Raw genomic sequence first — 57230 nt, 5'->3', positions numbered from 1 at the left:
GTGCCGACGGATTTCGAGGCCATTCGCGAAAGAGCGCTTTCCCGCTGAACGCGGGTGGGCCTGCATTCCCATAACGACAGGAGACAAAGCCATGACCTTCCCCACCCCGCTGTCCCGCCGCACCTTCGCGGCGGCCGTGCTGTGCTGCACCGCCCTGGCTGCTGGCGCGCAAGACAAGTACCCGTCCAAACCCATCACCGTGGTCGTGCCCCAGGCTGCGGGCGGTGCCAACGATGCCATTGCGCGCGTGCTGGCGCAAAAGCTCGGCGAGCAACTGGGCCAGAGCGTGATTGTGGAAAACCGCCCTGGTGCAGGCGGCACGTTAGCCACGGGCACGACGGCCCGTGCGCGCAACGATGGCTACACCTTGCTGCTGACAGCCGATAGCGCCCATGTGATTGGCCCTGCGCTGTACAAGAACCCCGGGTTCGATCCGGTCAAAGATTTCGCGCCGGTGGCGCCCGTGGCCACGGCGGGCTATGTGCTGGTGGCGCACCCGTCTTTTCCCGCCAACAACGTGGCCGAGCTTGTGAACTTGGCCAAGGCCAGCCCTGGCAAATATTCGATCGCCTCGGCAGGCAACGGCACGCTGAACCATCTGATTGGCGAGATGCTGCAAAAGGCCTCAGGCATCCAGCTGCAGCACATCCCCTACAAGGGTTCGGCGGCAGCAGCCACCGACGTGGTGGGCGGGCAGGTGCCGCTGTCAGTGCAAAGCCTGCCGTCGGTCATTGCGTTTATCAAAGCGGGCAAGCTCAAGGTGCTGGGCGTGGTCAACGAAAAGCGCGTGGCCGCGCTGCCCGACGCGCCCACCATTGGCGAGACGATCAAAGGCTTTGGCCAGGCGCCCTGGTACGCACTGTTTGCCCCGGCCGGCACACCTGCGCCCATCGTGGCGCAGTTGCAGGCCGAAGTGGCCCGCGCGCTGGAGCACAAGGACGTGGTGGACAAGCTGGCCACCGTGGGTTGCGAGCCCTTCAAGGGCACTGCAGCGCAGCTGGGATCGCTGGTGCAGTCCGAGCTGCCCAAGTGGAGCCGCGTGGTCAAGGACACGGGCGCCACGGTCGATTGACCGCGCATTTTTCTTGGCACCCAACGGTTCCTCGCTTTTCAGATTTTTGACAACAACGACAACGGAGACATCGCTTTCATGAAAACCACCCGCAAGCAGTTCACCACCCTGGCCCTTGCCGCAATGGCCACGGGCTTTATCGGCCACGCCGCAGCGCAGGGCGCCTACCCGTCCAAAAACGTCACCTTGGTAGTGCCTACCGCTGCAGGTGGTACCACCGACCTGTCGGCCCGCATGCTGGCCCAAGCCCTGGCGCCGGTGCTGGGCCAGTCGGTCATCGTGGACAACAAGGGCGGGGGCAACGGCAACATTGCGGCTAGCGCCGTCAAGCGGGCCGAGGCCGATGGCTACACGCTGCTGATGCAGTACTCGGGCTACCACGTCATCTCGCCCCACATCACCAAACAAAAGCAGTGGGAGCAGGGCGACTTCCAGCCCGTGGCCAATGTCATCTCCGCCCCGCAGATCATCGTGGTGCGGGCCGACCTGCCCGTGAAGACGTTGCCCGAGCTGATCGCCTATGCCAAGGCCAACCCGGGCAAACTCAACTACGCCTCGTCAGGCAATGGCTCGCTGCAGCATGTGACCGGCGCCATGCTGGAGCAGCAGGGCGGCATCAAGATGGTGCACGTGCCCTACAAAGGCACGGGCCCTGCGCTGCAGGACCTGCTGGGCGGCCAGGTGGACCTGACCTTTGGTACCGCTCCGCCCTTCATGCCCCACATTGCCAGCGGCAAGCTGCGCGTGCTGGCCGTGACGGGCAAGCAGCGCTTGCCCAGCCTGCCTGATGTGCCCACCACCGCCGAGGCGGGCTACCCCAAGGTCGATGCCACCTCATGGTTTGCCGTGTTTGCCCCGGCTGCCGTGCCCAAGGCCGTGGTGGACAAGCTCACGGCCGACATCCGCACCGTGGTGCAGAACCCAGCCTTCCAGCAAAAGGCGCTGGAGCAGGGCGCCACGGCCGACTACCAGACCCCGGCGCAACTGGGTGACAAGGTGAAGGCCGATCTGGCCAACTGGGCCATGGTGGTGAAGACCTCGAAGATTGAGGCGGAGTGATTCGAGGGAGTGCGTGTTTTTATAAAAATGGCCGCTAGCGCTTGATGGATAAGCGCTGGCAGCTATTTATTTGATAGTAATTGTGCAGGCTGCGCGCGGGGCCACAATACGCGCCATGTCCCATTCCGAAGAACTCCTCGCCCAGGTGGCTGCGCTGCCTGCGCTGCCGGGCGTGTACCGCTATTTTGACGAGCAGGATGCGCTGCTGTACGTGGGCAAGGCGCTCAACCTCAAGCGCCGGGTGTCCAGCTATTTCCAGAAGAACCATGGTGGCACCCGCATCGGCCATATGGTCAGCAAGATCGTGCGCATGGAGACCACGGTGGTGCGCTCCGAGGCCGAGGCGCTGCTGCTGGAAAACAATCTGATCAAGACGCTGAACCCCAAGTTCAACATCTTGTTTCGCGACGACAAGAGCTACCCCTATCTCAAGATCACCGGCACGCCGGGCGCCCACACGCCGGGCGCCCACACGCGGGGCGATGCGCCGGGGCAGGTGTTTCCGCGCATGGCTTACTACCGGGGCGCGATCGATAAAAAACACCGCTACTTTGGTCCGTACCCCAGCGCCTGGGCTGTGAAGGAAACCATCCAGCTGCTGCAAAAGGTGTTCCGGCTGCGCACCTGCGAAGACACGGTGTTTGCCAACCGAACGCGGCCCTGCCTGCTGTTCCAGATCAAGCGCTGCACCGGGCCCTGTGTGGACATGATCTCGCCCGAGGCCTATGCCGCAGACGTGCAACATGCCGAGGCGCTGCTGCGCGGTGAAACGCAGGAGCTGCTGCAGGCGCTTGAGGCGCGGATGATGGCCTACTCGGACAAGCTCGAATTCGAGCAGGCTGCCGAGGTGCGTAACCAGATCCAGGCGCTGTCTCGGGTGCTGCACCAGCAGTCCATCGAGACGGTGGATGACAAGGATGTGGACATCCTCGCGGTGCGCGTGCAAGGTGGCCGCGCCTGCGTGAACCTGGCCATGGTGCGCGGTGGCCGCCACCTTGGCGACAGGCCTTATTTCCCGGTGCATGTGGAAGACGCTGCCGCGGTGTATGCGGAAGAGGGGGGCGTGGAGGGCGTGGAGGGTGTCGAGGACGCGGCTACCGCCCCTGCAAAGCCCGCCCGCCCCGTGGAGGCGCTGGTGCTTGAAGCCTTCATAGCCCAGCACTACATCGGCGTGCCGGTGCCCCCGTTGCTGGTAACCAGCGTGCCGGTGGACAAGGGCTTGCTGGATGCGCTGACCGAACAAAGTGGCCTGCGCGTGAACGCCATCCACCAGCCCCGCGAGCAGCGCCGCGCCTGGCTGGACATGGCGCAAAAGAACGCCGACCTGCAACTCGCCCGCTTGCTGGCCGAGGAGGGCTCGCAACAGGCCCGCACCCGCGCGCTGGCCGAGGCGCTCGATCTGCCGCCCGAAGACCTGGACCAACTCACCATCGAGTGTTTCGACATCTCGCACACGGCGGGCGAGTCCACCCAGGCGTCGTGCGTGGTGTTCCACCACCACAAGATGCAGAGCAGCGAATACCGCCGCTACAAGATCGAGGGCATCACCGGCGGCGACGACTACGCCGCCATGCGCCAGGTGCTCACGCGTCGCTATAGCAAGGTGGTGGAGGCGCAGCGCGCGGAGGGCGGCATTGACTATGCGAAGTCTCCTGAGGCGCAAGCCGCAGCCCGCCCCAAGGGCCAGGCGTGTCTGCCCGACCTGGTGCTCATCGACGGTGGCAAGGGCCAGGTGGGCGTGGCGCGCGAGGTGTTCACCGCGCTGGGGCTGGATCTGACCCGCATCGTGGGGGTCGAGAAGGGCGAGGGCCGCAAGGTGGGCCTGGAAGAGCTGGTGTTTGCTGATGGGCGAGAGAAGGTCTATCTGGGCAAGGACTCGGCCGCGCTGATGCTGGTGGCGCAGATCCGCGACGAAGCCCACCGCTTTGCCATCACCGGCATGCGTGCTGCGCGGGCCAAGGTGCGTGTGGGTGGAGGGCAGCTCGAAGAAATTGCGGGTGTGGGCCCCAAGAAGCGGGCTCGGTTGCTGCAGCGGTTTGGCGGGGTGCGCGGCGTGGCCGCGGCCAGCGTGGAGGATCTGGCCACGGTGGACGGCATTTCGCGTGAGTTGGCCGAAGAGATTTACCGCGCGTTGCGGTGAAGTTGCAAGGGCATGGTGCCAGGGCTTTGGGCGCGTGACACAATCGCCGCATGTTTTGGACTATACCGACCCTGATGACTTGGACGCGCATTGTCGCGATACCTTTGATCGTCGGAGTGTTCTACGCGCCGGTGGATCCGGCCACTCGCAACCTCATCGCCACGGTGATGTTTGTGGTGTTTGCGGCCACCGATTGGCTGGATGGTTTTCTGGCCCGCAAGCTCAACCAGACGTCGTCGTTTGGTGCCTTCCTCGATCCGGTGGCAGACAAATTCCTCGTTTGCGCATCGCTGCTGGTGCTGGTGCACTTGCAGCGTGCCGATGTGTTTGTGGCCCTCATCATCATTGGCCGAGAGATTGCGATCTCGGCTCTGCGCGAGTGGATGGCGCAGATCGGTGCCAGCAAGAGCGTGGCGGTGCACATGATCGGCAAGGTCAAAACCACGGTGCAGATGGTTGCGATTCCCTTTCTTTTGTACGACGGCCGTTTGCTGGGTGTTGTGGACACGGGGGTCTGGGGCACTTGGCTGATCTGGGCCTCCGCTGTGCTCACGGTGTGGTCCATGGTCTATTACCTGCAAAAAGCCCTTCCGGAGATTCGTGCGAGGGTTCGGTAGAGTTCCCTGGGTGTACGCGGTGCTTGCAAGCGCTGCGGGCATGTAAGCCCGTGTCAATCAGTGAAGGTGCGCATGCAGCGCGATTGAGACAAAAACACGCAGCAAGCCCGGCCAGGCTGAGAAATGCGACTAGAATTCAGGCAAACATCGCCGCCAAACGGCATGTTGTATTGACACCCGGAAAGTCGATGGTTTTAATCTGACGCAGCAGCCATTGCTGTGTATGCCAGTCATTCTCCCGTCCATTGATCCAAGCCTTTTGTTGAGGTGCTTTGACGTGTGAAGACCAGATACCCAAGACAAATTCCATCAACGTTTTTCCCGAGAGGCTTCTTGTGAACAAAACCGAATTGATCGAGCACATCGCTAACAACGCCGATATCTCCAAGGCAGCTGCTGCACGCGCACTGGAGTCGACGATTGAAGCTGTCAAGAAGACCCTGAAGAAGGGCGGCACCGTGTCTTTGGTGGGTTTTGGTACATTCGCTGTCGGCAAGCGCGCTGCACGTACAGGTCGCAATCCCCGTACTGGCGATGCGATTAAAATCAAAGCTGCTAAAGTTCCAAAGTTCCGTCCAGGTAAGGCATTGAAAGATGCTGTGAACTGAAAATTGTTTTAGGCTGGGTCCTTAGCTCAGTTGGTAGAGCGGCTCCTTTACACGGAGTAGGTCGGCGGTTCGAGACCGTCAGGACCCACCACCATCAAACAAAGGCGAACGAAAGTTCGCCTTTTCTTTTTGTCACTGAAAGATCGACCATGTTTGAAGCTATCCGCAAGCATTCCAAGATCGTGATGTTCTTGTTGTTCTTGCTGGTCATTCCTTCGTTTGTTCTTGTGGGTATCGACAGCAACTACTTCTCTGAAAAGAGCCCAGTGGTCGCGCGTGTTGATGGGCACAAAATCACCCAAGCTGATTGGGACAATGCCCACAGGACGGAGACGGATCGCATCCGCGCGCAGTCTCCCAATGTGGACCCCAAGCAGCTAGATACGCCCCAGGCCCGGTATGCAACGCTGGAGCGCTTGGTGCGTGATCGTGTGTTTGCTGCTGCTGCGCAAAGCGCTCATCTCGTAACGGGTGATGCCCGCCTTGCACGTGCTCTGCAAGATATTCCTGCTATTGCAGGGTTGAAGCGACCAGATGGCTCGCTGGACACCGAGGCCTATCGTGCGTTGGTGGGCGCCCAGGGGCTAACGCCTGAAGGGTTTGAGTCGAATGTTCGCCGAGAGTTGTCTGTGAGCCAGGTGATGGGTGGTGTGATGGGCTCGGCCTTCGCCACGGATTCGGCCACGCGTCTGGCTTTTGACTCTTTGTATCAACGCCGTGAGATTCAGGTGGCCCGCTTCAATGCGACGGACTACGCCAAGCAGGTCAATCCCAGCGACGCAGATGTAGAGGCTTTCTACCAAGCCAATAGTGCACGCTTTCAGCAGCAAGAGCAGGCTGCAGTCGAATACGTGGTGCTGGATTTGGACAGCGTGCGTGGCGGCATTCGCGTCAACGAGGATGATCTGCGCACTTACTACAAAGAGAATCTGACCCGCCTGGCTGCCAAAGAAGAGCGCCGTGCCAGCCATATCCTGATCAACGCAACCAAAGATGCTCCTGCTGCGGAGCGCGAGAAGGCCAAGGCCCGCGCCGAAGAGTTGCTGGCGCAAGTTCGCAAGGCCCCTGGCTCGTTTGCTGAAGTGGCCAAGAAGTCCTCGCAAGACACAGGTTCTGCAATCGTTGGCGGTGATCTGAATTTCTTTGGCCGCGGCGCCATGGTCAAGCCTTTTGAGGACGCCGCTTTCTCCATGAAGAAGGGCGATATCAGTGATGTGGTGGAGTCGGATTTCGGCTATCACATCATTTTGCTGACGGACATCAAAACCCCTCGCCAGCCGTCTTTTGAGGAGCTGCGTCCTTCGCTGGAAGCTGAACTCAAGCAGCAACAAGCCCAGCGCAAATTTGCCGAGGTGGCAGAGTTGTTCACGAACAGCGTGTATGAGCAGCCGGACAGCCTCAAGCCTGTGGCGGACAGTTTGAAACTCAAGATTCAAACTGTAGATGGAGTAACCCGGGTTCCCGCCGCTGGTGTGACCGGTCCCCTGGCCAATGCCAAGTTTTTGGAAGCCTTGTTTTCCAGTGATTCCATCGAAGGCAAGCGCAATACCAGCGCAGTCGAAGTGGGTCCTAGTCAACTGGTGGCTGGGCGCGTTTCTACCTACGCGCCTGCCCGTACGCTTCCTTTGACTGAGGTCCGCGACCGTGCCCGCAGCCTGCATGTGCAAGAAAAATCGCTGGAGCTTGCCCGCAAGGATGCAGAGGGCAAGAAGGCTGCATGGACTGCCAATGCAGCCGCTGCGACGGGTCTTTCCGCTGCCGTGACGGTTTCTCGTGATCAGACCCAAGGCCAGCCTCGCCAAGTGTTGGACGCAGCCTTGCGCGCCTCTGCGGATGGATTGCCTGCTTGGGTGGTTGCAGACCTTGGTACCCAAGGCGCTGCCTTGGTGAAGGTGTCGCGCATACTGCCCCGTGAGGCTGTAGACCCTCAGCAAACGGCGCAACAACGCCAGCAACTGCAGCAGTGGTGGACCACCGCCGAAGGTTTCGCTTACTATGAAATGCTCAAGGAGCGCTTCAAGGTGCAGATCAAGCCCACTCGTCCACAACCGTCCGCTATTTGAAATAGAAAGTTCTGGAAGTTGATTGGAGTGCTCAAATTTCCGTTATAATTTGAGTCTACGGTGGCTGTAGCTCAGTTGGTAGAGTCCAGGATTGTGATTCCTGTTGTCGTGGGTTCGAGCCCCATCAGCCACCCCAAATAAAAACCCGCAGTGTGAAAGCACTGCGGGTTTTCTTGTTTTTGGTTCGGCGTTATCTGTCAGTTTGTATGCTGGTTCAGTGGGGCAGAACCTTGGCGCCTGCTACTGTGCAAACAAGTCACCCACGGCGGTTCAATTTGCTTGGTGGTGTCGAGGTGCTGTCGTTGCGGGTTTTGACCTGCGGCACTTGATTAACAAAACACCAGAGCAAGCAGTGCGGCATCTTCCGTCAAATTGAAGACGATAAATGCTGCCAGCCGATAGAGCGTTGCCAGGGGGATTTCAATCCATTCTTGCGGGCTCATCTTTGATTTGGAGGAGTGCAATCGCCATGGGCAACATCGTCCTTGGATGTTTCGAATGACCTGACTGGATTGGCCTGCCCGGAGGGACTCGAACCCCCGACCTATTGCTTAGAAGGTAGCTGATATTTGTTGGGTTTTCGCCTTTTAAATCAACAAGTTACGACGATTTTCTGATACGATAAAACCCTAATATCTCACAAAAATCTCTCCGACGTGTGGAGAATCTTGAAAGATTACGATGGGTTCTATCAAGAAACGGTCGCTGAAAGACGGCAGCTCCGTCTATGACTGCCGCATCAATCGGGGGGTGGCTGGGACCCTGAGCAAGACCTTCAAGAGGAAGGATGAAGCCGAAAGCTGGGCCCGCGCTATCGAGGGAAAAATTGATCGCGGCGAGAACATCAGCCGCAAAGCGCAGACGACTATGTTTACGGTCGCCTGTGCTGAATACATCAAGCACTACAAGCCCTTGAAAACCAAAGAAAGGGTGCTGACGCCGGGCGAAATCATGGCAGTCCAAAGCTTGAACCAAGATTTCAAGAAATTTGCCATTAGCGAAATCACGAACCAACTGATACAGGCATGGATTGACAGGTTCTTGGAGACAGAGGTGGCCACGCAGCCTCGCAAGAAAGTTCACCCGTACTACAACGGTGGGCTCGACAAGAACGGCAAGAGGAAGACGTACAGCGAGAGTACCGTGCGTCGGCACTTCTTTGTGCTTAAAAAGATCCTCGTTTGGTATTCAGTGCGCGAGGACTTCGTCCTTCCAAGCAATCTCTTCTTGCAGCTCCAAATCCCGCGTGCATGGGCAGGCAAGCGCAAGCGCCGATTAGAAGCGGGAGAACTGGAACGCCTGCATGAGGCCGCAGTTAGGGGATACGATCACAAAGTAGAGTGGCCGTTGCTGATCGACTTTGCGTTGAACACAGCGGCGCGAATGCAGGAAATCCTCAAAACCAAGTGGAGCGATCTCAACTTGGAAGGGCGAAGCTGGACCATCCCGCCAGAGAACGTCAAGACGTCCACTTTCCGCACGGTACCGCTGTCGAAAAAGTCGCTGGCCATTCTCGAAAAAATGGCGACTCTTCGGGTCAAGGGTGAAGACCGCGTCTTCCACATGTGGCGCGATAGTGCGACGACCAGCAAGGGATTCAGGCGGCTAGCGGTACGCGCGGGCATCGAAGATTTCCGCTTTCATGATCTGCGGCATGAAGGTGTCAGCCGCTTGTTTGAGACCACTGACCTGACTGATAGCGAAATCATGAGCATCACCGGACACACCTCGTCCGAAATGCTCAAAGCCTACTCTGCACTTCGCCCCAACGCGCTCGCGCGCAGGCTTGACGGCGAAAAACGGTAGTCGGTGCGGCTCGTTAGCCATCCTGTGCCTATGGCGGGGTTGTCGACTGCTGCTGCCGGATCTACGGCATTGGGAAAGAGCCGAGGCCATTCCAGTCGGTAGCATTGAGCGGCATCCCCCTGTTGATCTGGTTCTCAGATTCCGGCGCATTGCGCGCATAACGCACGCCCGTGTTAATGCCGATCTCATGTCCTATGGCGAGGCCTTCGCATACTGCCTTGGCTGCTGCTTCCAGCTGAATGGGATGACGTTGCATTACCCAGTCAGCGGCTTTTTCCGCTTCTGCGAATGCGGTCATGAGTGCCTTGGGGTCGTCAAGGATCGCTTGGCGCCACGAACTCAAATACGCTGCGGTTCTGGCCATCGTCTCCGTAGATGTGGCGGCACAAGCCAACCCAGCTTCCGAAAGCAGGAAGCAGCTAGCCGTCTCCGCGACCAGCTCTTCTCTCTGGTATGAGGGTGATCCATGTACCCCACTCATGGGGCGCGCAAGGCGATGCTTGGCACCAGTGGCGTGGGATACTTCGTGCAGCAAAACCGAAAGGTATTTGTCGCTCGCCGCCTCGATTACATGGCCGCTGGCGTCCACTGTGTCCTTAAACTGCGCGCGCGCGGGCATCGTGATGGAGTCCGTAGTGATGGAGTAATACGCGCGATTGCCTGCCGTGTGTCTGACGGGCACCCCCATTTTTTCGATCAGCTCTTCCACTTGCGAGCGCACTGCCCACACCGGCTCTGGCTCTGTCGCGGGTAGCGGTGGCATGTTTGCAATGGCACTGGCCGGAAAGACGGTGTAAGACCGCAAGTAGGAGCGCCCACGCACAATGTCGAAGATGGGTTTGCCATCTCCGTCCATCTGGGGACGGCCCGCAGCATCCAGAGCGGGCGTCTTCTTCTCGACAAAGCCGAACTTGTAGATGGGCAAGCCGCGCGCTCCTGCTTTGACATGCGGTAAGTCCTCTGGCTTCACTCCTTCATTGGCCATGCTCGCTGCCATGGCCTGTACCTGGCGGTACGTCATGAATCGCGCATCGGTCCAGCCGTTAGCGAGCATCTCGCACATCAAACTGAATCGGTTGAACCCCGAAAACGGCATGCCGCTATGTGCACTGTATGGTCGTGAATGGCCGCGTGGCGCCACCCACGGCTTTTGCCATATGGAGTTGCCAGCATCCATAAGTGCCACGATGCGTTCCGCAGCATCGCGGTATATCTGGTTGGTGATCTGCTCCATCGTCTTTTTCTTGGAAGCTGAGGGCGCACCAGCCTCCGATTCCGCAAGGGTGGCACCTGTGTCGGGCGTCGATTCGTCAGCTGGTACGGCGGGGGATCTGGCAGGCTTTGGTTTGGGCCTACGCGGTCTTGGTTTCTTCCTTGATGCCACGGGGGCGGTGGTCTTCCTTGGCTTCTTGGGTTTTTCTTCTGCGACAGCGCTGAATGCCAGTGCGTCGATATCGGCGTCGTTGTCCATGTGGTTCTCCTGGGGTGGGTTGACCGTCCCAAGCTAGCGAACGCCGACATGAAGATCCACCAATTCGCATGTGCTGCGGGCGACGAACGGTATGCGTGTGGCTTAGCCAAAAAGGCGTTGACGCATCACTGCACACACAGCAGGCCTGGGAGCTGATGCAGGGCCTCCGGTAGCGTGCGTTTTGATGCCTGCGATCTGGAAGAACGCCACAGCGGCCCAGCACAAAAACAGGGCCAAGTGGTGAACGCGGACTGTCGCGGTGGATGTGGGGCGGTCGCATAAGTGCATGGTGTCGGTCCTTCGCCCATGACAGGACCGAACCATGAACTGACCGCACAATGTTCAACGCGCTGCCTCCCGCACCATGCCTACAACTCACAGCAATCAGCATGACGCGAGCATGCGAATGGCGTGATGGATGCGAAGTTGAGAGGCACGAAGAGACCCATGTGCTTTCGGCCGCTTGCACCGTTCTGAGGACGGCGAAGCCGCGTAAGGCAATGATTTTTTACAGCTCAAACGTACCGATGGCTGTGTCATCCCTTTGCTTTGCAAGAGTGGCTTTTTCAGCTGCCTGGCGTAACTTTTCGGCTTCTTTGGATTGCATCGCAGCACAGCGGGACTGCGCTCCTGATTGCGATTGCTGAGCCATCGCCGCCCAATGCGCGGATGTCCAATCAAACGCAGAAACCTTGTGGGGCTGCACCTCGGCGAACAAGGGCTGTAACAATCGCTTGACCCATGCCCACAAAAACTGCTCCATAGCGTGCGTCATCAAATCACCGCCGCCATTGGCAAGTTCACGTTGAGCGCGGCCAGATGAGGAACGCCCACATTGATGTTGAGCACGTTGAGTAGCGGTGCTTCGGCTTGCGTTAAGCCACCAGACATCGTGTTGCCGGGCGTTGTCGGCGGCGGCCCCTCGGTGATCGACAGAGTCAGGGCGGGGTTTTTCCCGGCCATTGCGATGCGAATGGGTGCGTCGTCGCCCTTGATGACTACGTTGCTGACAGTGAAGGTGTCGTCGCCGAACACAATACCGCTGGCAAGCCGCAGTCCCAAGGGCTTGTGCAGCAAAGTCATGGGCTGCGTCTCTGCTAACACCGCTTGGCCCGGACCATAGAAGAACGCGACAAACACACGCCTTTGTTTGGTGCTCGCTGATGGCGGTGCAACGAGATAGCCAATGGACCTGATTGGGGCCGGGGTGGGTGGCACCACGTAATGCAGTGCGCGCTGTGGGTCGCCCCAGTCAGCGTACCCGGCCAGCGCATTGAACGGCGCGTAAGAGAAGCTGATCTGCTTGCCCAAGGTCATGACCTCCGGGAAGCTGCCATTGGGGGAGGGGCTGTTCGCCAGCCGCTCCCAAAACTTGCTGTCTGGAATGCATTGCACCCGGAAGGCCTTATCTGACATATTGAACTCCTTGAAAGAGCGCGAACGTTCAGCGTGCGCGCGCTTTCAAGCTAGCAGTAGGTGCTCCGGCCAGACAAGCATTTATGCCGTTGCTCCCGGCGTTGCGCCGTTGTCGCGCGCAGCGGGATGAACGCGCCATGGATTTGGCAGGTCTTCGGTTGTCAGATGCGCAGGATAGATGCAGCCAATAGCCTCGCTTTGTGAGGGTTCGGGCGTAGCCGCTTTGGGGGCGCGCAGGTCCCGCGTCATCGACATCGACGGGTTGGGGTCATGGGCAGCAAGGGAATATTGCTGGGGACGTGGCAGTCCGAACCAAGTTGGTAAGTGCTTGCCGAATGCCGCCAGCTCACGGCCTTGTAACGCCTCTTGCTGCTCTTGCCACCATGCTGTCTGCCATCCACTGTGATGCTGAGCATGGCGCTGGATGTCCCGTTGGAACTCGCTCCACGGGTAGTCCTTTCCAACGGCCTTCATGGCGTCATGCCTTGCCGGATAGTCGGCCAGCTGCCAGTCGCTGAGTGCCATCCGCAGATTGCATTCGGCCTGCACTTCCCTCTGGGCTTGTGCAGGCAGTGCACGCGATGCCACGGCATGGCCCGCATCCACCACGCAAGCACCCAGCACCGATGCAACAAGTTGCTCAAAATGACTGCGGCGATCAGGTGGCACAGCATTCAGTGCGTCGGCAAGTTTGTGCTGCCGACGTTTGGCAGCGAAGACAATTTCGCCAGTGATCAGCGCATCCAACAATTGGGCTTGGTTGGCTGGCCAGGTATCACCCGCCAGCAGTCGGTTCATGCGCTTGGCCAGGATGTCTGGGGATATCTTTTTTTCGATACTGCGCGCGACCTGCTGACAGGTTCCCACCAGCGCGGCCATATCGGTAATGAGATAGGCCAGTGGTGTTAACGCATCTGCGTAACTCAAAAAATCGGGCCCCGACGAAGCGCCGCTCGCGGGCGTGGCATGCTTGTCCGAGTCATTCGGCGAAGAGGCAGTCGCACCGGCCACCATGCTATCTATGAGATGCAGCACCTCGGGCTGTGATGATTGTGCCCACGCTCTGGCGGCTGTCGCAATATTCGCCATGCGGGAGCGCGGCACCAGCTTGCCAAACTCCGCGATCTGCTCAGGCGACCGGCTGGCTACCCAGATCAATTCTTTGACCAACAGCGCGTCGAGCACATCGCCGCCGGATTTTTTATCCAAGCGCTTGTATTGGGCAGCGAGTGTGAGCCAGTTCCACTGCCGTCCCAATCCTGCGCGAACCCGTCCCATTGCCAAGAATATTTCGTCGGCACCCGGCAGCTCCGTATGCAGGTCGTTATATGCCGCCAGCTCTTCGACCGATGTTGACGGTGGGACCGGTGGAGCGGCGGCTTGGCGTGATTCTCCAAACTGATCGTGCAATGCCGTCATCAGCTTTCCCGCCTGCACACCGGCCACCAGGCCCTTGTGCGCTTCCGCACGCCGACGCTTGCTGCGTTGTTGGTAGACGGTTTTGATGCGACGGTTGTTGCGCAGGCGGTCTTCGCGTTTGGCTTGGTAGGGTGAGTCGTGGTTGCCTGAATGCTCGGGCCCAACATGCTTCGTGGGCTCTCTGTCTATCCCTAGATCGGCATACGACTTGTGCGTTACGCGCTGAGGCAGCCCAGCTTTTTCTAACGCGGTGTTGATGTGCTCGGCTAAGCACTCGCGCGTTTTGTAGAGCAAGGCGCGCTGCCGCCAGCGGTTGTTTTTGGCCCCGAATTGGTCCCCCTCGATGTTGCGCGTGGTGGCCATGGCGTGGAAGTGCCTGTTGCCAGGTTTGTCGTGCAAGGCCCAAGTTACGACCATGCCCTCGCCCACCAAATCGTTGACGAACGCGGAAGCGATAGCGATGCAGGCATCAAGGTCCAGCTGGTTTGGGACGGCACCCTCCCACTCAGCAAACAAGACGGCATCCTTGCGGGTTTCTCTCCGTTCAATGTTCCCCCAGAGCGCTAACGGATCGCGCATCCAAGCGGGTGCGTTGGGTGGTGCTACCGTCTCCGAATGAACCACTTCCGTTTTCTTGGTTGAGTTGTAGACCCGGTTGTTCAACGGGTCGAAGACCCTGGCCCCTGCGCGATAAGCGTATGCACGCAGTGCTCGCAGTTTTTTGTTCTTCTTACGGGTGTGCCATTTGGCCGTGAGGTGGAAAATCGCCATGGGTATCAACCTGCGCTGCTCGCGCACCCACTTGGCCGACCCCGGCCAATGCGGGCAAATTGACACATGCAGTCCGCCCTCGGACGGCACGCGGGAGCCGTGGGGACGCAGGACAGCACGGGGCGAAGCCCACAACAGAAGTTGACCCGACAGGGGCAACTTCTAAGTGCGCTTGGTATCCAGGAACTGGATAGTGAATCTGGTGTCTTGGGAGTCCCATGCAATCAACGTACAGGACATGGCCAAAAGCGCAACCAATTGGGGGGGGGCGGTCGTGCCGGAGGTGCCTGATGCCCGGCAGCTCAACCCAAAGCATTCGATGACAGCACCGCGCGACAGCACGGGTCGGCGAAATGTCGGCAAAACATCAGCCAGACAACGTGCTATCAACAATGTTCACCACTGAGTCAGCAGGGGCGGGCTATCCCATCGACGCGCAATCACCGATGAGCGTTGCTAGGACGGCATTACGGCGTGCAAATGACGACGTCCCGGCATCGATGTCGAGTCCGGTCGGTCGATGCGCGGCTACGCCACCAGCTCCATTAACTTCCCATAGCCATCCACCACTTCGTACTTGACCTGGTCTGACGTGATCTTGGCGAAGAACTTGCGGGCGCACTCGATCTTGCTCTCCTCGATTTTTCGCAAGTCCATGCTGGACATCGATCCCTTGGTTTCTGCGACAAAGTAGACGTGTTTGACCTTGCCCTCCTGGAAGGCAATGGCCCAGTCGGGGTTGTAGTTGCCAACCGGCGTTGGGATGAAGAACCCACGCGGCAGCTTGGCATACACCACGACTTCGGTGCTGGCATCCAGCTCGCGCACAAATTCGCGCTCGTTCTTGGAGTCCGTGAAAACGTAGTCGTAGATGTGGTGGTTGGCCTTCACCGCCTTACTGAAATCTTCCTTGGGCTTGTCCTGCGTGAAGATTTCCATGGTGTGCGTTTCACCTGTGGGGTCGTAGGCGATGTGCTCCACGACTACCGTTGCCTTCTGCTCGTTCATCAGGCGCGCGGCCTTGCGCATGAAGTCTTCGGGGTTGGTGCGGTATTGGCTGAACACGGCCTTGTTGATGCCCTGCAAGATGCTGGCGACCGTGGCACGTGTCAGTTGCGTCTCTTCGGCCAGGCGGCCAATCAGGTCGTACTTGACGGCGGAATGGGCTGATGCACGGTGGTAGTCCGTCGTGGACTCGGTTACCTTGAAGGACTCGCCCTGGCGAACGCCGTCGTAGGTTGCGGTGTCGGCCTGCTCCCCGGCCACCACGGTGTACTGCATGGGGCTCACTTTGAGTTCGGCCTCCAAGGCCTTCACGCACTTGGCCACCAGCTCTGGCGTCTCGAAGTCCACCGTGTACGCCGCCTTGCGGTTGATGCGACTCCACAGCGCCTTGAACTCGGCTTTCTCAAAATTACCGTTCAGCGGATTGGTCTTGGCCTTGCGGTCGTCCTCCGGTAATGGCAGCTTTGTATCGCTGAACACGGTGTCGATCAGCGCAAAGACAGCTTCGGCATGGGCCGCCAAGTCGGGCGGCAACGCGGCAAGCGTCCCTTCTTTCTTGGCCTCATGGTAAGCATCCGCGATTCGGTCCTTGTCGTCGGTGTAGTCGTTTTTAAGCAGGTACTTGTATATCTGCTTGGCCAGTTGCGGGGTTACCTCTACATCGCCAGCGCTGGTTTTGAGCACTTTGCCGGTGAAGTAAGACTCGTCGGCCACTCGTGGCCGCTCCGACAAGCCTTCGCTCATGTCCCGCTGCAAGGCGGTTACGAAGTCCTTGTAGCTCTCGCTGGCCACCACCGTCAGCACGTTGATCTGGTGCACCGTTGCGGGTGCGTCCATGCGGTCGCCATGCTGATTGACAGACAGGCGCAATCCGCGCCCCACCTCTTGCCGACGGCTGATGGTGTTGTCGCTGTGCTTCAACGTACAGATCACAAACACGTTGGGGTTGTCCCAACCTTCGCGCAGGGCAGAGTGGGAGAAGATGAAGCGCACCGGCTCTTCAAATTTGAGCAACTGCTCCTTCTTGCGCAAAATCAGGTCATACGCATCCACGTCGTCGGTTTCCGTGGACTTCTTGCCTGTCTCGGGGTCCACCATGCGCTTGCTCTTCTTGTCGATGGAGAAGTAGCCTTCATGCGTGCGCGCGGTGGCAATGCCTTTGAGATACCGGTTGTAGGGCGTCTCTTCCAGCGTCATCACCTCGGTCAATTGCAGGTTGTACTCTTCCTCAAACATCTGGGCGTACTCGCCATTGCGCTCGCCCGCCTCGTCATAGCTGCGGTACTTGCTGACCGCGTCAATGAAGAACAGAGAGAGCACCTTGATGCCCTGCGAAAACAAGGCCTGCTCTTTCTCGAAGTGGGCTTTGACGGCCTCGCGGATCTGGATGCGGCGCAACGCGGATTCGCTGACATCGCCCGTGGCTTCGCCTGCTATCAGCTCGTGGCCATTGGTAAAGCTCACGGTGTTGGTCAACGCATTGATGTCGGCCACCACGAAGCCCCTGTACTGCTCCAAGCCGCCCGACAGGTCGAACAGGTTGTCGTTGCGGGCCAGCTTGCGCAACACCCGCTTGATGCCGTTGTTCTGCTTGATCTCCAACTCCACCCGCGCTACTGGGGCGCTGGTTGAGACCTCAATCGACTCCAAATACAGGTAGGCATTGGTGCCGGTCAGGCCCTTGACCGATATGCCGCGCACCGCAATCTTCTTGACCAGCTTCTGGTTGTAGGCATCCAGCGCATCCAGCCGGTGGATCTTGTTGTGCGTTGTCTTGTGCGTGGCCGAATACCGCAGCACCGCCAGCGGCTTGAAGTTGGCCAGCGAGTCCAGCGTCTTGCCGCCTTCCATCTTCTGCGGCTCATCCAGGAACAGGATGGGGCGGTTGGCACTGATCACATCAATGGGCCTGCGGGACTGGAAGTCATCCAGCTCCTCATAAATTCGGCGCGCGTCCTTGCCCGTGGCATTGAATGCTTGCACGTTGATGACCATGACATTGATGCCCGCATCGCTCGCAAAACTTTCCAGGTTGTGCAGCTGCTTGGAGTTGTAAATGAAAAATCGGGCGCGCTTCTTGTAGTCGTCCTGGAAGTGCTCCGCTGTGATTTCCAGCGACTTGAACACGCCTTCGCGAATGGCAATGCTGGGCACCACCACAATGAACTTGCTCCACCCATACCGGGCGTTCAGCTCGAACATGGTCTTGACGTAGCAATACGTCTTGCCCGTGCCGGTCTCCATCTCCACATCCAGATTGATGTCGCACACCTTGGTTTTGACCAAGGCGGCAGACTGCGGCAGGTTTTGCCTGCGCTGAACCGCGTGGATGTTTTCCAGCACCTGGCCGGGGGTCAGGGCCAGATCCGCATTTTTGAACCCTGATGACTCCAATGACGCAGTCGTCTGGCCGCTGGCGTCAACCACACGGCCTGGGTCAATGCGGTAGTTCATCCCTTCGCGCTTGGGCTGCCCGGCAAAGCAATCCGCCACGGCCTCCACAGCATTGGTTTGGTAGGCCTGTTTCTTGAATTTGAGCTTCATTGCGCCGCCTCCCATGCCTTTTCGGCTTCTTGAATTTTTTGACGCAACTCTTCCTTGCTAGGCAGATACAGCTGGTACTGCGCGGCGTAGATGTTGCTGTTCTGGGGCAGGGTGAGTTCCACCAGTGCGTCGTTCTTGTCGTAGCACAGCAAGATGCCCACCGTGGGCGCTTCGTCGGCGGTTTTGACGTGCCGGTCAAAGTAGTTCACGTACATCTGCATCTGGCCCAGGTCCTGGTGCGTCAGCTGGCCGATTTTCAGGTCGATCACCACGTAGCACCGCAGCAGGCGGTTGTAGAACACCAAGTCCACGTAGAAGTGGTTGTCGTCAAACGTGAACCGCTTTTGCCGTGCCTCAAACAAGAAGCCCTTGCCCAGTTCTAACAAGAAGTGCTCCAACTTGTCGATGATGGCCAGTTCCAACTGGTGCTCTGAGTAGGTGGGGTGCTCTGGCAAATCCAGAAACTCCAACACATAGGGGTTCTTGATCACATCCGCAGGTTTGGCCAGCACTTGCCCCACCTGCGCCAGGGCCATCACTTCATTCTTGCTACGGCTCAACGCCAGGCGCTCGAACAATCCGCTGGCAATCTGGCGTTTCAGCTCACGCACGCCCCAACTTGCCTGCTGCGCTTCCACCTCGTAGAAGCTGCGGGCCTGTACATTGCTCACCGACAGCAGCACCACATAGTGCGACCAGCCCAAGCCCAGTTGGGCTTTCAACGCGTTCAGGTCGGGGGGCTGGGGGGCTGTGGCGGAAGATTCAACAGACGGCGTCTGTTGAATCTTCTGGAACGACTCGTAGAAGCTGCGGCACAAGCGCAAATTGGTCGGCGAGACCCCTTTGATGCCCTGGCTGCTCAGCGCCGCTGACAGCTTGTCCACAAGGTTCTTGCCGTACACCTCTTGCCGCCGGGCCGACGCATTCTCAAACTCCACCAAGTGCCAGCCAAACAGCCAGTTGCGCAGCACCAAGGCCGTGTCCACCGACCGCGCGGCCTGCGCTTGCAACTGCTGGTGTGTGGCGCTGAGCGCCTGCACCAAGGCAGAAAAATCAGTGCCCAAAGGTTCCAAACCCATTGTGTGCCGCCCCATCAAATGCACTTGACTTCGGTGCTAGGCGACATCAGCTTGAAGATTTGCTCCACGTTAATCTTCACGCTGTCGCTGGCAAAACCCGCATCGCGGAACACCACGCGCAGCGGCTCGCGCTTGGCCAGCAACTTGACGAAATCTTCGCTGACACCCTCTTCAAAGCAGGCGGCTAATGCATTGCCATCCACAAAGTACACCGCCTTGCCCGCAAGGGTCTCCTTTGTGATGGGCAGCGCCAAGTCAACGCCCCAGTCCAGCAACACCTGGAACAACAGGTCTTCGGCCGTGCGGTCTTCGCGGATGTTGTTGACCTGATCGGACAGCAGGTCTTGGGTCACCGCATCAGGGGTGTAGAACACCTCCTTCATATTGGAGCTGTCGATTTTGAGAACGCGGAAGCCAACATCCGCTTTCGCTCCATCGATCTGCCCGCGCACCTCCGCTCCGTAATTGCGCACACGTGTGAGACCCATCTCAAAGATGGAACCGAGCCGTGGCTCCGGCTTCGGCAAAGGCTCCGCAATCTGAACACCGATGAAACGCCGGTTGCCGCCATCCTCGAAGTTCTGTTTCAGCACGGCGTGGGCGGTTGATGCGCTGCCGCTGAAAAAATCCAGAATGATGCTGTGGTCATCCGGCTTGCCAGCCAGTTGCAAGATGCGTTGCAGAAGCTCGACCGGCTTCACGGAATTCAGGACGTTCTCTGTTTCCTGAAAAGGCACGTATTTGAGTAGCGTCTTCTTGGCATCCTGCGTGTGGCCCACTTCTTTGTAGAACCAGAGTGTCTGCGGCGTTCGCCCTTGCTGGACTTCCGATAAGAAGCGTTTCAGGCGGGGCATGTTGTTGCCTTCTTCGCCCCACCAAATGCGATTTTCTTGGTTAAGTCTCGTGAAGCTCTCTTCGCTGAATCGCCAGTAGCTTCCTTTGGGAGGGCCATCGATTACACGCCCTGACGGGCAGGTAACCGAATACAGTCCTGCGTCGTAACGATTGCGTGCCGTCAAATTGTCTGACTGCCAAACCCCGCGTGGGTCATTGTCTAAATTCTTGTATCGTGCAAGCATCTCATCCGTTTTAGGGAGTGCTGTTGGTGTCCAGTCAGCTCCCTGCTTTGCGTACACAAGCACATAGTCATGATCTTCGGAAAACCACCTTGCCGAATTTTTCGGTGAAAAGACCTTCTGCCAGATGATCTGCGCGACGAAGTTCTCTTCCCCAAAGACCTCACTGCACACCTTACGCAGGTTGTCCACTTCGTTGTCGTCTATCGAAATGAATATCACGCCGTCATCCCGCAGCAGATTGCGGGCGAGTTTCAGGCGGGCGTAGATCATGCTCAGCCAATCGGAGTGGAAGCGCCCGTTGGCGTCGGTGTTGGCTACCAGCCGCGCACCCGACGCATCGGCTTGGTTCGACTGGATGAGGTAGCTTTCTGCATCATCCGAAAAGTCATCGTCATAGATGAAGTCGCGGCCGGTGTTGTAGGGCGGATCAATGTAGATGAGCTTGACCTTGTTCAGGTAGGTCTCTTGCAGCAGTTTCAGCGCGTCAAGGTTGTCCCCCTCGATGAACAGATTCTGCGTGGTGTCGAAGTCCACACTTTCTTCGCGGCAGGGACGCAGCGTCTTGGCAATGGGCGCATTGGCGGTTAGCAGCGCCTCCCGCTTGCCGGGCCAGTTGAGCTGGTAGCGTTCTTGCGGGCCTTCCACGATGGACGTGGACAGCTCTTGGCGCAACAGGTCAAAGTCGATGCTGCGCTTGACCTCACCATCGGCGCCACGCGTTTCGGTTAAGCAGTTAGGGAACAGCTCCACCAGCTTGTCGATGTTGGCCTGCGTCAGGTCGGGGCTGTGCATTTTTAGTTTATTCATGGTCAAATTGGCATCTAGCGCTTATTCAGTAAGCGCTATAAGCTATAAAATATATAGCAATTGTAGTGGCCCGGTTCACAAGGCCAGTGCTTGAAGCTCGCTGCGAATGGTACGCAACTGGGCGTTGATTTCGACCTTGCGGTTGAACTGCTTTTCTTGGGCCAGCTGGGTTTCCAGCTTGGCCGCTGCGGCCTGCTTGGCTTGAAGCTGCGTTAGCCGATCCAGCTGGTCGCGCAAAGTCTCGCCAGCCCGAGCGGGCACCGCCAGGTGCTGCCGCAGAAGCTGCTCGTACAGGCCTTGCAAATCCAACGCAAAGGGTAAGCCGTGGCGCGGCAAGTTGTCCGGCTGCCACGGCGCGGCATGGTAGTCGCCCAACACCCACTGGTCGCTGGCGGCATTACTGGGGCGCTTGTAGGCGGCGATGGGTCGGCTTTTGCCATCTTGCCGCAGAACAAACAGGATGGGGAACGGAATGGCCTTGTCGATGCACCGAAGTACCGAATGACTGACATCCGGCAGCTTCAAGGCGATTTCAAACACTTCGATTTCAGGCACTTCTGGTTTGGCGGGCAGGTTGATGCTCTCCGGGGCCAACTTGTACGCCCAGGTGATGCTCTCGATCTGCTCCACAAACAGCGCGCGCAATGCGGCGCTGGGCTTGGCATGGGCATAGATTTTGGCTTTTGCCACAGGGCGGGACACTGCGGCTTTTGCAGGCCAGACGAACAGGGCATGGGCAGTCGTTGGCGAAGTCGCTGGATGGGTCATGCAGGCTGCACCACCAGGAAGCTGACCAGCTCGAAGTCTTCCAGCCCTGCCACGTCGTGCACCAAGGCACTGGTCTTGCCCGGCGAGAACAGGCTGTCCACGTCCTGCTCTTGCTGGCGCTTGATCATGGAGTGAATGGCTTGGTCCAGCAGGGATGAATACACCGTCATGTCGCGGCCATCTCTGGTGGCCGTATTGAAGGGCTCAAAGGCGGTGGGCACTGGCTCCCCACGGCCTTTGCAGGCGTTGCGGGCCAGGTCCAGCAGGGTCTTGACCTCGGTGTGGTCGGCAATGATGGTGCCGTCCATGCCGATGTACACCAAGTAGTAGGGGTGCAGGCGGTTCTTCTGCCGTACCACCGCCCCAGACGTCCCACTGAGCAGCCGGTTGCGCAGCGTGAAAATCACGCCGGGGTGCAAGCCTTTTTCTGCATCGGCGGGCACCACGGCGTGCAGGCCATTGGGCAGGCGGGACAGGTCGCCGTGGGCTTTGACGTAGTTCAACAGGTCCATGCGGAAGTCGTTGAGCCCGAGGTCGGTAATGGACACCCCTGTTTTGAGGTCTTCCATCTCGATGACTTCTTCTTGCAAACGTCGCAATTGCTCCTTGCGGTAGGCCACGTCGTTGGACTGTGCAGACAGCACGTTGTCATCGCCTGTGGCCGTAACGTCGGCAATCATCATGCGGCTTTCCACCCGCTCTTTGAGGCGGATGTATTCGTCCAGGCTGATGTCGGGCCAGTAGTTGACCAACTGGATGCGCGCGTTGGGCGAACCGATGCGGTCCACCCGGCCGAAGCGCTGGATGATGCGCACGGGGTTCCAGTGGATGTCGTAGTTGATTACGGTGTCGCAGTCCTGCAAGTTCTGGCCTTCGGAGATGCAGTCCGTGGCGATCAACACATCAATCTCGCCGGGCTCGTGGGGCAGGGTCAGTGCCTTCTCTTTGGCGCGGGGCGCAAAGAGTGTGAGCATGGTCTGGAAGTCGATGCCTTGGCGCGGGTTCGCGGTCAGCCGCAGTGTGGTTTTGGGCTCTGTGGTGCCCGTAACCTTGCCAACGTGAATTCCGTGGGCCTGGAACAGGCCTGCCGCCAGGTTGTCGTAAAGGTAGTTGGCGGTATCTGCAAACGCGGTAAATATCAGCAGCTTGCGGTTGCCCGGATTGATGGGGTTGGCCAGCTTGTGCTCGATCTGGGCTTTGAGGTGTTGGAGCTTGGCGTCGTCAGCCGGGGTGATTTTGTCCATTTCGGCCAGCAGGCCATCAATCACGGCCAGGTCGGCGCTCAGGTCGTATTCCCACGATGGCAGGTCCATGTCGGCAAGGTCAATTTTGACCTTGCCGCCCGTGCTGCTCTCGCCCGTGTCGTCAAACTCGGGCAGTTCTTCCTCGTCGAAATCTGCATCCTCAAAAGCCGATGCCTGGTCGGTGAACGGCCTGGCGCGGCCCGTTTGCTTGAATGCAGCGATCTGGGCCAGCGCTTTCTGGTGATTGCTTTGCAGGCTTTGCAAGGTGAGCCGGAAGGAGGCGACTGAACTTTCAAGGCGTTTGAGCAGGTTGACGGTCATCAGTGCCTGCAAGCTCTTTTCGCGGTCGGCCTGTTTGAGCTTGCCGCCGCCACTGGCCACCTCGGTGTCGTACATGTCCTCGTACTTCTTGATGCGGCTAGGCAGGATGTAGCCCACAGGCGCATACACGGCCAGCTTCAAGAGCGAGAGCTGGTTGAAGATGTCGTTGAAGCCAATGACATCCGTGCGCAGCGTCAGCGGACAGTGGAACGACAGAGGTTTGAGGCGTTCGGGGAAGGTGCCGATGTCCTTGGTGTCGTAGAACGTCTCGATGTGCTTGCGGGATCGGGCAATCGTTACGCTGTCCAGCAGCTCGAAAAAGTCGAAGTCCAAGGCCCCCAATATGGCATTGGCAGTGCGCTCTTCCGGTGGCAGTTTGGTCCAGTTGTTGAACGCAGCCTGCGCCCTGCGAAAAATCTCTTCAACGTCTTTCTCTGTGTGCAGCTTGTCGCCAAGTTGAAGGGAGTTGCCCTCATAGGCCAGCGCCAGCTGGTTGCGCAAGTCGTTGAAGCGGTTGTTGACGGGGGTGGCCGAAAGCATCAGCACCTTGGTCTTCACGCCTTGCCTGATGACGGAGTCCATCAGCTTTTGGTAGCGTGTCTCCTTGTCCTTGTAGGCGTCGTTGTTGCGGAAGTTGTGCGACTCGTCGATGACCACCAAGTCGTAATTGCCCCAATTCACCCGGTTCAGTGGGGTGCCAAAGGATTCACCACTGGTGCGCTGCAAGTCGGTATGGCACAGCACCTCGTAGTTGAACCGGTCCTTGGCGAAGATGTTGGTTTTGAGATTGCGGTTGTAGGTCAACCAGTTGTCGGCCAGCTTCTTCGGGCACAGCACCAGCACGGACCGATTGCGCAGCTCGTAATACTTGATGACGGCCAGCGCCGTGAAGGTCTTGCCCAGTCCCACGCTGTCGGCCAGGATGCACCCGTTGTAGGTTTCGAGCTTGTTGATGATGCCGGTGGCGGCGTCGCGCTGGAAGTTAAAGAGCTTTTGCCACACCAGCGTGTCGAGGTAGCCCGTGCGGTCGTTGGGCAGCACGTCTTCGTTGAGGTCTTCCAGAAACTCGTTGAAGATGTTGTAAAGCATCAGGAAGTAGATGCGCTCGGGCGAGTTCTCTTGGTACACCGACGCGATGTGCTCGCACACCAAGCTGGTTACGTCGCTCAGCTTGGCGGGATCGGCCCAAATCTGGTCGAACAAGCTCAGGAATACGCCCGTGTTGGCGTGCTCGTCGAACTTGTTGACGATGTTCGATACGGCGTTGCCAGGCTGGTAGCCCAAATCAACGGCAGTAAAGCCATGCAAGGGCATGTAAACGGCATTGGGAATGTCTCCCGTCGCGCTGGCGGTTTGTACCGCAGCAAACTGCTGCATGGGCGCGTTGCCGCTGTTGGTGCGGAACTTGGCCTTACGCCGCATCCAGTCGGCGCATTCACGGGCAATGGCGCGCTGGGTCAGCTTGTTTTTGAGCTGCACCTCGAACTCGGTGCCATAAAAACTGCGCTCGGTTTTGGTGTCCGATGGTGGCTTGGGGATGTGGAACTCCCGCCGCTCTTTCTTGGCCGCGTCCGTTGCCTCGTCGGGCATGAACGACGGCGAGGTGAAGATGAACTCGAAGGATTCCACCGATTCCAACTCGCGCTTCAAGGCCTCGTAGGCATAGATGGAGAAGCAGGAGGCCGCGATTTTGAGGCGTGCGCCTGGCTGAACCGACTGCTTGATGTCGTCGCCCAGCAGTTCGTTGATGTTGTCGATGAGTTTCATGCCAATTTCCCGCCGCTCCTTGGTTACATCTTAGCGAAGGAGGGGATGCCCGAACCCAGGCAATTGCGACCGGACTTAGCTCCAAGCCATCACGATCTGTGTTGGCTAGGTTTTGGGATAAGCCATGCGGCAAAGGGGAGGTGCGCCCGCCAGGGCCGTGGTTGTGCCCGGATGGGCATGTTCCGGTCTGGCGGGAATGGCTGCCCTTTTTGAGCTAGTTATGGGCGATGGGACGTAGCAGAGGCAGAAAGCAGTTGAGTCAACTGGATGGCTAGTCCTCGTCCAGAAAAAATTCAGGCAGAGAAATGACATCGATTTTGGCTTTTCGTTTTCGCTTTGCTTTCGGGCCTACTCCCGTCGTGTGCTCCTCTAAACAAATTGCGATTGCTCGGCGGATTTCGTGCCACTCGCAGCCTTCTCTCCCAAACCAGAGGGCTGGGAAGTCTGGCATCAGCAACGCAATCCGCGCAACGATGACGTCGATAGATTTCGCGTGGAGCACTGGCGTAGTCATCATGCTCAACAGCGCGGTCATGTAGAACGCGGGCGGTGGCTCGTGAAACGGAAAGTCTTCCTCGCCCAATTCGGCGCCATCACAGAAAACCTCTCCGTACCAGACCCATACCCCAGTGTGGTTTCTGCTGGTATTTACTACGGCGGGACCATCGCACCGATGGAGAAGGCCGTGGTAGTACCACTTCTCGAAGCAGTCGATGAGCGCTGGTCCATCGGCTCGATGTCTCCGGCCCATGTGCCAGTATTCGCAGTAGTTGAAGATTCCTGGGCACAGCTGTACTGCTGGATCTCCAATGCGATGGATTAGACCGTCTTCACACCACACGAGTGCCCCTGATCCGAAGTCCAACCGGTCACAAATGGTGCCGCCTTGCAGTCCCGAAGGAACAAATACGTCAAGTTCGCTGGAATTGCCCAAAGAAATGGCAGGCCAATCGTCAACGCTATGGGCATGGCCATGTCGCCACCACTCCTCTGTCCCGTCGTCAAGAGCCACGGCAAAGCCATGTTCGTTGTGCAATCGACCAGCCTCATCGCGATATTCAGCAAGGGTAGCCGTGGTCCTGACAGGTTCTGCTTCAAAGTAGCGTACCGCAGGCGGCAGTTTTAGTTCTCGGTCGATATCGGAGGGGCGCGTGATGTCAGTATGGGTAAAGGCCATATCAAGCCACCTTCCTTTCTGCAACCGTCTCACCTACTTGATTGCCGAACATGGTCCAGCCCGTTCGCTGCGCTCGGCTAAAAAGCTCGATGCGACTAACCTTGGGATACAGCTTTTCCAACCGCTCGTGCACCACGGCGGGTTTGGCGCTGTGGCCTTTTACCGACGCGCTGAAAACGGATGATTCCCTCGCCTTTTTGCCCACGATGGTCAGGCCAGCGCCACGCTTGCCGACTAAAAGCAGTTCGTGATGGATGGCCGCCGTGCCGCCACCGCAGTTGAGTCTGCCGCCGCTTTTGTGCCAGACCCAGTTCGAGGAGTAGTCGAACCCCCAGGCTGCCATGACTTTGAGGCCGTCGGGCAGCAAAGAGGCCGGGCACCACATGAAAAGCATGGCATCGTCCGCCGCGATCTCCTCGACCTCCATGTCGCAGATAGCCGCAACGGTCATCGTCGGATAATGATTGTGCGGAAGGACTCTGCTGTGTGATCGGTCAGCCGCCATGCCGTAGTCCCAGGGAGGATCGGCCAAAACGATGGAATGGCGTGCACCGGTAGGCAGCGCCAAGTTTTTGGCGCTGGTGGCCGCTTGTTTGATCAATCGCAAGTTGCGAGATTCCTCGCCCAGCCGTTCCTTCAAGCCAGCAACTACTTGCAGCGCTTCGCGTTCTTTTTCTGTCGTTTTCGCTCGCAAGCCAGTTTTACCGTTCTTATAAATTTCATAGGCCACATTGAGCTTCATGGTGCCGTTGTGAACACTGTCCAGCAGAGCGGTGTTATTGCCACGGATCAGAAGGCAAGCCTTCTGGACGGCATCTCGCGTTGCTCCAAACAAGGCCGCAGCTTCTGGTTGGGAAAGAACGGCACCAACATGCTTGGCTGCTTTGGTCTGGCCCGGCTTGCGGGTTGCGAGTTGCGCGGCCAGCAGAGCCAGCTGACCATGTCGTAGTTGGCGGCGATTGATGTTCGCGGCGAAGGTCGCGCTGACCGCCTGCGCGTAGTCGCAGCTCAATCGCTTGATCATTGGTTCAAGGCCGAGCTCTTGGCAGGCTTTGAGCCGGTGGCGGCCATCCACAATGCGGTCGTTCCATACGATGATGGGCTCTTGTTGACCGTTTCGTTGGATGCTGGCTTTGAGCCCCAAGAATTCGTCGTGCTGCATCGGCGGGAACGCCTCGCAGCAGGGGTCGATAGTCAACGCAGTGTGCGTCTTATCAGCGTCTACCGCTGCAACGGATTGGCCAGCGCAGGAGGGGGTTTTTTGTGTCGAAACGACACGATTTTGGCCGCGATTGGCCAGAGAAGAAGTTCGCATGAATGTGCTCCAAAAGGGTTGAACCCTCCGCTTGCGTTTGCAAGCGGGATGAAGCGGCGAAACTGGGTGAGGTTTGCCGCTTAGAGCGGCCGTATGCGCGCAGACGTAGTCTGGCGAGGGAGATGTGAGGTGTAGATGGAGAGCGAAAAACTCATGCAGCTAATGTAGCTTTTCGCGCCCCGAACGTCAAGCGATTTTCATGCCAGCTAGTTTTCATGTGGCTGCTGCCGGATGTCAGGTGGCAGAGCGCAGAACGAGGGGATCTCCACGCCCATGGCCGTAGCATGGCATCAAATTGATATCACCCTCTATCCTTGGCTAGTAACGTTTTATCCCCCAAGATGCAGCGTCTCATCCAATGGGCGATGCCTCGGCGCTCATCGTAGCGACGGGGCTTCGCCCCACACCACCATGGTTCGTCTTATTCTCTCCTTGGTGGTCTTAGAGAGAGAACACAAGCTCATCAGAATCCAAGCTGGGCGCGGCTTCCAGCGTATCGGCGGTGGGCGTGGCAGCGACCGGGGTGGCCGTTGCAGCAGTTTCGGTGGGCATTGCAGCGGCTTTGGTGGGCGTGGCAGCGGCAGGCACAGCAGCAGTCATATCCTCCGTTGCGGCTGGTGAGGGCGTCGAGTGCTCGGCCTGCGCGGCAGTTCCGGCAAACAGGGGCTTGCGCACTAACAGGTGCCGCCCGTCCTCACTCAATGTGCAAGACCAGCCCGCCAGTTGGCCGACCTCCTGAATGGCCTTGCGCAGCGTGCGCATCCTGTCCTTGCGGATGGCGGGCGTTGCGGGCGGCTCGCCCCATACGCTGACCAAGAGTTTGTCGAGCGCCACCATCTTGCGCTCCCACGGTGAGGCCCATGCCGTCATCCAGGAATGCAGGCGCTTGGCGGGCTTGCTGGCCAGGCTGCGGTGCTCGCGCATGTTGACCCAGGCCACGCCCTTGTGTTGGTGGGCGTGTAGCCCGGATTCGAGGTTCAGCACGACCCATACGTCGGTGTCAAAGCACAGTAAACCCAGGAACCTGCTGTGGCCTTCATCTGCCACGGCTCCTGCCTCGAACGTCTGGCGTTGAAGGGTGGTGCACGATAGTCGGGCAAGGGAAGCCAGCATGGCCTTGGCGTTGGTGCCGGTGCGGGTTAGGCCAGTGCCTGCGGCGAGGTCTGCGGGCTTGACGCGAACCACCGGCAGCGGGGAGTTTGCCCACATGCCGCTCAGCCCCAGCGCTTTCTTGAAGGCTGCATAGTTCTCATGGCCGGGCGCTAAAAGGTGCTTGCTCTGTGCCATGAGCTGGCACAGGTGAAAGTACACGGCTTGGTCGGTCATGTTGAGCGCTTGGGGGCTGCGCGCCACGTAGTGCATCTGGGAGCCCTGAATCTTGGAGGTGAAGTGCACTTCCAATGGCTGGGCCGGGGCCCCGTTTTGTGTGGGCCTGAACAGACCTCGCGCGAAGATGGGCGCTTGCCAAACGGGCGCGTGATCCATGTAGTCCACGGCATAGCGCATGGTTCTTTTTGCTAGGCGCTTCTGGTCGATGGGGCGATTGCGCGTATGGGCGGCTGTGCTGGGTTGGGATGGTTTCATGTGGCTCCTTGAAGTGAGTGAGCCACCAACCTAGCAAATGGGTGGGCGTTTGAGCAAGTGAATGGGGCAGGGCTGCCTGCGTTCAGGCAGCAGGGGGCGGCACAAACGCGGAGTGCAGGTACCATCCGTGGTTGTTGTCCGAGCGGCCCTTCCCCATGTCTCTTTCCCCCCGTGCGCGTGCCGACTTCCTGTTGCTGGGGCCAGCAACGGAACAACGGTGTTTGGAGGCTTTTGCGACAGCACAAGGTGTATTGCTGTATGCCAGGTACCCGAACATCGTGAGCAAGGCTACGTCGGCTTTTCGTGAGTTACCCGCTCTGATCGACGATGGACTACTCCCTGAACTGGTAGCGGTGCAGGTGTGCCGCTTTCTGGACGGGGGATATGCGGCACTCGAAGTGCCGGAAACTATTTCCGTTGACGGTCTGATCCCCGACTAGATGCGTCGAAGGATCGCCTCGCGCTCTGCGTCTACAAGGGCGGCGGTTCCCGCTGCAAAAGTCTCTGCACGGTGTAACCACCCAATACGGGCATTCTCGTTTTGCCATGGCCTTGCCAGGGCGGCAGTCCACGTTAGCCATTCCAAGTCCACCCCGTCATCTGGTGGCTCAGCGTCCTCATCGCGTGCATAAGCCAGAACGAGCCCGTTGGATTCGACGAAAAACAGGTCTGGCTGGTCGTCAAAAACGGCCAGGCTAACTGTGTGGACTGGGCTGGCGCCTGCCTGTTCCAGTTGGTGCTGAATAGCCACTTCAAGTTCGGCGAGAAACTTCCGCTGGGCACGTACCTGCATCAGAAAGTCGCCCATGTTCGCCTTGGGTCTCTTCGGCTCAGGAACTGAGACTTCCGCCTGCTTCTGCGGCTTCGAGCGCGCTGTTTTTGGCGTGTTTCCCGCGAGCCAATCCGCCACGTCATAGATCGACACGGCCAAACGTCCGCCCACTTTGAAGCAGGGCACCGGCAAGGTGCCGCGTGATTTCAGGGTGTAGATAGCACTGGTGGTCCGGTGCAGCGCTATGGCCAACTCCTCGGCGTAAAGCACGGCCTTTCGGGCTCCAAACTGTTCACGCAGATCGGCGAGGATGAGGGAAGAGTCCATGCAGAGGTTTGATTGGCCAGCCAGGAGGGACTCGAACCCCCTACCCACGTCTTAGAAGGACGTTGCTCTATCCGGATGAGCTACTGGCTGGTGTGTCGATTCTAAACGGGAGCAGTGTCAGCCAGAATTCCTGTCGCAACTGTCTTGGCAACAGTTTCATCTCACAAAAATCTCTCCGGAAAGTGCAAAAAGCTGCAAAATTTTGACAAATTTAACTTTAACTTAAATCTGTAAGTTGTTGATTTGTAATGATTTTTTCGGTATAAAAAAATCAAGAAATTCAGATTGCACTTGCTTAGAAGGCAATTGCTCTATCCGGTTGAGCTACGGGCAGATGGATGGGATAGCCTCAATAGGTTTTGAGGCGCTGTGCATGTGCACTGCTTAACCCGAGAGTCCGATGATAACCCGCAGACACCTGTCCTACGGAGCTGTCGGCGCAAATATGCGGACCAATGCCTGCTAGGCCGATGTGCTGTTTGGTCCTTGCCAGACCGTTCAGCTTGCAGCAGGTGAGGTGCTTTTTGTGTCCGAATCAGTCGGCTTCCTCAAAAACCAGGGAGGGGGTGGTCATGACGCGAGCTGTGTGCTCCAGCTCGCCGATCAAGTGGTTTGCAAAGTAGCTGCTCTGGGTATCAGGCTCTAAAGCCGCCACCGCGATGTGTGCCAAAGGTTGGTTCAGCGGAATGTAGTAGCTGCCGGTGGGTACGTCGATGGCTGCGCGCACAGGTGCCACCTTGATACGGATGGTGTCACCGCTGGCTGCAATGGCACCGCGCACGTCGCGCCGTTCCCCGATTTCTCTTGCAGTTTCCTGGTACTTCTCAGCGAGGAGCGAGCCTGCTTCGGCAACCTTCATCACTTGCATGCCCATCAGCTTGAGCCGCTCTACAGCAGAGGTTGCATTGGCATCCAGCCAGTAGCCACATGGGCGTGCCCGGGTCTGCAGTTTGCGCAGGCTCAGTGAGGAATTCCAATCCACCCGCAGGTTGCGATCTTCTCCGGTGGTTGGGTCCAGCAAAACAAGGTCACGCTGGGTGGGGGTGGCGGCGGCTTCGGTTACGACTTGGTCGCGGCAAGCCTGCGCGGCGGTGTCTCGTGCAACAAATGAGCGCACTTGCTCCAGTGGACCCACTTTGTCGGCCGTGCTGCGCAATGCGCTGGTGATGGCTGTGACCTGGGTGTGTACCCGCCTTTGCGCATGCAGCCTGCCAATACCAACGCCCCGTGTTTCGATCAGCAGGCTTACCGTATTTTTAAGTCCGTGCACATTGCGGCCGGTGTCGGGCTGTGTGCCGCCCATGGAAATGCTTTTGTCTTCGCGGTCGGTGGATGTGGTGTAGTACCACTCGCTGCTCAGGCCTTGCTCTTTCAGGGCTGCCACCATGGGGGCGTGGTACCACTCCAGGGAGGCTTTGGTCAGAAACTCAGGGTAGTTGGCTGTCGTCGCATGTTGCAACAAAGCATCGTATTTCTGGATGGCATTGAACTTTTCCTTGAACCGGCCTGCCACGGTGTATTCGTGTGAATCAATGACAAGCAACGGGCGGTAGTCGCGTACCAGGCGTGCAATCGCTTGGGCCTCGGGGGTTTGCAGCAGCAGGTGGTCGCGGTTCATGTCGACGCCGTTGGCCGTGTTGCGCGTTCCTGCTTCGGCTCCATCGGGATTGGCGCGCGGCACCACAATCACGTTGATCTTGTCCAGTAGCGAGTCGAGCAGTCCATTGGGGGCCAGCTCGCGGGCCATGATGAGGAGCGCTTCAGCGCCTGCCGGTTCGTCCCCGTGCTGTTGCCCCAGCATGACCACGGTGGGGCGGCCTGTTGTTTCCAGTGCAGCTGGGCTGGGGTTTTTGGCTTTTGTCAGCAGCAAGCCCAAGATTGGAGTGCCACGTTGAGATAGTCCCAGATGAAGCAACTGGGGAGGTGGGGTGGCCCCGGATCGCATGTCTGCAAGCCCTGTCAACCATTGCGCTAGCTCGGCATTGGTGGTGAATGAACGGCGATCTTTCTCAAGCCCAGGGGTGCTGTATTGGATGCCAGGATCAGGAAAACGTGCTGCCACCGCTGTGCCGTAAGGTGGCGTGAGTGGTTCTTCGTTTCTGCCCACCAAAGCTGGGGTTGGTAGGACTGGCGTCGCGGTGGCTTCGATTGCTCTCGGGGTGGTACCTAGTGGGGGTGGAACCTGCTTGGCCAATGCGGTGCGTGGCAACGGTGCGGGGGCTGTTGCCGTGGGTTTGCCCCCGGCACTGGGCCACGGTGGCAATGGTGTGCTGCTGCACGCCGTCAGCAAAGCCGCTGAAATGATGGTTACGGTGAGTGCATGCAGCCGCCACCCGCCGCTTGGCTCGGGGCTCTCAGGCATTGACTGGGGGCCAAGGGCATTGAAGAGTGCGGAGCGCAAAGTCATGGTGTGGGGCTGTAAAGGTCGCAAGAGGGCGTCACGGAACTTGCGGATGTTACCCGTTGATGCCCGTAGGAGGTGTTGGCGTGTGGCTGCAGGTTTACATCAGCCTTCACTGCGGGTGTGAGTGCGCCTAGGACGCAATGAGTTTGCGGGCCATCTGCAGTTCTGGTGCTCAGATGTGACTGTGCCCGACATCCCAGGCATCTTTGCGGGAGGTCGGGCACTCAAACCCTCAGCGGGTGGATGAATTTAGCGGTTGAACGAGCCGCCGCGAGGGCCGCCAGACCCGCGAGGGCCGTTGCTGCGGCCGCCACCGCCGCCGTATCCACCGCCGCCATTGCCACCACCACTGCGGTAGCCACCACCACGGCGACCGCCGCCGCCCATGCTGTCTACGCTGGTGCGCATCGGGTCAGGCTGGCCGCCCGCCGAATGGCCCGAGTGGCGGTTGCCTGGGTTGCTGTGGCCCGAGTGCGTGCCTAGGTGGGCATTGGCGCGTGGGGGTTGCGAGTCGTCATAGCGATTGCCGCCACCACCACCTTCATAACCGCCGCCGCCGGAGCGACCGCGTGCAGGGGCCTGGCCGCCAGCGCGTGCGCCGCCGCCCTGGCCACCACCACCGGCACGGCCGCCACGCGGGCCATTGCCGCCGCCATTCGCTGCGGCACCACCACCGGCGCGGCCGCCACGGCCGCCGCCGTTGCCGCCACCGGCAGGACGGGGGCCGCGCTCACCGCCGCCATTGCCGCTGCCTGCACCTTGGCCAGCTTTGTTGGTGCGGATGCGTTCCATCATTTCACTGCGGGCGGCCTTGGCGGCGGCCTGCATCACGTCACGGCTTGGGGGCTTGCCTGCGCCGCCCCAGATCGTCTGGCGGCCCATGGCAATGGGCTCTGCCTTTTCACCTGCATCTGGGCCAAAGCCCTCGATGACTTGCACTGGAATCTGCTGCTTGGTGAAGCGCTCGATGTCCATCATGAAGCCTTCTTCGTCCATGCAGACCAGGCTCACGGCTTCGCCCGTGGCGCCTGCACGGCCCGTACGGCCGATGCGGTGCACATAGTCTTCGGAGACGTTGGGGATTTCGTAGTTAACGACATGGGGCAGATCGTCGATGTCGATGCCGCGGGCAGCAATATCGGTAGCCACCAGGGCGCGGATATCACCACTCTTGAAGCCCGCCAGGGCCTGTGTACGGGCACTCTGGCTCTTGTTGCCATGCAGTGCCATGGCTTGAACGCCGTTTTTGGTCAGAAACTCGGCAACGTTGTTGGCGCCAAACTTGGTGCGGGTGAATACCAGCACTTGGCTCCAGTTGTGCTGCTGAATGATGTGCAGCAGCACTTGCTTCTTCTTGCCACGGCCCACGGGGTGAATCACCTGGGTGATGCGTTGCACCGTGGTGTTGCTGGGCGTGACCTGGATGCTTTGTGGGTTCTTGAGCAGCGTGTTGGCCAGTTCGCGGATTTCATCGCTGAATGTGGCAGAGAACAGCAGACTTTGCTTGTCTTTGGGAACCAGCGCCAGGACTTTCTTGACGTCATGGATGAAACCCATGTCGAGCATGCGGTCGGCTTCGTCCAGAACGAGAATTTCGACAGTAGAGAGGTCCAGGAAGCCTTGCTGCTGCAAGTCCAGCAAACGGCCTGGTGTGGCAACCAGCACATCCACACCACGCTTGATGCGGTCGATTTGCGGATTCATGCCAACGCCGCCGAAGACGACGGTGGAGTTGATGTCCAGGTATTTGCCGTAGTCGCGCACCGACTCTTCAACCTGGGCCGCCAATTCACGGGTGGGGGTCAGGACCAGGGCGCGGACGCCCTTGCCGCCGAACTTGCTTTTGGGGGCTGTGCCCTGGCTGAGGCGGTGCAGCATTGGCAGTGTGAATGCTGCGGTCTTGCCGGTACCCGTCTGCGCTCCGGCCAGCAGGTCATGGCCTGCGAGCACGGAGGGAATCGCCTGGGCCTGAATAGGGGTGGGTGTCTCGTAGCCTTGTTCGAGCACCGCCTTCAGGATGGCAGGAGCCAGATTCAGTTCTTCAAATTTCATGTCGTAGATTGCGCCCGTCCGGGCGCTGGGTATCGGCCTGTCGTCGCAACCAAAGAGGGGTTGCTGAGCCAGTCTCAGGCAGATGAGGTTCAAGATTGGGAGCCAGGAAAGTGATTCCTTCGTCCCCAGCAAACTGCTGATGTGACGAGCAACTGGAGCCCGTTACGCCACATATTGTCGCATGGCCCGATAATCTCGGTTTGAACGCAGAATTTCTGCCCACTTTCGCAGGTTGAACAAGTAATGGCCCAATACGTTTTATCGAAACAACTGCCCGCCTTTGGCGGCCTTCACTCGCTTTGCTCGTGGGGGGGCATGTAATGGCTCAGTATGTTTTCTCCATGAACCGCGTCGGCAAGATCGTGCCGCCCAAGCGGCAGATTTTGAAAGACATCTCCCTGAGCTTCTTCCCAGGCGCCAAGATCGGCGTGCTGGGGACCAATGGCTCGGGCAAGTCCACCCTGCTGAAAATCATGGCAGGCATTGACAAGGAAATCGAAGGCGAAGCCATCCCCATGGCTGGCCTGAACATCGGCTATCTGCCTCAGGAACCCCAGCTGGACCCCACCCAAACCGTGCGTGAAAGCGTGGAAGCGGGCATGGGGAAGGTGTTCGCCGCCAAGGCGCGCCTCGAAGAGGTCTACACCGCCTACGGTGCCGAAGACGCTGACTTTGACGCGCTGGCCGCCGAGCAAGCTGAGCTGGAAGCCATCATCGCCACGGCTGGCACCGACTCCGAGCACCAGCTGGAAATCGCTGCCGACGCGCTGCGCCTGCCCCCGTGGGATGCCAACATCGGCGTGCTCTCGGGTGGTGAAAAGCGCCGCGTGGCGCTGTGCCGCCTGCTGCTGTCCAAGCCCGACATGCTGCTGCTCGACGAGCCTACCAACCACTTGGACGCCGAATCGGTGGACTGGCTGGAGCAGTTCCTGCAGCGCTACTCCGGCACCGTGGTGGCCATCACCCACGATCGCTACTTCCTGGACAACGCGGCCGAGTGGATTTTGGAACTGGACCGTGGCTCCGGCATTCCGTACAAGGGCAACTACTCCGACTGGCTGACCCAAAAGGGCGCTCGCCTGGAAGCCGAGCAAAAGGGCGAAGAAGCCCGTGCCAAGGCCCTGAAGAAGGAACTGGAATGGTCGCGCCAGAACCCCAAGGCGCGTCAGGCCAAGAGCAAGGCCCGTCTGGCCCGCTTTGAGGAACTGAGCGACTTCGAATACCAAAAACGCAACGAAACCAACGAAATCTTCATCCCCGTGGCTGACCGCCTGGGCAGCCAGGTGATCGAGTTCAAGAACGTCACCAAGTCTTTTGGCGACCGCGTCTTGATCGACAACCTGAGCTTCAACATCCCTGCGGGTGCCATCGTCGGCATCATCGGCCCCAACGGTGCTGGTAAGTCCACGCTGTTCAAGCTGATTGCTGGCAAGGAAAAGCCGGACTCCGGGGAAGTTGTCATCGGCTCCACCGTCAAGATGGCCTTTGTGGACCAGCACCGTGATGACCTGTCCAACGACAAGACGGTGTGGGAAGACGTGTCGGGCGGGCTTGACATCCTGAACGTCGGTAAATTCCAAATGGCCAGCCGTGCCTATTGCGGTCGCTTCAACTTCAATGGCGGCGACCAGCAAAAGAAGGTCGGCATGCTCTCCGGTGGGGAGCGTGGCCGTTTGCACCTGGCCAAGACCTTGATTGCCGGCGGCAACGTGCTGATGCTCGATGAGCCGTCCAACGACTTGGACGTGGAAACCCTGCGCGCCTTGGAAGATGCGCTGTTGGAGTTTGCTGGCACGATGTTGGTCATCAGCCACGATCGCTGGTTCCTGGACCGTATTGCCACCCACATCTTGGCCGCCGAAGGTGACAGCCAATGGACGTTTTTTGACGGCAATTACCAAGAGTACGAAGCGGACAAGAAAAAACGCCTGGGCGAAGAGGGCGCCAAGCCCAAGCGGATGCGTTACAAGGCACTCAAGTAAGGCTCCAAAGTTCTGCAGGTCAAGTAGGATTGCAACTGGAAACCCCTCTTTCTTCCTTTCACCATGTCCCAGGCAGCGTCCCGTTCGAGAACTGTTTTTCGCGCCTGCGTCGTTAGCGCTGTGCGCGAGGGCGAAGCGCTCATGGGCAAACTGGTGGAGGTCACGCGCAATGCGTTGACGCAAGAGGAGTCTTCAGTTCGCAACGTCCAGCAGCGCAACAACATCAGTGATGCGCTAGGTGTGCTCAAGCAGCACGAAGCTGGCATGGTCAAGGGCTACTCCATGGCCTTGCTGGAGATCTTTGCAGAAGGCCCTTCCAACGCCAAAGCCCGTCCGGCCGACGAGACTGGGATGGATTTTGGCGAGCTTTCGCTCATGGACGAGAGCGAAATGCAAGACCAGGTGGAGTTGTCCAAGGCTCAGCAGCAGGCGGTGCATGCGACCGAAGCGGTGTTGGCAGAGCTCAACACCCTGGTCAGCTCGGCCCAAGGCCTGCGCAGCGTGCAGCCCGAGCGCAACCCCCTGCGTCCCGAAAATTACATTCGCGCTTTGCAGCGTGTGGTGTCTGAAACGGGCGCCCCCTCTGAGGTACGCCAGTTGTGGATGCAACACATGCGTGGCCTGCTGGGTAAGTTGTTGGAGGTGGAATACCAGCGCATGGCCAAAAGCCTGCGGGAGCAGGGCATTGAGCCTGTGGGTTATGCCGTGCTGGGTTCGCCCGCCATGGCTGGGCGCACAGGCTACGGGCCGGCGCAAGGCATGGGGGGGGGAACGGGGTATGGCAGCGGCTATTCCACGGGCTACGGACAACCCAGTGGGTACGGCGGCGCCACGGGCTACGGTGGCAACACGGGCTATGGCCGTGGCATGGGTGGGCACACGGGCTGGCAGGGCGAAGCTGCCATGCAGCCACAGATGGCTGCCGAGGCGGAAGAGGCCATCTTGACGGTGGGCATTCTGCGCCAGATGCTGGCGGGGGGCGACCCCTTTGACCCCCGTGGGGCCTATGTGGCCGTGCCCTCTCAGGCGGTGCCCTTGCAGTCTGGTCAGATGCCCGCAGTGGGCTGGGTGGATGGGCGCACGGCGGTGCCCAGTGGCCATGCCGCCATGGGCTCTGCCTACGCTGCAGTGCCCGCAGTGGCGGCCGACGCCATGGAAGACATTGCGCAGCTGGAGAGGTTGGTCAACCGCCTGAGTGGCGGCAGCCAGGCGGCGCCCCTGTCTGCATGGCGTGCACCCACCCAAATGGGGCAGCCCATCTACACCGTGCCCTTTGTGGCACCCACTGAATCGCCCGTGGTGGCTGCCGATGTGGTGGGGGGCATGATGGTGGCCCTGGCGCAAGACACCCGCTTACTCCCTGCGGTGCAGCGTGCAGTGCAAAACCTGGAGCCTGCGCTCAAGCAGTTGGTACGGTTTGACCCCCGCTTCTTCTCTGATGCTGGCCATCCCGCGCGCCGTTTGCTGGACGAAATGACCCAGCGCAGCTTGGCATTCGCCTCGGAAGAGGCCCCAGGGTTTGCCCAGTTTGTGCGCCTTATCAATGAAGCGGTGGCCCATCTAGCGGCCAGCCAGATCAAGGACGCCACGCCCTTTGAAACCGTGCTCAAGGCGCTTTACTCCGCCTGGGACACCCAGGAGCAGCGCGCCAAAGCGAAAGAAGCGGCGCAAAAGAAGGTCCTTCAGCGGGCTGAGCAGCGCGCCATGCTGGCCGAGAAAATTGCGGCCGACATCCGGCGGTTGCCCGACATGGGGCAGGTGCCTGCCGATGTACTCGACTTTGCCGCAGGCCCGTGGGCCGATGTGGTGGCGCTGGCGCAGGTGAGCCAGGCCGACGGTGCTGAGGATGACCCGGGGGGCTACCTCGCGCTGGTGCCTATGTTGCTGTGGAGTGCGCAGCCCGAGCTGACCCGGCTGGAGCTGGACCGGTTGACGCAGGCGATCCCCGACATGCTGGCCAAGCTGCGCGAGGGCTTGCGCACCGTGGATTACCCAGCAGCCAAAACCAGCACATTCATCGAGCGGCTGGTGGCATTGCACCAGTCGGCGTTTGAAATGCCCATGCCTTCGGGCACCTCCATCCCCTTGCCTCAAGGCGAGGTGTTTGCCGAGCCACCCGACAGCCTGGGTTCTGAAATGCCGTCAGAAGACAGCTTGCAGGCCGTGCTGGACACCGGTAGTGGCTCTGCCAGCGACGCGGCGGCGGACCCATTTGCCAACTTTGTGGTGGGCGCCTGGGTGGAGCTGATCACGAACCAGCGCCCAGTGCGCACCCAGCTGACCTGGGCCAGCCCCAATGGCACGCTGTTTCTGTTCACATCGCCCGATGGCAGCACCCAGTCCATGACACGGCGCATGCGCGACAAGCTGGCTGGCGAAGGCACGCTGCGCGTGGTGCGTTTGAAGTCTTCTTCGCGCAGTGCCAACTCGGTCCCGGCAGGTCTGTCGCGTTCAGCCACCAAGGCGGCCAAGGGCCGTTAACCCCGCAGCGCTCGGCTCTGGTCTCTGACGGACCCGGGGCCTCTTCAAGCCCGCAGCAGCTTCTTGCGCACCAGGTGGATGTGGTTGCGCAGCGCATACAGCTCGTCGGCGTACGACAGCGGCACCGTCACCTTTTCCACCTGCGCTTCCAGGGCGTCCAGGGCTTTGAGCATCTCGGGATGCTCGGCGGGCTGAGACTCCACGGTGTCTTCAATTTCCCGCAGGCGGCCATACCAGCGGAACACGCGCGAGCGCACCCTGAACTGGTACAGCGGCGGCACGATGCGCGACAGCGGCAGCAGCGCGGCCAGCAAAATACCCAGCACCAGCCACATGCGCTCAATCAGGTTGGCCAGCCAGAACGGCAGGTAGCGCTGCATCATCGGCACCGGCTCGTTGATGGCGCGCTCGCCCTCTTTGGCAATGGGCAGTTCGCTGTGCCGCATGTTCGGAAACTCCCGTGCGCGGTTGAACCAGCCCGGGCTGCTGTGCAGGCGCTGCGCGTTTTGGGCAAACAGCGTGAGCAAGGCCGGGTGGGTGGATTCACGGGCCAGCAGCGATGTGGTGGATGCCACCATGCGCACATCCCGCGCGGGCACATTGCTGGCCAAGTCCACCACCCCACGCGGCAGCGTGACGGGCGACAGGAAGGGAAAGCGCCGCGCATAGGCCTCGTGCTGGGCAATGTCGAGCAATTGCACACCGGGCGTTTGCAGCAGCATCTGCACCATCAGCGACTCGGGGGCCGACGCAAACACCAGGGCGTCCAGCTTGCCCGCCAGGAAGGCCACGGTGGCCGGGGTCTCCTCCAGCCGCGACATGGTCACTGCGCCTTTTTCCAGCCGATTGGCTTCCAGCAGCCGGTCCATCAAGGTGGGCACGCCACTGCCGTCCGACCCCACATTCACCCGCATGCCACGCAGCTGCCGCAGCCCATCGAGCCTGGGGCTGTGGTGCAGGCGCAGCGCCGCATCGGTGCGATAAAACAGCCACACTGGCTCGACAAACAGGCTGCCCAGCGACACCAGCTCGTCGGGGTCCTCGGGCAGCAGCTCGGCCGTGCCGCCTTGCACAAAGGCCAGGTCGGCCTGGCCATCGCGCAGCAACTGCAAGTTGGCCGACGAACCATCGCTGGGCAGCAATCGCACTTCGATGCCCTCGGCGGCCAGTGCCTTTTGGTAGCGCTTGCCAAACTCTTCGTACGCACTTTGCGCCGGGCCGGTGGCCAGGGTGACGGACTTGGGCGGCGTGGGGTTGAGCCACCAGTACGCCAGCGCCAGCAGGCCCGCCGCCAAAAAAGCCAGTGGGCCTGCAGACAGCAGCAGGTCGCGCAATGACAGCAGCGTGGATCGAAGGGCCTTGGACATGCGGGAGTTCATTCTGAAGCGGAAGAAGCAGAGCAGGGCGCCCTTGCAGGACACCTGCGAAGACTTTGAACAGGTTCTTAGACCCTGTTCAAAGTCGGGAAGGGCGCCAGTCTGCCATGCCCGGCAGGTACAGGCCTTCGGCGGTTGTGACAGAACGTGCGGCCAGCACCGCCCGTGCCGTGGCGCGTGCGGTGGCCTCGGCGGCCATGGTGGCCAGCACCATCATGCCGGGGTGGGTCTCCACACAGCCGGTGCCCAGGGCAAACACGGTGTCGCCGTCGCTCATGGTGTGCACGGGGTTGATGCTGCGGGCCAGTCCGTCGTGCGCAGCAATGGCCAGCCGGTGGGCCTGCACTTTGGTGATGCGTGCGTCGGTAGCCACCACGCCCAGCGTGGTGTTGGTGCCTGCCAGCAGCGGCTGGGGCGGTTCGCCGCGCAGCAGGGCGCGGCGGGTGTCGCGCAAGCCTTTGCCGTCGTCCGTGCGGGCACCCGCCAGCACCTGGGCGGTGTCGGGGTTGAGCACATCGCCCAGGGCGTTGCACGCCACCAAAGCCCCCACCGTGACGCCAGCCACCGTGACCGAAGCCGTGCCCACGCCACCCTTCATGGCGTGGCCTATGCCAAAAATTTTGCCCACGGCCGCGCCAGCGCCCGCACCCACGTTGCCTTCTGCCGGGTCGGCTCGGCTCGCGGCCTGGCAGGCGGCGTAGCCCGCTGCCGCATCGGGGCGGATGCGCATGTCTCCCACCAGCAGGTCAAACAGCACCGCCGCAGGCACCAGCGGCAGGCGGCCCACGGCCACGTCAAAGCCAATGCCTTGCTCCTCCAGCCAGCGCACGGCGCCCGTGGCCGCGTCCAGCCCCCAGGCGCTGCCACCGGCCAGCACGATGGCGTGCACTTTTTCGACCAGGTTGGAGGGGTGGAGCAAGTCGGTCTCGCGGGTGCCGGGGGCGGCCCCGCGCACATCCACACCCGCCACGGCGCCTTCACGAGCCAGGATGACGGTGCAGCCCGTGGGGCGGCGGCTGTCGGTGTGGTGGCCAACCTCAATGCCCGCCACGCGGGTGATGCTGCCAGCGTCGCTGGCGGGTGGGGTGCTGCTCATGGCCCGATTATGGGCTGGGGGTTATCGCCGGTTTGCTGGCTGCGTCACGGTGCCGGGGCAATGTGCGTCAGCACATAGGCGCCTTGCAACTGCTCGGCCCTGAAGCGCACCTTCATGCCCGTTTGCAGGGCGCTGCCCTGGTCGGCGTTTTGCACCTTGAACACCATGGTCATGGGGGGCATGCCCAGGTTGGCAATGGGGCCGTGGCGCAGGGTGACTTTGCCGCTGCGTGCATCCCAGCGCAGCACTTCGCCTTCGCTCAGTTCGGCCGCAGCGGCGGCTTGGGCGGGTGCTGCCGTCGGTGCGGCGGAGGTTGCGACCTGGGTGGGTGTCGCGTGGCTGTCATGGGCTTCGCCATGGTCGTGGTCGTCGCCCGCAAAGGCCATGGCAGCGCTGAGCATGCCAAGGGCCAGCAGGGCGCAGCGCAGGTGGTATGCCGTGCGGGGTGTGGAATGGGGCGTTGTGCGTTGCAAGATGCTTTGGCTCATGTCGGTTCTTTCTTGTTGCCCGGGTAGCTTTTGAACACGCGGGTGCTGCCATCGCGGGCGACCAGCAGCACGTCATAGGGGTCACGGCGGTTGCCGTACACCGCGCCATCCATGCCGGGGGAGCCCACGGGCATGCCGGGCACGGCCAGGCCCAGGGCCTGGGGCTTTTGCTTCAGCAGGGCGCGCACATCACTGGCGGGCACATGGCCTTCCACCACGTAGCCGCCCACCAGCGCGGTGTGGCACGATCCCAGCTTTTGCGGCAGGCCCAGGCGGGCGCGCACGGCATTGTTGCCTGTGGCGTGGATGGTGACGGCAAACCCGTGGGCCTGCATGTGGTCCACCCAGTCCTGGCAGCAGCCGCAGTGGGGGTCTTTCCAGACCTCCACCGGGGTGGGCGCGGCGGCGTAGGCCGCGAGCGCGGGCCCTGCCAGCGCGCAGGCTATGGCCTGGGCCAGCCACTGGCGGCGGGTGTGTGATGTGGTCGGTGTGGGACTGAGAGCGTTTTTCATGGGTGCTCCAAGGTTGGGGTTGCAGGGCGGGCTTCAGGGCTGGCGCGGCTTTACGGTGATCGTGCCCTTCATGCCCGCGCTGAAATGGCCAGCGATCAGGCAGGCAAATTCGAAGCGGCCCGGGCGGTTGAAATGCCACACGATGTCGCCGCGTTGGCCGGGCTGCACATGGGCCATGTAGGGCTCGTCGTGCTCCATGCCGGGGTGCTTGGCCATCATCTCGGCATGGGCCTCCAGATCGGTCTGGGTGCCGATCACGATCTCGTGCATCACCTGGCCCTGGTTGGTGGCCCGCAGGCGAATGGTGTCGCCCTCGCGCACTTCGATGTGGCTGGGGGTAAAGCGCATGTCGTCGGTCATGCGCAGGGTGATGGTGCGGCGCACGGCCTGCGCGTCGCCCGCAATGCCCCAGGCTTTTTGCTCTTTCACTGGCGCAGTGGCGGGCGCAGTTACGGGAGATTGGTGGGGCGCTGATTCATGAGAAAAAACGGCGCTAGCGCTTACCAATAAAGCGCTAGCAGCTATAAATTTAATAGTATTCATGGTGTGACGGGGGCTCAATGCTGGTGGCCGCTGGCGGCGGGTTTGCGGGCGCTGGGTTCGGTGGGGGCGGTGCCGGGGGCGTCCACGCGCGCCGGGCGTGGCGTGGCGGCAGGGGCGCCTTGCCATTCATAGGCGAGGGTGCCCGGCGGGTGTTGGAAGTCGCCGGGGTCGCGGTAGTCATTGGCGCCCAGGCCCTGGCGCACCTTGAGGGTGGTGAACATGCCGCCCATCTCCAGCGGGCCAAACGGGCCGGTGCCGGTCATCATCGGGAAGGTGTTCTCAGGCAGCGGCATCTCCATGGCACCCATGTCGGCCATGCCGCGCTCGCCCATCACCATGTAGTCGGGCACGATCTTCTGGATCTTGCCCACCAGCCCCTTGTGATCCACGCCGATCATGGTGGGCACGCCGTGGCCCATGGGGCCCATGGTGTGGTGGCTCTTGTGGCAATGCAGGGCCCAGTCGCCCAGCTCGTCGGCCGTGAATTCGATCTGGCGCATCTGGCCCACGGCCACGTCGGTGGTCACCTCGGGCCAGCGGGCGGTGGGGGGCACAGGGCCGCCGTCGGTACCGGTCACCTCGAACTCATGGCCGTGAAGGTGAATGGGGTGGTTGGTCATGGTGAGGTTGCCCACACGGATGCGCACGCGGTCGCCGCGGCGCGCCACCAGTGGGCTGATGGAGGGGAAGGCGCGGCTGTTCCAGCACCAGATGTTGTGCTCCAGCATGGTGTTGACCTTGGGCGTCTTGCTGCCCGGCTCCACATCAAAGGCGTTGATGAGGAAGGCGTAGTCGCGTTGCACCTTGGCGATATGCGGGTGTTGACCCTTGGGGTGGGTGATCCACAGGCCCATCATGCCCATGGCCATCTGCACCATCTCGTCGGCGTGCGGGTGGTACATGAAGGTGCCGGGGCGGCGCGCCACAAACTCGTACACAAAGGTTTTGCCCGGCTGGATGGCGGGCTGGGTGAGGCCGCCCACGCCGTCCATGCCATTGGGCAGGCGCTGGCCGTGCCAGTGGATGGTGGTGTGTTCGGGCAGGCGGTTGGTGACGAAGATGCGCACGCGGTCGCCTTCGACCACCTCGATGGTGGGGCCGGGGCTTTGCCCGTTGTAGCCCCACAGGTTGACGAAGAAGCCCGGGGCCACCTCGCGCACCACGGGCTCTGCCACCAGGTGGAACTCTTTGACGCCCTGGTTCATGCGCCAGGGGGTAGTCCAGCCGTTCAAGGTGACCACGGGCTGGTAGGGGCGCCCGTTGGGGGGCACCAGGGGCGGTGCGGTGTCGGGCGATGCCTGGGTGGCGGGCTCGGGCAGGGTGGCCAGCGCCACGCGGCTGACCGATGTGGCCGCGACGGCGGTAGCGGCACCGGCGAAAAATTGGCGTCGTTGCATAGGATGTCTTTCTGTATCAGTGCCCACGGCTGTCGGCCGCAGCAGCTGGGGTTGCCGTACCTAGGGTGGTGGCTGGGGTGTCGAGTGCGCCGATGAGTGCCAGGCGCAGGTCGGTGTCGGCCAGCCAGAAGTCGCGTTGCGCCTCGATGGCGCGGGCGCTGGCAGTGGCGGCGGTGCGGGCCTCGGCCAACAGGTCCCACACGCTGGCCAGCATGCCGTTGTAGCGCAGCGTGGTTTCGTTCTGGATCAGCGCGCGCAGCGGCAGCACCTCGTCGCGCTGCTGGCGGGCCAGGTCGTGGCTGGTGCGGTAGGTGAGCCAGGCGGTGCGCACCTCCGTGCGTGCGCGCAGCGCGGTGTCTTGCAACTGGGCGGCGCTGCGCTCCACCTCCAGCCGTGCCGCCGTGCGGGCGGTGCCGCCCCAGTCGAACAAGGGCAGGGGCAGTTCCAACTCCCAGCCCCGGGTGGTGTCGCGGTGGCCGCTGTCCCGCTCTGTGGTGGTGTTGCGCTGGTAGCCCAGGCCCACGCTGCCAAACAGGGCGGCGGCACCGGCCCAGCCTGCGCGGGTGCTGGTGGTGTCGAGCTGGCGGCGCGCGGCCTGTAGGTCCAGCCGCTGCTCAAGGGCCTGGGTTTCCAGGGCCTGGGCGTTCAGCACATCGGCGGGCACTGGGGGCAAAGCAGGCAGGCTGCTGGCCAGTGTGAAGCGGGCGTTGGCCCCCCACAGGCCCAGGGTGCGGTGCAGTTGCTCGCGCGCCGTGGCTGCGGCCAGCTGCGCACGGGCTTGGCTGGCGTGGGCATCGCTGAGAAGGGCCTGCTCGCGCGCCCATTGCAGACGGCTCCAGTTGCCGGTGCGCGCCATGCGCTGGGCCAGCTCGGCACCGACCTCGGCGGCCTCCACCATGCGGCTGTGCACGGCGGCCACCTGCTCAGCCGCTACGGCGCGCAGCCAGGCGCGGCGGGCATCGGCGGCCACCTGCAGCACGTCTTGTGCGGCCAGCAGGGTGGCATGGTCGCGGGCCTCGGCCTGGCGCTGGGTGCGCCAGGGCAGGGTGATGAGGTCCAGCAGACCGAAGCTGAGCGATCGCTCAATCTCCCGCTCGTGCCCATTCACCAGCCGCCCCAGGGTGAGGTGCGGGTTGGGCAGTTGCAGGGCCTGCACACGCTGCGCATCTTGAATGCCCAGCTCTGCTAGCCGCACGCGCAGCGCGGGCTGGTGCAGCAAGGCAATGCGCACGGCGTTGTCTTGCGTCAGTGGCTGGGCCAGCCAGACTTGCAATTGGGTTTGGGCATCGCTGCGCGCGGCCAGGTCAGCGGGCGGCAGTTGTGCGGCCAGGGTGGGGGCGCTGCGGGCGGCTTGCTCCATGGCGCGGCCTTGCAGGCCGTCGGGCGACACGCTGGCGCAGCCTGCCAGCACCGTGAGGGCGGCGGCGGCTGCGGTCAGCCGCCAGACGGTGGGCTCTGTGGTGTTCATGGGCGGCCCCCTGGGGGTGTGGTGGGTTGGTCGGAGTGGTGGCCGTGGGGCATGGGGTGCGGCCCTTTGCCCTGCATCTGCTGGGGCATCTGGTGGCGCATGCCGGGGTGCGGTGCGCTATCTGTTTTGGCTGCTGGAGGCGATGGGGTCGAGGGCGCCACAGCTGCTGCAGCGTTGTGTGCCTCCCAACGCACGATGTCGGCATGGCCGCGTGGAAACTCGGCCACGGCGCGGTTGGCGGCAGTCCAATCCACCTCGGCGGGGGCTTGGGGGCTCTGCAGCGGCAGGGTGGGGTGGTGCAGCGGCGCTGGGGCGGTGGCCTCATCCGAGGCGTGCGCTGGCTGCGCCAAAGCGGGGGCGGCCAGGGTGCTGGCCAGCAGCCACGCCAGCAGGCAGCTGGTGGTTGGCAGGCGGAAAAAGGGCGGGCAGCGCCGCTGAGGGGCACGGGCCCAAAAATCAAGGTGCGATGGCATCGCGATCTCCAAAAACAAGCTCGAAGGAGCGTTGCACTTGACCTTTTCAGGCCACTGCAGACGCACTACGGGTGAGAACCTGTTCAAGGTTTTTTCAGAGATCGCGTTGGAGTGCAATCGGGATGAGTGGATGCCTCGGATGCGCCGCATGGGCTCGTGCCCATGCAAGCAGCCGGGGCGTCCAATCGCCCGATTTCACTCCAACCCTTCGGGCAAGTGCCTTGCCGGGCGGTCTGCGGCGTTGCGGCGCTTGTGGATAGCCGGGCTATCCACTGCGCACCGCGCCTTGCATCCCATCCCCTAGCCGGGCGCCCGGCATGGCGCTTGCGCGACTCTGAAAAAACCTTGAACAGGTTCTTTGAGTTCAGGCGATGGGAGGCTTGTGGGCCAGCGCTACGGGGGCGTTGGCGGGTGCGCGCACGGCGCGCGCAATGGCGGCCGTGGGCGCAGGGCTTTGTGCGGCAGGTGGGGCCGCAGGCAGCACCATGGTGGCATGGCAGATTTCACACACGGTGCAGGTGCTGCCGTGGCCGTCGGCACAGGTCGATGTGGGGGCGGGTGTGGCTGCTGCTGTGGATGCGCAGTGAGAGTGACCGTGCCCCTCGCCCTCTTCACTATCGCCGCAATGGGCTGCCTGCGCAGCCGTGTGGTCCATCGCACCGTGGTGGCCGCTGGGATGTGCTGCCTCGGCATGTGGGCCGCCGTGGGCCGCTTCGCCCATCTGTGCGCCCATCGCATTGCTGTGGGCCACGGCCACCGGGGGCAACATGCCCGCTGCCATGGCTGTGCCCACCAGGCCACGCAGGACCAGAAAGGTGATCAGCAACAGGGACAGGGCGCGGCGCATGGGTTGAATGATACGGCGGCGGTGGGGTTGGTTCCGCAGCGCAGCCTTTTTGATCCGCTCTCAGGTCGCCATGTAGCGGCCGGGCCGGTGGTTCATGGCCAGCACCAGGTTCAGCGCCACGGCCCCGGCAATGGACCAGGCCACGCGCAGGGGCTCCACCGTCCACAGGGCCAGCAGCACGATGCAGCAGTCCACGGCCATCTGCACCTTGCCTGCGCGCCAGCCGTAACGGTCTTGCAGGTACAGCGCCAAAATGCCCACGCCCCCCAGGCTGCAGCGGTGGCGAAACAGCACCAAAAATCCGGTGCCCGTGATCAGCCCGCCCGCAATGGCGGCGTACAACGGCTGCAATTGGGCAAATTGCAGAAACTGCGACTGCAGCTCGGTCAGCAGCGACAGCAGCAGCACGGCGATGAAGGTTTTGACGGTGAAGGCCCGGCCCAGCTTGCGCAGGGCCAGCCAGTAAAAGGGCAGGTTCACCACAAAGAAAATCTTGCCGAAGCCAATGCCCGTGGCGTAGTGCAGCAAAAACGCCAGCCCGGCGGTGCCGCCCGTCAGCAAACCCGCGCTGGTGAAAAACGCCACGCCCACCGAAATCAGCAGCACGCCGGTGAAGATGGCCATGGCGTCTTCGGTCAACGAGTGGGGCACCGCAACAGGCGGTGGCGTGACGGGGGCAGCAGTGGAGCGGGACATGGCGGCAAAAGAAAGAGAAGGCTGGATTGGAGCATGCAAGCCTTGTGCCTGGGCTTGCTGTGGGTCAAGAAGCGAAGGGGCGCTGGCGTTGGGTGGGCCAGGGGCTTTTCAGGTTTGCGCTCTGATTGCTATCAATTAAATAGCTGGTAGCGCTTTATTCTAAAGCGCTAGAGGCAGTTTTTATCAAAGAATCTTTATGTTCGAGCGTGCAGAGATCCTGGGGCCAGTCAGGCGGCTTGCCGCGATGGCATGATGAAAACCTTCAAGTCACTCAAAGGCATGGCTCTATGGCGCAGTCGCTGGCATTGCATCGCATTGGAGAGGCCGCCCGGCAGTCTGGCGTGTCGGCCGCCAATATCCGGTACTACGAAAAAGAAGGCTTGCTGCCGCCCGGCGCCCGCAGCGATAACAGCTACCGCCTTTACAGCGCGGGCGATGTGCACCGCCTGCGCTTCATCCGCTTGTGCCGCGCCATGGACATGTCGCTGGACGAGGTGCGTACCCTGCTGGCACTGGACTGGGGCCGCAAGGAAGACTGCCATGCCGCCTGCGACACGCTGGACGAGCACCTGCAACATGTGCGCACCCGGCTGGCAGAGTTGCAAGCCCTGGAGGCTGATTTGCTGGCCCTGCGCAGTCGCTGCGATGGCACCGACGCGCAGTGCCACATCATCGAAGCCCTGCACCAGCGCGCCGATGCCCAGATGCCTGACACCCTCGCCGCCCATGCTGGCACAGCGCCGGGCAAGCGCCATGTCTGAACGGGGGGGGGGCAGCAAGCCTGGGCGGCTGTGAGCATATGTTTCGCTGTCCTGGAATGGTGGGGTAAATTTGCTACTTATTTGATAGCTGCTAGCGCTTTATCTGCTAGCGCTAGCGGCTTAAAAGGCTTGCAATGTGCTGGGTCGGGCGCACAAGGGCGTGTCCACACTGCCCCGCTATGATCCGGCCATGATTTCGCACTGGCCCGGCCTCTCCTTGCCCGAACGTGTTTGGACCGTGGTGCGACGCTGGGCGCTGGCGTGGTGGCGCATTCTGTACCTGGGGGCGGTGGTGCTGGTGCTGGTGTTGTCGCCGTCCAGCTATGTGAGGGGCACGCGCCGAGCCCTGGCGCGCCATCTGTACTTGGACACGGCCCCGGTGCTGCTGGGCTTCACGGTGTTGGCGGCGCTCATCAGCCTGGTGCTCACGCGCATTGTGGTGGTCACTGCGCTCAGCTATGGTTTGTCGCGTTACGCGCTGGAGATGGTGATCCGCGTGCTGGTGCTGGAGCTGATCCCGCTCACGGCCGCGCTCTTTGTGGCCATGCGCTGCACCATCCCCAACGGCACGCAACTGGCGCTGCTGCGCCAATCAGGCCGGCTTGACCAACTGCGCCGCCTGGGGGCAGACCCGGTGCGGGTGGAGCTGCTGCCGCGTGCCGTGGCGGGCGTGTTTGCTTGCGTCACCCTGGCCGCCCTCAGCTGCGTGGTGGCGCTGGTGCTGGCTTACCTGGGGGTGTACGGCTTCAGCCTGGCGGGCCTGCCCAGCTACACGCGCATGTTTGGCCAGGTGTTTGCACCTGCCGTCACACTGGTGTTTGTGATCAAGACCTTGCTGTTCAGCCTGGCCGTGGCGCTCATCCCCATGGCCGCTGGGCTGCATGACACGGGCGAGCGGGCCCAGAGCGACTCAGAGCTGGGCGGACTGGCGCGCATGTTTGCGGTGTTGCTGCTCATCGAGGTGGGTTCCTTGGTGGGCAACTATTACTGATGGCCATGTGCGTGCGCTGGCCCAACCCCTGTTTCTGATGCCATGAACCTTCCATCATCCCCATCCCCCTCCAATGCGCCGCCACAGGAGCCCGGCGTTGCCCCGGTGGAGGCCCTGCGGCCCGTGGCTTACCTGGAGCTCAAAGCGGCGGCGCTGTTGCTCTTCACCGTGCTGTTGATTGCCGGGTCTGGCTTGTACCTGCTGTATGCCCGGGGTGCCTTCGAGCCTACGCAAACCCTGGTGCTCACCGCCGATGATTCAGAGGGCGTGGTGGTGGGCATGGACATGACGTTTTCGGGCTTTCCCATCGGGCGCGTGCGTCGCATTGAGCTGGCCGAAACCGGCAACGTCCGCATCATCGTGGACGTGCCCCGCAAGGACGCCCACTGGCTGCGCGAGTCCAGCGTGTTCACCCTGGTGCGCGGGGTGGTGGGCGCCACCAACATCCGGGCCTACAGTGGCATCCTCACCGACCCCTTGCTGCCCGATGGCGCCACGCGCCCCGTGCTGCGCGGCGATGCCACCGCAGAAATCCCGCAACTGATGGCATCAGCCCGCGAACTGCTGGGCAACGTCAATGCCCTGACGGCACAGGACGCAGCCCTGGGCAGCAGCCTGGCCAACGTGCAGGCGCTCACCCAGCGGCTGAACGGCCCCAGCGGCGCCCTGGGCGTGCTGATGGGCAACGAGGCCGATGCCAAGAAAATCCTCGCGACGCTGGAGCGCACCAACACCCTGCTGGCGCGGCTGGACGGGCTGGCCAAGCAGGCCGACCGGCAGGTGTTTGGCGAGAACGGCAAAGATGCCCTGGTGCCTGACCTGCGCGCTACGGTGGCGCAACTCAATGGCTTGTTGGCCGACACGCGCACCAGCCTCAAGAAGGTGGATGCGGTACTGGTCGAGGCCCAGGCCATCGGGGCCAACGCCCGCGAAGCCACCACCGACCTGGGCGCGCTGCGCGCCGAGGTGGAAAGCAACTTGCGCCGGGTGGAAGGCCTCGTCAACGATATCCAGCGCAAATGGCCGTTTGCGCGCGACACGGAGATCAAGCTGCCATGAGCTTTGCACACCACACCGGATGGCGCCACCGGGCCTTGCGCGGCGCCCGGTGGCCTTGGCTATTGGCTTGCGCGGTGCTGGCTGCGTGCTCCAGCCAGCCCCCTGTGCCCGACTGGCAGATGAATGCCCACGCCGCCACCCAAAAAGCCCTGAATGCCTACCTGACCGGTCAGGCGCGCGTCGAAGCGCAAGAGTGGGAGCGTGCTCGCCAGGCACTGGCCAGCACCGGCCGGGCCGACCTGCTGGCCCGTGCTGAGCTGCTGCGGTGCGCCGCCCAATCGGCCAGCCTGGCCTTGGCCGGGCCCTGTGCAGGCTTTGAGGCCCTGCGCCCAGATGCCGCAGCGCTGGAATTGGCCTATGCCGACTTTTTGCAAGCCCAGCGTTTGACGGCTGCGCAGATCGCCTTGCTGCCGACACCCCAGCGTGCCGTGGCGCAGCACCTTGCAGGCACCGCCAGCGGTGGCGATGCGGCTGCCATGCTGGGTGCGATGGAAGATCCTTTGTCTCGCTTGGTGGGGGCGGCGGCGTTGTTCCAGGCCGGGCAGGCGGGGCCTGCGGTGGTTGCGCAGGCGGTAGACACCGCATCAGCCCAAGGTTGGCGCCGCCCGCTGATCGCCTGGCTGACCGTGCAGGCCGATCAGGCGCAAGCTGCGGGCGATGTGGACACTGCAGCCCGTGCGCGCAGGCGCTTGGCAGTGGTTGCGCCCTGAGCGTTGCTTTGAATCGACGGCGGTAGGGCCGGGCTGCGAGGGGTGCACAGACCTATGCTGCGCTGGGCTTGAGCGGGCCAGGCTATTGCACATCCATTGCACGCTGCACTCCCAGTCTCCGGTTGTCAGTGCGAGGCAGACGCTTCCAGCGGTAACAATGTGTCCCACTGCGCGGGCAGTAAGGGTAGCGAATCCGCAGATTGCGCCACCCACTCTGGCATGGCGCCCACCAGCGCGGCCGCCACGGCCAAGGCCACCGTGATGAGGAACGCAAGCACGGCAGCCGTTTGCGGAGAGAGGTGATGAAGTGTCATGGCATAGCTCCTTTCAGGGGAGTGCGGTTAATCCAAGCATGGCGGCATCGCTGCCGGATGAAACGGACCGCTCTTGCGCAATTCAAAGGTGCGGGGGCCGCAATGGCTCACCCCGCGCCAGCCTCAATGGCCAGTGGATGAGATTCCACCAAACCTACCCAGTTCCGTCTGTAAGACAAGTGCTTATCTGGCGTGCAGTTTGTGACCAGTTGTGTCGTGCACGCCATCTGGCAGAGGAGGCGGTGTTTGCTTTAGGAGGTCTGTACGTCAAAGTACATGCCTTCTGCTTCCCCCAAATCCCGAAACCCGGCTTGGCGGGCTGCGCTGCAGGCTTTGGCCCAGCGCGCAGCCAGTTCCATGTCGGCCTTGGAGATTTCGTCAGCGCTGGCGCCTTCCAGGTCTCCCATGGTGTCCAGGGCAGCGGCCACCTGCTCGGGCCCGCCCAGCGCGTTTTCCAGCGCTTTGGTGTAGCGTGCTTCTGCCGCAGCAACTGCTTTGGCGGGCACATCATCGGGGTAGTCACGCAGGGTGACGGTGTACAGGGTGTCAATCACTTCCATGCCGGGCTCCTGGTTTTAAATACTGTTTAAATATACAGTATTTTGGGGTGCGGAGCGAGGGCTGCGTGTTTGGCGTATTTGGCGGATTTGGGGATGGATTGTTGTGGACGCTGAAAAAGAAAAAGGCTGGAAGCTTGTGGAAGCTTTGCCTGTCCGCGGTAGTCCAGGAGCGCTGCGACGGAGTGTTTTGCTGGTTGCGCTGTGGCCCTGCTGTGTGGGCGCATGCTTTGGGCCTGAGCTCTTACACGATGTGCCCCCACATTTTAAAAATGTGCCCCCAAATGTGCCCCCAATTTTCTCGGATGGGGGGTGGACTGGTTTGGACGGTGATGGACCGCTAAGATGCTGATTTCAAAGTAGAAATAAAAAAGGCCGGAAGCTTGTGGAAGCTTCCGGCCTTGTCTATGGTGCCCGGGGCCGGAATCGAACCGGCACGCCTTGCGGCGGGGGATTTTGAGTCCCCTGCGTCTACCAATTTCACCACCCGGGCGGGTAATTTGTGAAGACGCAAATTATGGCACAGTAGTGACCATGAATTACCAAACTATCGAACAAGCGGTTGGCAACACGCCACTGGTCGCGCTGCAGCGCATTGGTGCCCAGGACAACGCCGCGCGCGGCAATGTGATTCTGGGCAAGCTGGAAGGCAACAACCCCGCCGGTTCGGTGAAGGACCGGCCTGCGCTGTCCATGATCCGCCGCGCTGAAGAGCGTGGAGACATTCGCCCTGGCGACACCCTGATCGAAGCGACTTCTGGCAACACAGGCATTGCACTGGCGATGGCTGCGGCCATCAAGGGCTATCGCATGGTGTTGGTGATGCCGGAGGATTTGTCGATTGAGCGTGCGCAGACCATGAAGGCGTTTGGTGCCGAGCTGGTGCTGACGCCCAAGAGCGGTGGCATGGAGCACGCACGTGATTTGGCCGAGGCCATGCAAAAGCGTGGTGAGGGCAAGGTGCTGGACCAGTTTGGCAATGCCGACAACCCGCGCGTGCACTACGAAACCACAGGCCCCGAGATTTGGGAGCAGACGGGCGGGCGCATCACGCACTTCGTGAGCGCGATGGGCACCACGGGCACCATCACGGGGGTTTCGCGCTTTTTGAAAGAAAAGAACCCTGGCATCCAGATCGTGGGGGCGCAGCCGCAAGAAGGTTCGCGCATCCCGGGCATTCGCAAGTGGCCGCAAGAGTACATGCCCAAGATTTACGACCCGAGCACCGTGGACGAGCTGGTGTCTGTGAGCCAGGACGACGCCGAAGAGATGTGCCGCCGCCTGGCCCGCGAAGAGGGGATTTTTGCAGGCATTTCTGCGGCAGGAGCTTGCTGGGTGGCCCAGCAAATTGCCCAGCGCGAACACAACGCTACGGTGGTTTTCATTGTGTGCGACCGGGGTGACCGCTACCTGTCTACCGGCGTGTTTCCTGCTTGAGCTGGCGTTTGCGGGGCAGTGCATTGCAGAGCCCTTGAGTGGGGTTGTTTTGAATGAAATTGGCCTCTAGCGCTTGCTGAGCAAGCGCAAGCAGCTATTGTTTTGGAAGCATTTCATGGCGCAGTACGAAGTTCGACATTGCACCCACTGCGGCACGCCGCTGGCCTGGATCACGCAGGCGGAAGATGGCGGCGACAAGGCGCGGCTGCGTTGCCCCGCTTGCGGCTGGACGCATTGGAACAACCCCACGCCTGTGCTGGCGGCGATTGTGGAGGTGGGCGGTCAGGTGCTGTTGGCCCGCAACGCGGCCTGGCCCGAAAAGATGTTTGCGCTGATCACGGGCTTCATGGAGGCGGGTGAATCGCCGCAAGAGGGCATTGCGCGAGAGGTGAAGGAAGAGACCAACCTTGATGTGCAGTCTGCCACGTTGGTGGGGGCCTATGAGTTTTTGCGCATGAACCAGATCATCATTGCCTACCATGTGGTGGCGCAAGGCGAGGTGCGTTTGTCGCCCGAGCTGGTGGACTACCGGCTCTATGATCTGGCAGACCTCAAGTGCTGGCCTGCGGGCACCGGGTATGCGCTGGCCGACTGGCTGCGCACGCGGGGGCATGAGCCCGTATTTTTTACAGAAGAAGAGAACGCAGAGCGACGCCGCGGGCTGGGCCTGCCGCCTAAGGATTGAAGACCATGGAAACCCACAAAGAAATCGACACCCGGGGCCTGAATTGCCCTCTCCCCATCCTGAAGGCCAAGAAGGCCCTGGCAGACATGGCCAGCGGCCAGTTGCTCAAGGTGCTGGCCACCGATGTGGGCTCGCTGCGCGACTTTCAGGCTTTCGCTCGGCAAACGGGCAATGAGCTGGTGGAGCAGCAGACGGTGGGTGAGGAGTTCATTCACATCCTGCGCCGCCGCTGAACGGGCGGCTTGCAGGTGGGTCCAGCCTGTGAGCTAGGTGGGATAGGGAGGCCCATGCAGTAGCCCCTATGCTATGGAGGGCGGGGCAGGGCGCCCCGCCTTGGCGCTGATTACAGCGATAAACCCTTGAGGTAGTTGCGGAAGGCATCACCCACTTGGGGGTGTTGCAAAGCCAACTCCACGGTAGCTTCTAAAAAGCCTTCCTTGCTGCCGCAGTCGTAGCGCTTGCCTTCGTACTGAAAGGCGTACACGGCCTCGTTTTGCATCAAGCGTGCGATGCCGTCGGTGAGCTGGATTTCTCCGCCCACGCCGCGTGGCTGGTTGCGGATTTCATCAAACACACCGGGCGTGAGGATGTAGCGCCCCGCCACACCCATGCGCGATGGGGCGACGTCGGCCTTGGGCTTCTCCACAATGCGGTTGATGCGAATCAGCGGGCCACCGGCAGGCTCGCCCGCCACGATGCCGTAGCGGTGTACCTGGTCTTCGGGCACTTCTTGCACCGCAATCACCGAGCGCCCTTGTTGGCGGAAAGCGGCTGCCATCTGGGCCAGCACGGGTTGGCCACCCTCAGGGCCCACCATCAGGTCATCGGCCAGCAGCACGGCAAAGGGTTCATTGCCCACCAGCGGCTCGGCGCACAGCACGGCATGCCCCAGGCCCAGCGAGCGGGGCTGGCGCACAAAGGCGCAGTCCATGTCGTCCGGCTGAATGGAGCGCACCAGCGCCAGCAGCTCTTTTTTGCCCGCTGTTTCCAGCTCAGCTTCCAGCTCGTACGCGGTGTCAAAGTGGTCTTCGATGGCGCGCTTGCTGCGGCCCGTCACGAAGATCATGTGGCGAATGCCAGCGGCATAGGCCTCTTCCACGGCGTACTGGATGAGCGGCTTGTCCACCACGGGCAGCATTTCCTTGGGGCTGGCTTTGGTGGCGGGCAGGAAGCGTGTGCCCAGGCCAGCGACTGGGAAAACAGCTTTGCGGATAGCGGATACAGCAGTCATGGGGCTCCTGAAAGAGTGGAATGCGTGCAAAAAACAGTGAGAGATTGAGCGGGTGTGCCAGGGGGAATCATCCCAGGCGGGTCAATTGATCGCGCAAACGGGTCAGCGTGGCGCCAAAGTCGGCGATGCGCTTTTTCTCCTGGTCGATCACGGCGGGCGGTGCCTTGGCCACAAACGCTTCGTTCGAGAGCTTGTTGTTGGCCTTGGTGACTTCGCCGTCAATGCGTGCGATTTCCTTGGACAAACGCGCTTTCTCGGCCGCCACGTCAATTTCCATGTACAGGCACATGCGGGCTTCGCCCACCACGGCCACGGGCGCGGCCTGTGCGGCGGCAGCCCAGGCGGCCTCGTCGTCAAACACCTTGACTTCACTGAGCTTAGCCAGGGCCTGCAGCACGGGCGCTACGCCACGCATGAAGTCAGTATCGCCCACTGTGTATAGCGGCAAGCGTGTTGACGGCGACACATTCATCTCGCCACGCAGCGCGCGGCAGGCGTCTACCAAGCCCTTGACGCGGCCCATGTGGGCAATCGCGGCTTCGTCGATCTTCTCAGGCTGCGCCTGGGGGTAGCAGGCGATGCTGACCGACTCGCCCTTCAACCCGGCCACGGGCGCCACCGTTTGCCACAGCGCTTCGGTGATGAACGGGATGATCGGGTGGGCCAGGCGCAGGATGGCTTCCAGTGTGCGGATCAGTGTGCGGCGCGTGGCGCGCTGCTCGGCCTCGGTACCATTTTGGATCTGCACCTTGGCGATCTCCAGGTACCAGTCGCAGTACTCGTTCCAGACAAAGTCGTAGATGGTGTTGGCCACGTTGTCCAGGCGGTACTCGGCAAAGCCCTTGGCCACCTCAGCCTCGGTCTTTTGCAGTAGCGAGGCGATCCAGCGGTCGGCTTGGCTGAAGTGCATGTAGCCGTGGGCGGGGCCGCCGGGCTGGCATTCTTCCTTGGTGTGCTCCTTCAGGCCGCAGTCCTGGCCTTCGCAGTTCATCAGTACAAAGCGGCTGGCGTTCCAGAGCTTGTTGCAGAAGTTGCGGTAGCCCTCGCAGCGCTTGCTGTCAAAGTTGATGCTGCGGCCCAGCGATGCCAGTGCGGCAAACGTGAAGCGCAGCGCATCGGCGCCATAGGCCGGAATGCCCTCAGGGAATTCTTTTTGCGTGTTCTTGCGCACGGTGGGCGCTGTCTCAGGCTTGCGCAGGCCGGTGGTGCGCTTGTCGAGCAGGGGCTCCAGCGCAATGCCGTCGATCAGGTCCACGGGGTCGAGCACGTTGCCTTCGGACTTGGACATCTTCTTGCCCTGCGCGTCGCGCACCAGGCCGTGGATGTACACGTGCTTGAACGGCACGCGGCCCGTGAAGTGCGTGGTCATCATGATCATCCGGGCGACCCAGAAGAAGATGATGTCGTAGCCCGTGACCAGCACGGTGCTGGGCAGGTAC

The 57230-nt window shown here is 61.2% G+C and carries 48 protein-coding genes and 4 tRNA genes (2 of these 52 only partly in view); 20 read left to right on the top strand and 32 right to left on the bottom strand.

The features are described 5' to 3' along the window. The 5 genes from C8C98_RS01260 to pgsA all read left to right on the top strand — a co-directional run. Window positions 1–48, top strand: partial view of a hydroxymethylglutaryl-CoA lyase gene (locus tag C8C98_RS01260; RefSeq protein ID WP_121452815.1) — the 3' end only. The gene continues 933 nt to the left of window position 1, outside the view; 48 of the gene's 981 nt are visible here — the last part of the coding sequence; the start codon falls outside the window, past its left edge; the stop codon is at window positions 46–48. A gap of 43 nt (window positions 49–91) precedes the next feature. Next, window positions 92–1072 carry a tripartite tricarboxylate transporter substrate binding protein gene (locus C8C98_RS01255; protein WP_121452814.1) on the top strand — a complete coding sequence of 327 codons (981 nt, stop codon included), beginning with the start codon at window positions 92–94 and terminating at the stop codon, window positions 1070–1072. 78 nt (window positions 1073–1150) lie between these two features. Beyond that, complete coding sequence (locus tag C8C98_RS01250; RefSeq protein ID WP_121452813.1) at window positions 1151–2131, top strand: tripartite tricarboxylate transporter substrate binding protein; 981 nt, start codon at window positions 1151–1153, stop codon at window positions 2129–2131. Window positions 2132–2246: 115 nt separating this feature from the next. After that, window positions 2247–4271: an excinuclease ABC subunit UvrC gene (uvrC, locus tag C8C98_RS01245; protein WP_121452812.1), complete on the top strand. Its 2025-nt coding sequence runs from the start codon at window positions 2247–2249 to the stop codon at window positions 4269–4271. Window positions 4272–4321: 50 nt separating this feature from the next. Further along, on the top strand, window positions 4322–4888 hold the full coding sequence (gene pgsA / locus C8C98_RS01240; protein ID WP_099656142.1) for a CDP-diacylglycerol--glycerol-3-phosphate 3-phosphatidyltransferase: 567 nt from the start codon (window positions 4322–4324) through the stop codon (window positions 4886–4888). A gap of 136 nt (window positions 4889–5024) precedes the next feature. Here pgsA and C8C98_RS21730 read toward each other — a convergent pair whose 3' ends face one another. Then, window positions 5025–5198 carry a hypothetical protein gene (locus tag C8C98_RS21730; RefSeq protein ID WP_158600125.1) on the bottom strand — a complete coding sequence of 58 codons (174 nt, stop codon included), beginning with the start codon at window positions 5196–5198 and terminating at the stop codon, window positions 5025–5027. 25 nt (window positions 5199–5223) lie between these two features. Here C8C98_RS21730 and C8C98_RS01235 point away from each other — a divergent pair, with 25 nt between their 5' ends. The 5 genes from C8C98_RS01235 (at window position 5224) to C8C98_RS01215 (ending at window position 9365) form a co-directional block, all read left to right on the top strand. Then, window positions 5224–5496, top strand: a complete 273-nt coding sequence (locus C8C98_RS01235; RefSeq protein WP_099658722.1) for an HU family DNA-binding protein — start codon at window positions 5224–5226, stop codon at window positions 5494–5496. Window positions 5497–5511: 15 nt separating this feature from the next. Continuing rightward, window positions 5512–5587: transfer RNA gene (locus tag C8C98_RS01230), tRNA-Val, on the top strand. A gap of 58 nt (window positions 5588–5645) precedes the next feature. Then, window positions 5646–7559, top strand: a complete 1914-nt coding sequence (locus C8C98_RS01225) for a SurA N-terminal domain-containing protein (RefSeq protein WP_121452811.1) — start codon at window positions 5646–5648, stop codon at window positions 7557–7559. Between the two features lie 60 nt (window positions 7560–7619). Then, window positions 7620–7695 (top strand) — tRNA-His (locus tag C8C98_RS01220). 545 nt (window positions 7696–8240) lie between these two features. Further along, on the top strand, window positions 8241–9365 hold the full coding sequence (locus C8C98_RS01215) for a site-specific integrase (RefSeq protein ID WP_121452810.1): 1125 nt from the start codon (window positions 8241–8243) through the stop codon (window positions 9363–9365). 61 nt (window positions 9366–9426) lie between these two features. Here C8C98_RS01215 and C8C98_RS01210 read toward each other — a convergent pair whose 3' ends face one another. The 12 genes from C8C98_RS01210 to repC form a co-directional block, all read right to left on the bottom strand. Next, window positions 9427–10836, bottom strand: a complete 1410-nt coding sequence (locus C8C98_RS01210) for an ArdC family protein (protein WP_121452809.1) — start codon at window positions 10834–10836, stop codon at window positions 9427–9429. A gap of 508 nt (window positions 10837–11344) precedes the next feature. Next, a complete protein-coding gene (locus C8C98_RS01205) occupies window positions 11345–11599 on the bottom strand; it encodes a hypothetical protein (protein WP_147436321.1) in 255 nt (84 codons plus the stop codon). A gap of 11 nt (window positions 11600–11610) precedes the next feature. Continuing rightward, window positions 11611–12252: a hypothetical protein gene (locus C8C98_RS01200; RefSeq protein ID WP_121452807.1), complete on the bottom strand. Its 642-nt coding sequence runs from the start codon at window positions 12250–12252 to the stop codon at window positions 11611–11613. Window positions 12253–12333: 81 nt separating this feature from the next. After that, window positions 12334–14442 carry a MobA/MobL family protein gene (locus C8C98_RS01195; protein ID WP_147436320.1) on the bottom strand — a complete coding sequence of 703 codons (2109 nt, stop codon included), beginning with the start codon at window positions 14440–14442 and terminating at the stop codon, window positions 12334–12336. 528 nt (window positions 14443–14970) lie between these two features. Next, a complete protein-coding gene (locus C8C98_RS01190) occupies window positions 14971–17991 on the bottom strand; it encodes a type III restriction-modification system endonuclease (RefSeq protein WP_121452805.1) in 3021 nt (1006 codons plus the stop codon). Then, complete coding sequence (locus C8C98_RS01185; RefSeq protein WP_121452804.1) at window positions 17988–19070, bottom strand: YhcG family protein; 1083 nt, start codon at window positions 19068–19070, stop codon at window positions 17988–17990. Before C8C98_RS01185 ends, C8C98_RS01190 begins: the two co-directional genes overlap by 4 nt. Before the next feature lie 14 nt (window positions 19071–19084). Beyond that, on the bottom strand, window positions 19085–20956 hold the full coding sequence (locus C8C98_RS01180; protein WP_121452803.1) for a site-specific DNA-methyltransferase: 1872 nt from the start codon (window positions 20954–20956) through the stop codon (window positions 19085–19087). Between the two features lie 75 nt (window positions 20957–21031). Next, window positions 21032–21724, bottom strand: coding sequence for a DUF4391 domain-containing protein (locus tag C8C98_RS01175; RefSeq protein WP_121452802.1), 693 nt, complete (start codon window positions 21722–21724; stop codon window positions 21032–21034). Beyond that, window positions 21721–25056, bottom strand: a complete 3336-nt coding sequence (locus C8C98_RS01170; RefSeq protein WP_121452801.1) for a helicase-related protein — start codon at window positions 25054–25056, stop codon at window positions 21721–21723. The genes C8C98_RS01175 and C8C98_RS01170 overlap by 4 nt, the downstream gene beginning before the upstream one ends. Before the next feature lie 271 nt (window positions 25057–25327). Continuing rightward, entirely contained in the window at window positions 25328–26233 is a 906-nt protein-coding gene (locus C8C98_RS21480; protein ID WP_147436319.1) for a hypothetical protein, read from the bottom strand. Window position 26234: 1 nt separating this feature from the next. After that, window positions 26235–27548 (bottom strand): MT-A70 family methyltransferase, encoded by a 1314-nt coding sequence (locus C8C98_RS01155; protein ID WP_121452798.1) that lies wholly within the window; start codon window positions 27546–27548, stop codon window positions 26235–26237. 441 nt (window positions 27549–27989) lie between these two features. Further along, window positions 27990–29132 carry a replication protein C, IncQ-type gene (gene repC, locus C8C98_RS01150; protein WP_121452797.1) on the bottom strand — a complete coding sequence of 381 codons (1143 nt, stop codon included), beginning with the start codon at window positions 29130–29132 and terminating at the stop codon, window positions 27990–27992. A gap of 155 nt (window positions 29133–29287) precedes the next feature. Here repC and C8C98_RS01145 point away from each other — a divergent pair, with 155 nt between their 5' ends. Next, window positions 29288–29572 carry a hypothetical protein gene (locus C8C98_RS01145; protein WP_147436318.1) on the top strand — a complete coding sequence of 95 codons (285 nt, stop codon included), beginning with the start codon at window positions 29288–29290 and terminating at the stop codon, window positions 29570–29572. Here C8C98_RS01145 and C8C98_RS01140 read toward each other — a convergent pair. From C8C98_RS01140 to C8C98_RS01125, 4 genes are all read right to left on the bottom strand, one after another. Beyond that, window positions 29569–30231 carry a hypothetical protein gene (locus C8C98_RS01140; RefSeq protein WP_147436317.1) on the bottom strand — a complete coding sequence of 221 codons (663 nt, stop codon included), beginning with the start codon at window positions 30229–30231 and terminating at the stop codon, window positions 29569–29571. The two genes, C8C98_RS01145 and C8C98_RS01140, sit on opposite strands and share 4 nt — an antisense overlap. Before the next feature lie 13 nt (window positions 30232–30244). After that, window positions 30245–30321 (bottom strand) — tRNA-Arg (locus C8C98_RS01135). 445 nt (window positions 30322–30766) lie between these two features. Continuing rightward, on the bottom strand, window positions 30767–32638 hold the full coding sequence (locus tag C8C98_RS01130; protein WP_370450298.1) for a M14 family zinc carboxypeptidase: 1872 nt from the start codon (window positions 32636–32638) through the stop codon (window positions 30767–30769). A 246-nt stretch (window positions 32639–32884) separates the two neighbouring features. Next, window positions 32885–34687, bottom strand: coding sequence for a DEAD/DEAH box helicase (locus C8C98_RS01125; protein ID WP_121452793.1), 1803 nt, complete (start codon window positions 34685–34687; stop codon window positions 32885–32887). Window positions 34688–35007: 320 nt separating this feature from the next. On the opposite strand from C8C98_RS01125, the gene ettA reads away from it, so the two are divergent. Then, the gene (gene ettA, locus C8C98_RS01120) at window positions 35008–36669 is read left to right on the top strand and encodes an energy-dependent translational throttle protein EttA (protein ID WP_099656133.1); all 1662 of its coding nucleotides are present in this window, start codon (window positions 35008–35010) and stop codon (window positions 36667–36669) included. A gap of 63 nt (window positions 36670–36732) precedes the next feature. Beyond that, window positions 36733–39150 carry a DUF1631 family protein gene (locus tag C8C98_RS01115; RefSeq protein WP_121452792.1) on the top strand — a complete coding sequence of 806 codons (2418 nt, stop codon included), beginning with the start codon at window positions 36733–36735 and terminating at the stop codon, window positions 39148–39150. 44 nt (window positions 39151–39194) lie between these two features. Here the strand turns inward: C8C98_RS01115 and C8C98_RS01110 are convergent, their stop codons facing one another. The 10 genes from C8C98_RS01110 to C8C98_RS01060 form a co-directional block, all read right to left on the bottom strand. Next, window positions 39195–40517 carry a TAXI family TRAP transporter solute-binding subunit gene (locus C8C98_RS01110; RefSeq protein WP_121452791.1) on the bottom strand — a complete coding sequence of 441 codons (1323 nt, stop codon included), beginning with the start codon at window positions 40515–40517 and terminating at the stop codon, window positions 39195–39197. Between the two features lie 88 nt (window positions 40518–40605). Then, window positions 40606–41622 carry a P1 family peptidase gene (locus tag C8C98_RS01105; protein ID WP_121452790.1) on the bottom strand — a complete coding sequence of 339 codons (1017 nt, stop codon included), beginning with the start codon at window positions 41620–41622 and terminating at the stop codon, window positions 40606–40608. A 44-nt stretch (window positions 41623–41666) separates the two neighbouring features. After that, the gene (locus C8C98_RS01100) at window positions 41667–42110 is read right to left on the bottom strand and encodes a copper-binding protein (RefSeq protein WP_121452789.1); all 444 of its coding nucleotides are present in this window, start codon (window positions 42108–42110) and stop codon (window positions 41667–41669) included. Continuing rightward, complete coding sequence (locus C8C98_RS01095; protein ID WP_121452788.1) at window positions 42107–42622, bottom strand: DUF411 domain-containing protein; 516 nt, start codon at window positions 42620–42622, stop codon at window positions 42107–42109. Before C8C98_RS01095 ends, C8C98_RS01100 begins: the two co-directional genes overlap by 4 nt. Before the next feature lie 33 nt (window positions 42623–42655). Continuing rightward, window positions 42656–43165, bottom strand: coding sequence for a plastocyanin/azurin family copper-binding protein (locus C8C98_RS01090; protein WP_121452787.1), 510 nt, complete (start codon window positions 43163–43165; stop codon window positions 42656–42658). 14 nt (window positions 43166–43179) lie between these two features. Continuing rightward, a complete protein-coding gene (locus C8C98_RS01085; protein ID WP_121452786.1) occupies window positions 43180–44562 on the bottom strand; it encodes a multicopper oxidase family protein in 1383 nt (460 codons plus the stop codon). Between the two features lie 16 nt (window positions 44563–44578). Then, window positions 44579–46030, bottom strand: coding sequence for a TolC family protein (locus tag C8C98_RS01080; RefSeq protein ID WP_121452785.1), 1452 nt, complete (start codon window positions 46028–46030; stop codon window positions 44579–44581). After that, window positions 46027–46503, bottom strand: coding sequence for a hypothetical protein (locus tag C8C98_RS01075; RefSeq protein ID WP_147436316.1), 477 nt, complete (start codon window positions 46501–46503; stop codon window positions 46027–46029). The genes C8C98_RS01080 and C8C98_RS01075 overlap by 4 nt, the downstream gene beginning before the upstream one ends. A 364-nt stretch (window positions 46504–46867) precedes the next feature. Beyond that, window positions 46868–47350, bottom strand: a complete 483-nt coding sequence (locus C8C98_RS01065) for a hypothetical protein (protein WP_121452783.1) — start codon at window positions 47348–47350, stop codon at window positions 46868–46870. Window positions 47351–47410: 60 nt separating this feature from the next. Further along, window positions 47411–48046: a YitT family protein gene (locus tag C8C98_RS01060; RefSeq protein WP_121452782.1), complete on the bottom strand. Its 636-nt coding sequence runs from the start codon at window positions 48044–48046 to the stop codon at window positions 47411–47413. A 287-nt stretch (window positions 48047–48333) separates the two neighbouring features. Between C8C98_RS01060 and C8C98_RS01055 the strand changes: the two genes are divergently transcribed. From C8C98_RS01055 to C8C98_RS01040, 4 genes are all read left to right on the top strand, one after another. Next, complete coding sequence (locus C8C98_RS01055; RefSeq protein WP_121452781.1) at window positions 48334–48807, top strand: Cd(II)/Pb(II)-responsive transcriptional regulator; 474 nt, start codon at window positions 48334–48336, stop codon at window positions 48805–48807. A 190-nt stretch (window positions 48808–48997) separates the two neighbouring features. Continuing rightward, window positions 48998–49798 carry an ABC transporter permease gene (locus tag C8C98_RS01050; RefSeq protein ID WP_121455948.1) on the top strand — a complete coding sequence of 267 codons (801 nt, stop codon included), beginning with the start codon at window positions 48998–49000 and terminating at the stop codon, window positions 49796–49798. 42 nt (window positions 49799–49840) lie between these two features. After that, window positions 49841–50857 carry an MlaD family protein gene (locus C8C98_RS01045; RefSeq protein ID WP_121452780.1) on the top strand — a complete coding sequence of 339 codons (1017 nt, stop codon included), beginning with the start codon at window positions 49841–49843 and terminating at the stop codon, window positions 50855–50857. Then, a complete protein-coding gene (locus tag C8C98_RS01040) occupies window positions 50854–51567 on the top strand; it encodes a hypothetical protein (protein ID WP_233574411.1) in 714 nt (237 codons plus the stop codon). The genes C8C98_RS01045 and C8C98_RS01040 overlap by 4 nt, the downstream gene beginning before the upstream one ends. Window positions 51568–51692: 125 nt before the next feature. Here the strand turns inward: C8C98_RS01040 and C8C98_RS01035 are convergent, their stop codons facing one another. The 3 genes from C8C98_RS01035 to C8C98_RS01025 all read right to left on the bottom strand — a co-directional run bounded on the left by C8C98_RS01035 (window position 51693) and on the right by C8C98_RS01025 (window position 52931). Beyond that, on the bottom strand, window positions 51693–51881 hold the full coding sequence (locus tag C8C98_RS01035) for a hypothetical protein (RefSeq protein WP_121452779.1): 189 nt from the start codon (window positions 51879–51881) through the stop codon (window positions 51693–51695). A gap of 251 nt (window positions 51882–52132) precedes the next feature. Then, window positions 52133–52441 (bottom strand): hypothetical protein, encoded by a 309-nt coding sequence (locus tag C8C98_RS01030; protein ID WP_121452778.1) that lies wholly within the window; start codon window positions 52439–52441, stop codon window positions 52133–52135. Window positions 52442–52846: 405 nt separating this feature from the next. Beyond that, a tRNA-Leu gene (locus C8C98_RS01025) sits at window positions 52847–52931 on the bottom strand. 41 nt (window positions 52932–52972) lie between these two features. On the opposite strand from C8C98_RS01025, the gene cysM reads away from it, so the two are divergent. The 3 genes from cysM (at window position 52973) to C8C98_RS01010 (ending at window position 54793) form a co-directional block, all read left to right on the top strand. Next, window positions 52973–53875: a cysteine synthase CysM gene (cysM, locus tag C8C98_RS01020; protein ID WP_121452777.1), complete on the top strand. Its 903-nt coding sequence runs from the start codon at window positions 52973–52975 to the stop codon at window positions 53873–53875. A 115-nt stretch (window positions 53876–53990) separates the two neighbouring features. Continuing rightward, window positions 53991–54560, top strand: a complete 570-nt coding sequence (locus C8C98_RS01015; RefSeq protein WP_121455946.1) for an NUDIX domain-containing protein — start codon at window positions 53991–53993, stop codon at window positions 54558–54560. 5 nt (window positions 54561–54565) lie between these two features. Then, window positions 54566–54793 (top strand): sulfurtransferase TusA family protein, encoded by a 228-nt coding sequence (locus C8C98_RS01010; protein ID WP_099656114.1) that lies wholly within the window; start codon window positions 54566–54568, stop codon window positions 54791–54793. Window positions 54794–54903: 110 nt separating this feature from the next. On the opposite strand, the gene galU is transcribed toward C8C98_RS01010, so the two are convergent. Both galU and C8C98_RS01000 read right to left on the bottom strand, forming a co-directional pair. Further along, the gene (gene galU / locus C8C98_RS01005) at window positions 54904–55791 is read right to left on the bottom strand and encodes a UTP--glucose-1-phosphate uridylyltransferase GalU (protein WP_121452776.1); all 888 of its coding nucleotides are present in this window, start codon (window positions 55789–55791) and stop codon (window positions 54904–54906) included. A 67-nt stretch (window positions 55792–55858) separates the two neighbouring features. Next, a protein-coding gene (locus C8C98_RS01000) for a valine--tRNA ligase (protein ID WP_121452775.1) crosses the window boundary here: on the bottom strand, window positions 55859–57230 show its end. The gene runs 1526 nt beyond the window's last position; 1372 of the gene's 2898 nt are visible here — the last part of the coding sequence; its start codon lies beyond the right edge, outside the window — the gene reads right to left on this strand; its stop codon occupies window positions 55859–55861.

Origin of the sequence: Acidovorax sp. 106 (genome assembly GCF_003663825.1) — a bacterium.
GTDB lineage: Bacteria > Pseudomonadota > Gammaproteobacteria > Burkholderiales > Burkholderiaceae_C > Acidovorax.
Note: the sequence above shows the minus strand (reverse complement) of the source record. Positions and strands in the feature narration are given on the sequence as shown.

Excerpts from the sequence above, each read along its gene's own strand:
- C8C98_RS01255 (WP_121452814.1), top strand. The coding sequence starts at position 92 with ATGACCTTCCCCACCCCGCTGTCCCGCCGCACCTTCGCGGCGGCCGTG.
- C8C98_RS01250 (WP_121452813.1), top strand. The coding sequence starts at position 1,151 with ATGAAAACCACCCGCAAGCAGTTCACCACCCTGGCCCTTGCCGCAATG.
- uvrC (WP_121452812.1), top strand. The coding sequence starts at position 2,247 with ATGTCCCATTCCGAAGAACTCCTCGCCCAGGTGGCTGCGCTGCCTGCG.
- pgsA (WP_099656142.1), top strand. The coding sequence starts at position 4,322 with ATGTTTTGGACTATACCGACCCTGATGACTTGGACGCGCATTGTCGCG.
- C8C98_RS21730 (WP_158600125.1), bottom strand. The coding sequence starts at position 5,198 with ATGGAATTTGTCTTGGGTATCTGGTCTTCACACGTCAAAGCACCTCAA.
- C8C98_RS01225 (WP_121452811.1), top strand. The coding sequence starts at position 5,646 with ATGTTTGAAGCTATCCGCAAGCATTCCAAGATCGTGATGTTCTTGTTG.
- C8C98_RS01215 (WP_121452810.1), top strand. The coding sequence starts at position 8,241 with ATGGGTTCTATCAAGAAACGGTCGCTGAAAGACGGCAGCTCCGTCTAT.
- C8C98_RS01210 (WP_121452809.1), bottom strand. The coding sequence starts at position 10,836 with ATGGACAACGACGCCGATATCGACGCACTGGCATTCAGCGCTGTCGCA.
- C8C98_RS01205 (WP_147436321.1), bottom strand. The coding sequence starts at position 11,599 with ATGGAGCAGTTTTTGTGGGCATGGGTCAAGCGATTGTTACAGCCCTTG.
- C8C98_RS01200 (WP_121452807.1), bottom strand. The coding sequence starts at position 12,252 with ATGTCAGATAAGGCCTTCCGGGTGCAATGCATTCCAGACAGCAAGTTT.
- C8C98_RS01195 (WP_147436320.1), bottom strand. The coding sequence starts at position 14,442 with ATGGCGATTTTCCACCTCACGGCCAAATGGCACACCCGTAAGAAGAAC.
- C8C98_RS01190 (WP_121452805.1), bottom strand. The coding sequence starts at position 17,991 with ATGAAGCTCAAATTCAAGAAACAGGCCTACCAAACCAATGCTGTGGAG.
- C8C98_RS01185 (WP_121452804.1), bottom strand. The coding sequence starts at position 19,070 with ATGGGTTTGGAACCTTTGGGCACTGATTTTTCTGCCTTGGTGCAGGCG.
- C8C98_RS01180 (WP_121452803.1), bottom strand. The coding sequence starts at position 20,956 with ATGAATAAACTAAAAATGCACAGCCCCGACCTGACGCAGGCCAACATC.
- C8C98_RS01175 (WP_121452802.1), bottom strand. The coding sequence starts at position 21,724 with ATGACCCATCCAGCGACTTCGCCAACGACTGCCCATGCCCTGTTCGTC.
- C8C98_RS01170 (WP_121452801.1), bottom strand. The coding sequence starts at position 25,056 with ATGAAACTCATCGACAACATCAACGAACTGCTGGGCGACGACATCAAG.
- C8C98_RS21480 (WP_147436319.1), bottom strand. The coding sequence starts at position 26,233 with ATGGCCTTTACCCATACTGACATCACGCGCCCCTCCGATATCGACCGA.
- C8C98_RS01155 (WP_121452798.1), bottom strand. The coding sequence starts at position 27,548 with ATGCGAACTTCTTCTCTGGCCAATCGCGGCCAAAATCGTGTCGTTTCG.
- repC (WP_121452797.1), bottom strand. The coding sequence starts at position 29,132 with ATGAAACCATCCCAACCCAGCACAGCCGCCCATACGCGCAATCGCCCC.
- C8C98_RS01145 (WP_147436318.1), top strand. The coding sequence starts at position 29,288 with ATGTCTCTTTCCCCCCGTGCGCGTGCCGACTTCCTGTTGCTGGGGCCA.
- C8C98_RS01140 (WP_147436317.1), bottom strand. The coding sequence starts at position 30,231 with ATGGACTCTTCCCTCATCCTCGCCGATCTGCGTGAACAGTTTGGAGCC.
- C8C98_RS01130 (WP_370450298.1), bottom strand. The coding sequence starts at position 32,638 with ATGACTTTGCGCTCCGCACTCTTCAATGCCCTTGGCCCCCAGTCAATG.
- C8C98_RS01125 (WP_121452793.1), bottom strand. The coding sequence starts at position 34,687 with ATGAAATTTGAAGAACTGAATCTGGCTCCTGCCATCCTGAAGGCGGTG.
- ettA (WP_099656133.1), top strand. The coding sequence starts at position 35,008 with ATGGCTCAGTATGTTTTCTCCATGAACCGCGTCGGCAAGATCGTGCCG.
- C8C98_RS01115 (WP_121452792.1), top strand. The coding sequence starts at position 36,733 with ATGTCCCAGGCAGCGTCCCGTTCGAGAACTGTTTTTCGCGCCTGCGTC.
- C8C98_RS01110 (WP_121452791.1), bottom strand. The coding sequence starts at position 40,517 with ATGTCCAAGGCCCTTCGATCCACGCTGCTGTCATTGCGCGACCTGCTG.
- C8C98_RS01105 (WP_121452790.1), bottom strand. The coding sequence starts at position 41,622 with ATGAGCAGCACCCCACCCGCCAGCGACGCTGGCAGCATCACCCGCGTG.
- C8C98_RS01100 (WP_121452789.1), bottom strand. The coding sequence starts at position 42,110 with ATGAGCCAAAGCATCTTGCAACGCACAACGCCCCATTCCACACCCCGC.
- C8C98_RS01095 (WP_121452788.1), bottom strand. The coding sequence starts at position 42,622 with ATGAAAAACGCTCTCAGTCCCACACCGACCACATCACACACCCGCCGC.
- C8C98_RS01090 (WP_121452787.1), bottom strand. The coding sequence starts at position 43,165 with ATGAATACTATTAAATTTATAGCTGCTAGCGCTTTATTGGTAAGCGCT.
- C8C98_RS01085 (WP_121452786.1), bottom strand. The coding sequence starts at position 44,562 with ATGCAACGACGCCAATTTTTCGCCGGTGCCGCTACCGCCGTCGCGGCC.
- C8C98_RS01080 (WP_121452785.1), bottom strand. The coding sequence starts at position 46,030 with ATGAACACCACAGAGCCCACCGTCTGGCGGCTGACCGCAGCCGCCGCC.
- C8C98_RS01075 (WP_147436316.1), bottom strand. The coding sequence starts at position 46,503 with ATGCCATCGCACCTTGATTTTTGGGCCCGTGCCCCTCAGCGGCGCTGC.
- C8C98_RS01065 (WP_121452783.1), bottom strand. The coding sequence starts at position 47,350 with ATGCGCCGCGCCCTGTCCCTGTTGCTGATCACCTTTCTGGTCCTGCGT.
- C8C98_RS01060 (WP_121452782.1), bottom strand. The coding sequence starts at position 48,046 with ATGTCCCGCTCCACTGCTGCCCCCGTCACGCCACCGCCTGTTGCGGTG.
- C8C98_RS01055 (WP_121452781.1), top strand. The coding sequence starts at position 48,334 with ATGGCGCAGTCGCTGGCATTGCATCGCATTGGAGAGGCCGCCCGGCAG.
- C8C98_RS01050 (WP_121455948.1), top strand. The coding sequence starts at position 48,998 with ATGATTTCGCACTGGCCCGGCCTCTCCTTGCCCGAACGTGTTTGGACC.
- C8C98_RS01045 (WP_121452780.1), top strand. The coding sequence starts at position 49,841 with ATGAACCTTCCATCATCCCCATCCCCCTCCAATGCGCCGCCACAGGAG.
- C8C98_RS01040 (WP_233574411.1), top strand. The coding sequence starts at position 50,854 with ATGAGCTTTGCACACCACACCGGATGGCGCCACCGGGCCTTGCGCGGC.
- C8C98_RS01035 (WP_121452779.1), bottom strand. The coding sequence starts at position 51,881 with ATGACACTTCATCACCTCTCTCCGCAAACGGCTGCCGTGCTTGCGTTC.
- C8C98_RS01030 (WP_121452778.1), bottom strand. The coding sequence starts at position 52,441 with ATGGAAGTGATTGACACCCTGTACACCGTCACCCTGCGTGACTACCCC.
- cysM (WP_121452777.1), top strand. The coding sequence starts at position 52,973 with ATGAATTACCAAACTATCGAACAAGCGGTTGGCAACACGCCACTGGTC.
- C8C98_RS01015 (WP_121455946.1), top strand. The coding sequence starts at position 53,991 with ATGGCGCAGTACGAAGTTCGACATTGCACCCACTGCGGCACGCCGCTG.
- C8C98_RS01010 (WP_099656114.1), top strand. The coding sequence starts at position 54,566 with ATGGAAACCCACAAAGAAATCGACACCCGGGGCCTGAATTGCCCTCTC.
- galU (WP_121452776.1), bottom strand. The coding sequence starts at position 55,791 with ATGACTGCTGTATCCGCTATCCGCAAAGCTGTTTTCCCAGTCGCTGGC.